We start from the raw sequence: 51,100 nt of genomic DNA, 5'->3' as shown, positions 1-51,100 counted from the left end.
GCGGAAATTCCAGGGCGTGCGTCCACTCGAAGCGTTCGGCGTAGCGGAGCAGGTGCAGCCGGTCGATGGCCAGTTGCGCGTCTTCGGGCAGGCCGATGATGCAGTGGCGCAGGCGGCGACGGTGGGGCAGCTCGCAGGTGAGCGGGGGCAGCGAAAACTGGGTCGCCTCCGAGCGTGGGGACGACCAGGTGTATTGAATTGTCAGCATTTGGGGTTTCCTCCTTGGAAACGAGTGGGGTAGGAAACCCCGAAATGTTGGCCGCCCCCGGAGGTGAAGCACTGGGACAGGGCGGCCTACAATGGACGCAGCCCTGAGACAGGCGGTGACTGTCGAGGGGTCAGGCGTTGGTGGGTGTTGCGAGCACCTGCCAATGCCGTGGATGACTAAACGACCAAAATTTCGGGGGAAAGGTAAGCCGCGCTGACTTGGGGTCATTCACAGCTTGATGGACGATTGTACTGGATGCGATCGCCCTCGTCAATTGCCCTCCTGCTCAATTACGCTAATGACTTGCGCTTGCCATCTTATCTATCTTGCGATCGCCCAGTGCGAATCTTCAATCATCCCGTGGTACAACTCTGCAACGGCCGCCTCTTCCATGAGTGGCAATCGCTACACAGGAATTATGCACTTGCGATCTCCAGCTACAGGCAAGAAAGATTCGACCCATAGCCCTGTTCTGTTATGCGTATAATGACCCTGATACGGGTCGGCGTATCTTCTGGCGAGGCGAGTTTGGCGACATGAGTGACACCCTGGTACAGCAATCCTCGGTGGGTGAGTCTTTGTTTGAAATTGAGCGTCTGCGGGTGGCCTATCCGTTTCAGCGGGGGCAGCAGGTTGCGACGGAGGCAGACGCGCTGGACTGGGCGGTGGATGATGTGTCGCTGGGGCTGAAGGCGGGCGATCGCCTGGGGCTGGTGGGCGAGTCGGGCTGCGGCAAATCGACGCTGGGGCGGGCTGCTGTGCGTCTGCTGCCGACGGACACGCGCATCGAGGGGCGAGTCTTGTTTCAGGGACGCAATGTCTTCGAGCTAAACCCAGCGGAACTGCGGAAATTTCGCGGCGAAGTGGTGTCGATCGTGTTTCAAGACCCGATGACCCGGCTTGACCCGCTGATGACCATCGGCGACCACTGTGTAGAAACGCTGCGATCGCACGTCCCAGACCTCTCGCGGGCGGCGGCCAGAGAGCGGGCGATCGCCACGCTAGAAGCCGTCAACATTCCCCCCAGCCGCTGGAGCCAATATCCCCACGAATTTAGCGGCGGGATGCGGCAGCGCGTGGCGATCGCCCTGGCGCTCTTGCTCAACCCCAAGCTCATTGTGGCTGATGAACCCACGACCAGCCTGGATGTCACCGTGTCTGCCCAAATTTTGCAGGAACTCACGCGCCTCTGTCAGGAGCGCGATATGGCGCTGCTGCTGATTTCCCACGACTTGGCGCTGGTGGGCGAGTATTGCGATCGCATCGCCGTCATGTACGACGGCAAGGTGGTGGAAACGGGCTGCACCGCCACCGTCCTCACCCAGCCCCAGCACCCCTACACCCAGTCCCTCCTCCAGTCTGCCCTCCACATCCAGGCAACCCCATCCTCTAAACCGCTTGCCCCCCAACCCACAGAAGCGCCCCTCCTCAAGCTCGAAAACCTCCAAAAACACTACACCCTGGAATCCAACCTCGTTGCCAAGCTCTTGGCGGGCAAGCAAAACACCGCCATCCGCGCCGTAGACGGCATTTCCCTGGATCTATATCCGGGGGAAATTTTGGGACTGGTGGGCGAGTCGGGCTGCGGCAAAAGCACTCTGTCGCGGACGATCCTGCGGCTGGTGGAGCCGACGGGCGGCCGGATTGAGTTTTTGGGTCATGACCTGACGCACCTCTCGCGGGAAGATCTGCGAAAACAGCGGCGGCAGATGCAGATGGTGTTTCAAGACCCCCACGCCTGCCTGAACCCGCTGATGACGGTGGGCGAGAGCATTGCCGACCCCCTGCTAATTCACGACCTAGCAGACGCGGCGGGCGCAAGGCAGCAGGTGTTGCAAATGCTGGAGCGGGTGGGGCTAACGCCGCCCGAAGACTATGCCCAGCGATATCCGGGCGATTTGTCGGGTGGGCAACAGCAGCGAGTGGCGATCGCCCGCGCCCTGATCACCCGCCCCCGGCTGCTAATCTGCGACGAACCCGTGAGTATGCTCGATGCCAGCGTCCAGTCCCAGGTGCTAGACCTGATGCTGCACCTCAAGCAAGAATTTGACCTGACCTATTTGTTCATCACCCATGACCTCTGGCTGGCACGATTTTTGTGCGATCGCATCGCAGTGATGCACGCAGGCAAAATCGTAGAAATCGGCCCCACCGCCGAGCTATTCGCCAATCCGCAGCACCCCTACACGCGAACCCTCCTGAAAGCTGCACCACTGCTCAGTCGGGCGGGCGCGGCGCAGTGATGGAAGGGGAAAGAGGGAAGAGAGAAGAGGGAAGAACGAAGAACGAAGAACGAAGAAAGAAGAGAGAAAAACGGTGAGTGTCCCGATTTCTTCACCACCCTCAAAATGAAATGTCTTCCTTCTTCATTTTTCGTTCTTCATTTTTCGTTCTTCCTCACCCTCAAAATGAAACGTCTTCCTTCTTCATTTTTCGTTCTTCGTTTTTCGTTCTTCCTCCTTCCCATCACCCCAAAAACTCATAGGCCGTAGACAAATTCACCTGGAGTGTCGGAACTTTCACATGATTCACCAGGTTATGCTCCAGGGCTTGCTCTGGCGTGAGATACCAATCGGCGTGGCCCCGCTGATGCACCTGCTCGACAAAGTAGCCCGACGGTTTCTGGCAGTTTTCATCCAGAATTTGATACAGCAGGGCATTCAGCCGCTTTACTTCGTCGGCATCGGCAATGATCTCGCCTGCCTTGCCAAAGGAGACGGTCAGGCAGTCGTGAATCATCATGCGGCTGTTGGGCGCGGCATAGCGGTAGCCGTGCCAGCCGCAAGAGAGGAGAATCGCCCCCGCGCTCATGGCTTTGCCCATGACAACCGTGGCGATCGGCTTGGGCGACGAGCGACAGATATCGACCATTGCCATCAGCGTGTCGATCTCGCCACCGTAGGAATCGATCAGCACCGGAACCACAGGCTGGAGGGATTCTACGGCTCGATTAAATTGCTCCAAAAAAGGTTTAACTGCGTCAGCCTTGAAGTCATTCACCCAAACGACGGCCGGAGGAGGGGCAAGTTTTTCTAGCGCTTCGCGCTCTGCACGAGCATTGGTGGTGTATTGGATACGCATTGACGAGAGACTAAAATGTGTCCCTATCCTAATCTACGGGCAGATTTGTTTGTCGAGTCTAACTTTTGACGCTGCCAGTGGGAATCATTTTTGTGTAGTATTCTCTTTGAGATTTCTTAACCTTCAGTTTGTTTTTTGGCACGACGGTGCATCCTAGCCTGACACTGAGTGTTAAGTCCCCTGATTTCTATTTGACGTGTCTGTGAACAGGGCGATTCGCGAAGCGATCCTTACGGGAATCGCTCCCTGCCGCAGGCGCAATCTTCCTATCTCTCTCTTGCCCTACCAGGCACTCCCTTTCGCAACCTAGAGCATATTGAATGTTTGGTCTAATTGGTCATCTGACAAGTCTGGAACACGCTCAAGCTGTCGCCCGCGATCTGGGCTATCCCGAATACGCCGATCAGGGGCTTGATTTTTGGTGCAGCGCGCCGCCGCAAATTGTCGATCACATCAAAGTCACCAGCGCCACGGGGCAGGTGATCGAGGGCAAGTATGTGGAATCCTGCTTTTTGCCAGAAATGCTGGCGACGCGCCGCATCAAAGCCGCTACCCGCAAAGTGATTAACGCCATGGCCCACGCCCAAAAGCATGGCATCAATATCACGGCGCTGGGCGGCTTTTCCTCGATTATTTTTGAGAATTTCAACCTGTCGCAAATCCAGCAGGTGCGCGATGTGACGCTGGATTTTGCCCGCTTTACCACCGGCAACACCCACACGGCCTACATTATCTGCCGCCAGGTTGAACAGGCTTCTCAGCAGGTGGGAATCAACCTATCGGAGGCGACGGTGGCGGTCTGCGGCGCGACGGGCGACATTGGCAGTGCGGTGTGCCGCTGGCTGAATGCCCGGGCGGATGTGAAAGAACTGCTGCTGATTGCGCGAGATCAGGAGCGGCTGCAAAACTTGCAAGCAGAACTGGGGCGCGGCAAAATCATGGCGCTAGAAGAGGCGCTGCCCGAAGCTGACATCATCGTGTGGGTGGCTAGTATGCCCAAGGGCGTGGAGATCGACCCGGCTATGCTAAAGCAGCCCTGCCTGCTGATCGACGGCGGCTATCCCAAAAATCTGGGTACGAAGGTGCAGCATCCTGGCGTGCATGTGCTGAACGGCGGCATCGTGGAGCATTCGCTGGACATCGACTGGAAAATCATGAACATCGTCAACATGGACGTGCCGGCCCGCCAGTTGTTTGCCTGCTTTGCCGAGTCCATGCTGCTGGAGTTTGAGAAGCTCTACACCAACTTTTCCTGGGGGCGCAACCAGATCACCCTGGAGAAGATGGATCTCATTGGGCAGGTGTCGCTGAAGCATGGCTTCCGACCGCTGCTGATGGAGGGCTGAGGCGAGAGGCTGAGGCGGTGGGGCGAATTGCTCATTGGTTGGAACTTTTGGGCGATCGCCTCAATCACTGTAAGCTTAAAGATGCAAATTTTGCGGCGAGGATGGGCTGGGGCGATTTCCTACAGGAATCGACCATCGCAGCGGCTCATTCTCTCGTATTACCCTACGCCTTATCCATTTCCCTGAGGAGACCATGAAGCGGCGCACGTTGATTCAATATGCAGGCAGCGGACTGGCAGCAGCGGCCGCCACCGTTGGCCTGTCCCAGAGCCAGCAAGCCCAGGCCCAGACCAACAATGCAGTGACGATTCAGGCCTTGGGACATACCTGCTTTTTGTTTACGGGCGGCGGTCTGCGAATTTTGGTCAACCCGTTTCGCCCCATCGGCTGTACCAAGGGCTATCGTCCCCCCCGCGTGCCTGCGGACCTGGTGATGATCAGCAGCCGTCTGTTTGACGAGGGTTCCCTGGAGGGACTCCCCGGTAGCCCGCGCCTGCTGGCAGAACCGGGTATCTATGAGTATCGCGGCGTGCAGATCCAAGGCGTGCGATCGCCCCACGATCGCCAGGGCGGGCGGCGCTTTGGGTTTAACGTCACCTGGCGCTGGAACCAGAGCGGGCTAATCCTGGCGCACATGGGCGGCGCGGCGGCTCCAATTGAGGTAGAACAGCAAATTCTGATCGGTCGCCCGGACGTGCTGTTTGTGCCTGTGGGCGGCGGCCCCAAGGCCTACAACGCAACAGAAGCCCGTCAGGCCGTGCTGGCGCTAAACCCACGTATCATTGTGCCGACGCATTTCCGAACCGCCGCTGCCGATGCCAATGCCTGCGACATCGCACCTGTGGATGAGTTCCTGTCGCTGATGGAGGGCGTGCCTGTGCGGCGACCCGGCGACACGATCACGCTGCGTCGCTCGGAACTGCCGTCCGAAGGTTCCCGAATAGAACTGCTGAGCTACAGATTTTAGGGCGATCGCTCGTTAGCATGGAATCTATTAGCGGCAGCGTCGTCCCGATCGCCGCGTCGGGCGGCTCAGCCAGTTATCCCTCCGTTCCACCCTTCCCATGCAGACAGAATTTGCCCAGCGTCGCCAGCAGTTGATGGACAAAATTGGCAAGGGCACGGCGATTTTCCGCAGTGCGCCCCAAGCCGTGATGCACAACGATGTCGAGTACAACTTCCGGCAGGATAGCGATTTTTTCTACCTGACCGGGTTTGACGAGCCAGAAGCCGTGGCTGTGCTGGCTCCGCACCACGAAGAACATCGCTTTGTGCTGTTTGTGCGCCCCAAAGACCCAGAAAAGGAAACCTGGTCGGGCTATCGCGTGGGCGTAGAGGCTGCCAAGGAGCGCTTTGGGGCCGACGCAGTGTACCCGATTGAGGAGCTAGACGAAAAGCTGACGCAATATGTCGAAAAGGCCGACCGGATTTATTACCGACTGGGGCGCGATCGCCGCTTTAACGACAAAATCCTTGGACTGTGGCAGCGGCTGATGCGCGGCTATCCCCGGCGCGGCACGGGCCCCATCGCCATTGAAGATCCGGCCCCGACGCTGCACTCCCTCCGCCAGATCAAGTCGCCCGCAGAGCTAGAGCGGATACGGAAAGCCGCCGAGATTGCCGTCGCCGCCCACAACCGAGCCATGACCTACGCCAAACCCGGCGTTTACGAATATCAGGTGCAGGCCGAAATCGAGCATACCTTTCGGATCAGCGGCGCACTCGGCCCCGCCTATCCCTCCATCGTCGCCTCTGGAGCCAACGCCTGCATCCTGCACTACACCGAAAACACGCGCCAGATGCAGGAACACGACCTGCTGCTAATCGACGCGGGCTGCGCCTATGAGTATTACAACTCCGACATTACGCGCACCTTCCCCGTCAGCGGCAAGTTCACCGACGAGCAGCGCATCCTCTACGACATCGTGCTGCGGGCCCAGCTTGCGGCGATCGCCCAGGTGGCCCCCGGCAATCCCTACAGCCAGATGCACGAGACTGCCGTGCGCGTCATTGTGGAGGGGCTGATGGACTTGGGGCTACTCCAGGGCGATATCGAGGAAGTTATCAAAGAAGAAAAATACAAGCCCTTCTACATGCACAAAACCGGTCACTGGCTGGGGCTGGATGTGCATGACGTGGGAGTGTATGCCCACGGCGACACGGCCCATAACCTGGAGCCGGGCCATGTCACCACGGTTGAACCGGGCATCTACATTGGCCCCAACATCACGCCCGCCGAGGGCCAGCCCGACGTACCCGAACGCTGGCGCGGCATTGGCATCCGCATTGAGGACGATGTGCTGGTCACGCCGACGGGCCATGAAGTGCTGACAGCGGATGTGCCGAAATTGATCGAAGATCTGGAATCTTGACGGGCATGAAAGGTTGCGGGGGAGTCTTGAATCGATAAGCGATCGCCCGCCATGACTCTAGCAAAATCTAATCGCTGCCCCACGCATCGCGGATCGGGCCCATGCTAAAGTTTTGTTTAGTCAAGTCTTATCAGGGTTGGCCTTGCGTCTGGCCCATAGTCCTTACCCCCGATTCCTCCCATGTCTATCCTCGGCAACCCGCTCACGCTCATTACCTCCGGCAAGCCCTTCATCCGCGCCCTAGAAGAAGCTGGCACGCTGGGCGTGTACGTGCCGCTGGAGGGCGGACTAGAGGGGCGCTATCAGCGGCGGCTGCGGGGCGCAGGATACAAAATTTTGAACATTACGGCGCGGGGGCTGGGCGACTTGTCCTCCTACCTGCTGGATGTTCACGGCGTGCGCCCGCCCCACCTGGGCAAAAAGAACCTGGGACGCGAAGGGGCCGTGGGCTATCGCTACTTTGTGCCGCCCGTGGCTACCTATGAGGCTGAGGTGCTGCCCAAGGGCGCGAAGGGGCTGGTGATTTGGATGCTGGAAGGGCATATCCTGTCGCGCTCTGAACTAGAATTTTTGGTGACGCTGCCTCAGACCGATCCGCGCATCAAGGTGGTGCTGGAGATGGGGGGCGATCGCCAGTTTACCTGGAAGCCGCTGAAAGACATTCTGGCGGCCGCTTAGAAAAGTTTTTGATAGCTTAGTCTGGCTGCCATCGAGCCGCAAGATGTGGCTGATTTTGGAATCCCCCAGGGCGATCGCCCCCAGATTTGGGGATCGCTGTGAGCAATCCACCCAGAAAGTTTGCTGCAAAGGGTTTTGACGCACTTTGCAAACGGCGTTTTTGGTGTACACTGAGGGCCAAGGTGGGTGATCCCCATCCGGGTGCATGGTTTAACAGCAAGCTCTGGGTTCATCGCCAGAGGGTGCTATCGTCGTTCTTTGCTTCCCTGCGGTCTGAGTCAGGGCAACCAATTTGTACACTCCCTTGCAGTCCTTAAGGGAGGGTCGCTGGTTCAAGTTAATTTGTGGAGCCAGCTTTCAGCACCTCCCTGCAATTCGGAATTTAACTCTGGCCTACGCGCTGGCGGGTGCCGACTGTGTCGATGTAGCGGCGGACCCGGCAGTCATCCATGCGGCAAAGGAAGGGCTGACTGCGGCGGCAAGGCTGGGGTGCGATCGCCCCCCGTGGCTGATGGTCAGCCTCAACGACGGCGAAGACCCCCACTTCCGCAAAGCGGTCTTCGACCCAGCCCGCTGCCCCACGGACTGTTCCCGCCCCTGCGAAACCATTTGCCCTGCCCAGGCGATTACCTTCGATCGCCCCACTAAGGGATATTCTGGCGGCTACTCTGGCGTGATCGAGAGCCGCTGCTATGGCTGTGGGCGCTGTCTGCCGCTGTGCCCGATTCAGCAAATTACCACCCAGGCGACGACGCTCACGCCGGAGATGATTCCGGCGCTATTGGCGCAAGTAGATGCGCTGGAAATCCATACGCAGGTCGGGCGGCTAGCAGAATTTCGGCAATTGTGGCGGGCGATCGCCCCCGTAGCCCACAGGCTCAAGCTCGTGGCGATTAGCTGTCCCGACGGCGACGGGCTGATCGACTATCTGCGATCGCTCTACCAGCACATTTCACCAGCGGATCATCCGCTACCCTGTCCGGTGATCTGGCAAACCGACGGGCGACCCATGAGCGGCGATATTGGAGCCGGAACCACTCGCGCCACCGTCAAGCTGGGACAAAAGGTGCTGGCGGCGGGGCTACCGGGCTATGTGCAGTTGGCCGGCGGCACCAACCATCACACCGTTCCGAAATTGCGGGCGCTGGGCTTGTTGTCTGAGGAATCGACCCTGGGCGATTTCCAAAGGGATCGCTCGGCGAATCGCGCTGAGGCTCTGCGACAGCCTGCTACTGCCACCTTCATTGCAGGCGTGGCCTACGGCAGCTATGCCAGGGTGCTGCTTTCGCCCATTCTGGATCAACTGGATGCGATCGCAGCTTCTCGCTTCAACGATGTTCCACCAGCTTGTCAGGAAGGCGACAATGCTCAAGCTTTTCCAGGCTTTGCCCCTAAGGCCCCGCCCCAGGCGGCTGACGACGGATCTCTCGCGCATTTAGAACAGCATCCCGATTTACTCGCGCAGGCAGTTGCACGGGCGATCGCCCTGGTGTCGCAGCTCAAGCCCTCGCAGGTTGGCTCAGCGCTGACCCCAGCCGCCGACGGTCGATTGCTGGAAGCCGAATCAGCCGCCCCCTGGCCACACGCCTCGCACAATTTGCCCGCTGTCGAGCCAGTCTTGCTAAAGCCTGGATGAATACCCGTTGCGTCCTGACCTTTCCCCCAAGCGCCTCACCTTCACCGCTGCTCCCCTCACCCCCGATACCCGGCCATGAACGTCAAACAGTTTCGACCCAACCCTTCTAAATTCATGAGCGCTTGTTTTAATGCAGCGTCAGGCTTGCGGCCGGCGCTTTTTCCACCGACGTTGTTCGTTATTTATTAGCAACCACCTATGACATTCAACGGGAACGATTCTGCCGAATATCGCCCCTCCGTTACCCCCGCTACGGCCAGTGCGGCTGCCAAGCCCGCCCAACCGCTGCAAATCACCGACGATTTGGATCAACTGCTGGCGATTTTGCCCGATCTGATCCGCGATCGCCTAGAGCAGCATCCCCAGCGCAATGTGCTGGTCGAGGTTGTGTTAGATCTGGGTCGCCGCCCCGAAGCCCGCTTTCCCAACAAGTCTGAGTATCTTTCCGAAGATGCCATCACCAAAGCAGACTTGCAGCACTGTATCGACCGCGTGGGCATCTTCAGCGGCGACAACCGGGCGGGCATTGAGAAAACGCTGCACCGCATCAGCGCCATCCGTAACCGCGCTGGCGAAATTATCGGCCTCACCTGTCGCGTCGGGCGGGCGGTCTACGGCACGATTGGCATGATTCGTGACCTGGTGGAATCGGGGCGATCGATCCTGATGCTGGGTCGTCCAGGCGTGGGCAAGACCACAGCCCTGCGGGAAATTGCCCGCGTGCTAGCAGATGAGCTAGAAAAGCGGGTCGTGATTATCGACACCTCTAACGAAGTGGCCGGCGACGGCGACATTCCCCATCCCGCCATCGGTCGGGCCCGGCGGATGCAGGTGGCCCATCCCGAAAACCAGCATCAGGTGATGATCGAGGCGGTGGAAAACCACATGCCAGAAGTGATCATCATCGACGAAATCGGCACGGAGCTAGAAGCGCAGGCCGCCCGCACAATTGCCGAACGCGGTGTGCAACTAATTGGCACGGCCCACGGCAACCAGATTGAGAACCTGATGAAAAACCCCACCCTTTCCGACCTGGTGGGCGGCATTCAGTCTGTGACGCTGGGCGACGAAGAGGCCCGCCGCCGGGGCAGCCAAAAGAGCGTGCTGGAGCGCAAAGCGCCGCCGACCTTTGACATTGCGGTGGAGATGCTGGAGCGGCAAAAGTGGGTGGTGCATGAGTCGGTGGCAGACACGGTGGATGCGCTGCTGCGCGGGCGCGTGCCCAATCCCCAGGTGCGCCAGGTCAACGACGCAGGCGAAGTCACCATTACCCACGAACAGAGCGGCAAAGGGCTGGACCCCAAACCCGTGCGATCGCTCCCCTTTGGCGACAGCAGCACGGCCTTGCGCGATACGGGCGCAGCGCGGGTGGCGGGCTGGCGATCGTCGGGACAGATGATGCCGCTGCCGTCGCCCCGCTATGACCGGTTGGCCAGGTTCCCGCGTGACTCAGAGGCACTCAGCAACTTGATATCGCCGGAGCGCCAGTCCTTTGACCAGATGCTGAATGACTCGCTAGAGCGATCGCTCATGAGCGAGGAAGCGGACCCCTTCGGTGAGGTGCCCACGGCGGGCCCCAACGGCGAAGATTTGCCGCTGCACATCTACCCCTACGCCGTCAGTCGGCATCTAGTGGAGCAGGTGATTCACACGATGAACCTGCCCATCGTACTGACGAAGGATCTGGACGGGGCAGATGCGGTGCTGGCGCTGCGATCGCACATCAAGAACCACTCCAAGCTGCGGCAAATCGCCAAGAGCCGCCAGCTTTCCATCTTCACGGTCAAGTCCAACAGTATGCCGCAGATTATCCGCGCCCTCCAGCGGATGCTGAAGATGGAAGATGCCTTTTTGGACGAGCCGATTAACCTCAACCTGTTTTCGCGCAGCGGCGACGAAGACGAGATCGAGGCTCTGGAGGAGGCTCGCCTCGCGGTGGAGCAAATCGTCATTCCCAAAGGGCAACCCGTGGAGCTACTGCCCCGCTCCGCCAAGGTGCGAAAAATGCAGCATGAACTGGTGGAACACTATCACCTGAAGTCGTCTAGCTTTGGCGAAGAGCCGAATCGACGGCTGCGGATTTATCCGGCGTAGGCGCTATGAAATCATCGACGCAGAAATCAACGGGGGGAACCGTGCTGGCGATCGCCACCCCGATTGCCATCCTGGCAACGCTGGCGGTAAACACGCTATCGAACACCAACCCCCCTGGCGGCGTGAACGTGGGCGAACTTGCCAACACGCTGCTGAAGGACGTGCGGGTCTTGCCTGCAAACTACGCCTTCATCATCTGGGGCGTGATTTACGTCGGGCTGATCGCCTACGGCATTTACCAGATTCGCCCCGCCCAGACTGGCGAGACCGCCATTGTGCAGGCAGACGCGCTGCTAATCGTCGCTTGTCTTGCCCAAATCGCGTGGATTTACCTGTTCACATTCCGGCAGTTTTGGGCCTCGGTCTTGGCCATGCTGATCATCCTGGGATCGCTCATTTTTGCCTATCTGCGGCTGGGCATTGGGCAAGACCGAGTGGGGCGCGATCGCCGCTGGAATGCCCACATTCCCTTCAGCATCTACCTGGCGTGGATCTCGGTGGCGACCATCGTCAACATTGCCTCGGCCCTGTTTGCCAACAACTGGAGCGGCGGCCTTGACCCCAACCTGTGGGCGCTACTGCTGCTGATCATTGGCACGGCGATCGCCCTTGTTGTCTTTTTCCAGCGGCGAGACGTGGCGTTTCTGCTGGTGTTTATCTGGGCGTATGGGGCGATCGCCCTCCGCCAAGCCGCCTTTCCCCTAGTGCAACTTGGGGCGATCGGCGGCGCGGTCCTTCTGGCAGGACTCGTCCTCTGGAGCCTGTGGCAGCCAAGGCAGCGGTTTGAGTGATGGAGGGAAGAGGGAAAAGGGAAGAAGGAAGAACGAAGAACGAAGAACGAAGAAGGAAGAAGGAAGAAGGAAGAAGGAAGAACGAAGAACGAAGAGGGAAGAACGAAGACGTTCTAGCTTTCATTTTTCGTTCTTCTTTTTTCGCTTTTCGTTCTTCGTTTTTCGCTCTTCCTTTTTCCGTCCCCCTTAATGCCCCTCCAGCCGCCTGCGCCATTCCGCATCGATTTTGTCTGCCTGGGCGAGTTCCTGCGCGGTCAGGTCTTCCTGAGTGTTGTAGGCCAGGTTCGCTTCATCCACGACAGATTCCAGCGCAAACTGCTGGGCGAAGGCGAGTTTTTCCTGAATTTTCGGCCCAAGGCGATTCAGCGCTTCGGCGCGACGCTGGCGCATTTCGTTGCGGGTGGCGATCGCCTTGTTTCGTCCCTGAATCCACAGATAGCGCACCAGCGGCACAGTCACAAAGCCAATCGCGTAGGCCAACAGCAGCCCATAGATACCGCCAACAAAGCCGACAATTCCCCCCAACGCTGCCGCTCCGCCCCGCAGCAGCCCACCTAGCATCAGCGCTCCCACGATATTGACCACGCCCAACCCAGCCGCCATCATCAGTTGCCCAGAGGTGGCTTGGCTAAAGCGCCAGGGCAGTTCCTTCAGATAGGCCGCCACCGAGAGGCGCTGTTGCTGCTGGGCAGTGACTTGCAGTTCGGGGAAGTGGTAGACCAGTTCGCCCGTGGGGGTAACCTCTGGGCGACCGTTGAAGCGGGTCAGCACGGGCAGCATGTAGTCTTCCAGGTCAGTAGTTGCAGTGTTGACCTGATCAAGGTAGGGCGTGACCTGCTCCGCAACCACCACACCGCGCTGGTTGCGGATGACATTGGCGATCGCCCGCCAGCGCCGCTCCTCTAGATTGGCATTCGGATTGCCATCACCAAACAGGAACGAAAACACCGCCTCCAAAAAGCTCATTTGATTCTTGGGGTCGCTGGCGTTTTCTGCCTGTTCGCGGCGATAGCGACGGTCGGTGTCGGGCAGAAAAATCCAGAACCAGTCGGGGCCAATCCACATGCGGGGCAGCATCACCATGCCGCCGCCGTCAAAGTCGCGGTCGTTGTCGCCCTGGGCGGCGCTGAGGGCCAGCATGGCGGCAATAATGGCGATCGCAATTAGGATAATCGAGGCTACCAGCGCAATCCCAAAACTGATGCGAATCAGGTAGAACATCACCCGCCAGACCTTGCTCCACCAGGACTGTAGCCGCAGCCGGAAGTATTTATTTTGCAATACCTGGCGAAAATTGCGCGGAAAGACGTAGGCAATATCGCCCGCATCCGACACCTGCATGTGCCCGCCCGCCTCAGATGCCAGCGCCAGCAGACCTTGCTCGGCCCGCTTTACGTCCAGCCCTGCCAGCGAAGCCAGATCGCCTGCGGTGACTCGATAATTGAGCCGCTCGACGGCTTTCATCAATTCGGCATCCAGTGCCATAGCGTTTCCCTTAAGCCAGAAACTACCTTCACTCTAGAAATTTTTGAAGCAAAGTGACAATGTTTTACGGGCAAAGGTTGGGGATTGCAATTTGGCTTGAGCAGCAGGTGGTGGGGCTGGCGATCGCCCCTGCAAGGCGTGACTCACTTCCCCCTTCTAGTCGTGATGCTCATCATCGACAAATCCGTAGATTTTCGGAACCCCTGCCAAGCCCTGGCCAAAGGTTGCAAATCAGCGATAAAGTAGCAAATAGGATTTTCCAGGCTTTTCCCAAACGCAGCTATGCCCAGATCTCAACGCAACGACAACTTCATTGATAAGACCTTTACCGTCATGGCAGACCTGATCCTCAAGGTACTGCCGACGAACAAGGCTGCCAAAGAAGCCTTTGCCTACTATCGAGATGGCATGTCGGCTCAGGCGGATGGGGAATATGCCGAAGCCCTGGCAAACTACGAGGAAGCGCTGAAGCTGGAGCAAGACCCCTACGATCGCAGCTTTGTGCTGTATAACATGGGGCTAATCTACGCCAGCAACGGCGAACACGATCGCGCCCTGGAAAGCTACCACCAAGCGCTAGAACTTAACCCTCGAATGCCGCAGGCGCTCAACAATATCGCAGTGATCTACCACTACCTGGGCGAACAGGCCGAACTGGCGAACAACACCAGCGAAGCCGACAAAAACTATGACCAGGCGGCAGAATATTGGGAGCGAGCCATCCGCCTTGCGCCCAACAACTACATCGAAGCCCAAAACTGGCTGAAAACCACCGGCCGCATGAAGATCGACGTATTTTTCTAAGAAGCTTTTCTCTCTTCGTCTCTTTGTTTTTCCTTTTTCCTAAAAATGCTCGATCGCGAACAGGTTCACAAAGTTGCCCACCTTGCTCGCTTGGCGCTGACACCCGCCGAGGAAGAACAGTTCACCACGCAGCTTGGCAGCATTTTGGAATATTTTGAGCAACTGAATGAGCTGGATACCCGCGACGTGCCGCCGACCACTCGCGCCATCGACGTGAGCAATGTCGTGCGTCCTGATGCGCTCCAGCCCTATCCCGACCGCGAGGCGATTCTCGATAGCGCCCCCGATCGCGACGGCGAGTTCTTTAAAGTGCCGCAGATTATGGGCGGGGGCGATTAGTCCCGATCTGATCAGTTTCGCTCTAAACGGTTCTGAACAGTTATGTCCTGGTCAGTTAAACCCCGAATAGTCACAACACGAGTCGCTACAGCACCAGTCGTCAGGACAAACCATGAAAATTCAAGCTATTTACACCGACGGGGCCTGTTCGGGAAATCCTGGCCCGGGCGGCTGGGGGACGCTCGTCGTGTTTGAAGACGGCAGCATTCATGAAATGGGCGGGGGCGATCGCCAAACCACTAACAACCGCATGGAAATGCAGGCGGCGATCGCAGCGCTGGAATACCTGAAAGCCACCGGACAAACGCAGCCCATCCCGCTGTATACCGATAGCCAATATCTGATCAACGGCATCACGCAATGGATCAATGGCTGGAAGCGCAAAGGCTGGAAAACCTCTAGCGGCGGCGCAGTATTAAACCAGGAACTCTGGCAGCGGCTCGACGCGCTGAATTCTCGTCAGATTCAGTGGACTTACGTGCGCGGCCACGCGGGCAACGCCGGGAACGAACGCTGTGATGCGATCGCCCGTGCTTTTGCCCAAGGACAAGTGCCCCAGTTGCAGCAAATTGGCTCCATGTCCTGAGATGCCTGTGCTGGCAGAGGGGGGTGGCTGGGGCGATCGCCGCCTGTTAAGCCATGATACATTTTGCAACCAGAGCAACCCGGCAAACCGAGCATTCGACAGCGGGTGGTCTATACTGCCTTATCCTCTCTGCCATTTAATATATGTTTTCTGATGCCAGATCTTTGAACCAAGCCGCTTTGGGAACCGAACTCCGCGCTGCTGCGGGTGTGCAGCCCTCCGGGTTGCGAGCAGCGACCACGTTCGACAGCCTCCGCCCCACTCGGACGGTACGCGCCTCCAGCGAACGCAACTTTGGTACGCTAAACGCGGGCAGTAGCCGATCGGCTGCGGGGAATGTGGGTAAAAAAAGCCCGGACTTCTTCAAATTCAAAATTACTCGCCAGCGCACCGTGTCTCTGAATGTCACGATTCAGGAACTCATCAGCCGACGCTATATTCGGGGCGCTATCTTAGACAGCAAAAAACGTGCCCTCAAGGTATCCGACACGCTGCGGGCCCCGCTGGAATCTGATCGCTTTTCAATTAAGCTGAAGGCTGGCACGTACTACACCAAAATTGTGACCGACGGCAATCGCATTAACTACAGCTTCCGACTCCAGGTGCGATAAGCCAATTAATCAGTCTATCAACGGGCGATCGCCCTCCTGTATTATGCTCAAGCTGTATTATGCTCAAGTGCGATCGCTCTAATCCCGACACCCCAGCGAGTATCGCGTTTCCACGCCCGTTGTCGGGTTCACCCCGTCGGCAATTTTGCACAGTTCTTTCACCTGAGCGCCATCCAAAATGGCATCGGTAAAATCAGCACCCGTGATATTGACATCCTGAAAGGTGGAACGCAAAAGAATCGTTTCAGTCAACACGGCATCGCTCAGATCCGCGCCTTTGAATTTCACCTGATCGAGCATGGCATTGCTCAAATCTGCGCCGTGCAAAATTGCATCCGTGAGAACCGACGCGCTGAACACGCCGCCCCGCACCTTTGCACCCGTAAAATTTGCCTGATCGAGATTGGCGTTGGAAAACTCGGCGGAACGGAGTTCCTGTCCTGAAAAATCATGTTTCCGCAGTTCTGCATTGCTGTAGGACGGTGGTGGCGCATACTTTGCAGCCTGGGCATAGGCAGGCATACTCAAGCCCAAAATGGTGCCGATCAAGAGGGCGATCGCCATTCCCAGTCCTGCTGCGATCCGAGTGTTCCAGCGCATAGCTGCCTCCTGCAATTTCAGAACGGAGTCAGTTGCTCTTTGTGGGCAACTCTTTTCTGAAGCATTTCCAAGAGCAACTCTTTCTATCTTGACAGTTTAGGGGACAGGACACAGCAGACCTACAGCGGATCAATCTAATTTGCACTAATTCGCACGGCAGACCCAAGGAATATGTCTGGGGAGTGTCCGTGAAAGTTTCTATCGTACGGGTCTGTCAGCGCTGCGGTGCGGCTTGCTAGGATTGCTTTGGAGAGTGTCTTCCATCCCTAGACTGCTGTTGATTTCCTAGATTTTGTAGGTTTTTCTGACCTTGCCGACCCGCCCTTATCAACCTCTGCTGCTGCGTATTTTGCACGGCGTGACCGGAGTTTCGGCGATCGCCGCCATTCTCACCGCCGCCTGGACGTTCGACACCTACGATGCCCGGTGGATCGACCTGCCCCTGCCGCACTGGCCAGACATTGAAGGCATCCACGGCACCTTTGGGCTATATGCACTGCTGGTGTTTCCGCTGCTGGTGCTGTATGCCTTTCGTCAGGGCGATCGCCGCCTGGCCCAGCCCGATTCGCTAGCCACGCTGACTCACACGTCTCCCGCGCGACCTGTGTGGTGGTATGCGCTGCATCGCTGCACGAATACCGCTATGCTGCTGGCGATGACGTTTGCGCTGTTTTCCGGCAAAATGATGGACTCTGGCTGGCTGCCACGCGGCGAAACACACCACGCCTGGTATTTGACGCATCTGGTGTCTTGGGTGGTGCTGGTGCTTGCTCTGGGGCTGCATTTGCTGATGTCGGCTAAGGTCGGGGGGCAGCCACTGCTGCTATCGATGATGGACTGGCGATTTCGAGAGAAAGATGACCCCCGACACTGGCCGGGGCATATCGCCCAGACCTGGCATCGGCATCAGTTCAACACGCTGCGCGGCTGGCTAGCCTGGGCCCGTAGCGTCAAACTTCTAGAAGCGCTGATCTTAGTAGCGATCGCCCTGGCCTGGATCATTCCAATCTTCAAGTATTAGCCAATCTTCAGGCATTAGTAGGTGTTGCCCAACCCCGGCGGGCTAAATGTCCATGCCAACTGCCTGACCTACAACGGGTCTATCGGGAATTTCGCGATGCCGTCCTGTAGCGGAGAGTAGGGCGATTGCCCCAGACCCTCGCTCTCCAGCCCCACCATGAACACCTCTCTCTCTAAACCCGGCCCCCGAACGGCCGTTGTGATTGGCGGCAGCCTTGCCGGACTGCTCACGGGGCGCGCCCTGGCCAATCACTGCGATCGCGTGCTGATCATCGAGCGGGACTTCTATCCAAATGTGCCCGGGCCCCGCCCCGGATTGCCGAAATCTTTCTTTTTGCACGTTTTGCTGCTGCGTGGACAGCAGATTTTTGAACAGTTTTTTCCCGGCTTACGGAACGAATTGATAAATGCAGGCGCATATGAAAAATCCCGGCGGGGAGGCCGGGATGGTGGGTGAGGAGCATGCATATCCAAAAGTTTAAGAGCAGGCTATGACGACAAAGTGACATCCCAAACACATCTCTGTGAAATTAGAATTTAGGGGCTTTATTGGAAAGGAGATTGCTCGCGGATATCCCATGAGCGTCGCTTTCAAGGTCGCCCCTTAACCCCCACTCCTGAATTGCAAAACGCTTCTTCTCGACCGGCTGGCTGGCTTGTCTGGCTGATTCTTACGATTGGAATTCTTTCGGTGTCCACGGCGGCGCTGTTTATTCGGCTGGCGCTGCAAGCGGCAGGTGCAGGCGGTGCTGGGTTTAGCCTGTTTTTGGCGGCGACGCGGCTGTTGATGGCGGCGCTGATTTTGCTACCAGCGTGGCGTGGGTTTCCAGCGGAGGCGCTCCAGCGAGATAGCGCTGAGAAATCTGGTAACCCTGATAATGCGGGCAAAACCGTGCGGCGATCGCTCTTGTATTCCGCCGGAGCAGGTGTGTTTCTGGCGCTGCATTTTGCCGCCTGGATTACGTCGCTGTCCTACACGTCGATTGCGGCCTCGACGACGCTCGTAACCACGAATCCGGTGTGGGTAGCGCTGCTGTCGTGGATCTGGTTCAAGGAAAAGCCGTCGGGATTGACCAGCCTGGGCATTGCGATCGCCCTTGCAGGCAGTCTCCTAATTGGGCTGGGGAGCAGCACAGGCAGCGCAGCGGGTAGCGATCCGCTGCTGGGCAATGGGTTGGCGCTGGTGGGGTCTTGGGCCGTGAGTTTCTATTTTTTGTTGGGACGCGAGGCGCAGCGCAAAGGGTTGAGCATTGGGCATCACGCTGCCCTAGCCTACAGCGTGGCTGCGCTGACACTGCTGCCCTTGCCGCTGCTGGCAGGTCAGGGATATACAGGCTACCCGCCTGTGGTGTATGGCTACACACTGCTAATGGCGCTGTTTCCCCAGGCAATCGGACATACCAGCCTCAACTGGGCAGTCCGCTGGGTATCGCCAACCCTGGTGACACTGACGATTCTGGCAGAACCCGTTGGCTCCAGCATTCTGGGATTTCTAGTCTTTCAGGAAAACCCAGGGCGCTCCGTGCTGCTGGGGGCAGCGGTGATTTTGCTAGGGGTGGCGATCGCCGCCGTAGGAAATGCTCCCAAACCGTCTACACCCTAGCGAAAAAAGCAGCTATCCCATCCCGAAGGTGGTTCGATATTCTCAGACCGCTGTTCTGGCTGACGAGCAGGCGGCTGTGGCGGGTGCTGCTGGACTGCCGGACGGTTGCCCCGGAAGCGATTGGTCGGCTGGGGGGCAGGCGGGTTGGCAGGACGAATGGCCGGGCGGACGGACTGCCGGGGTGGCATTTGCGGTGGCGGAGACGAAGGCGCAGCAGGTGGCACAGAGACTCCAGCGGGATCGGGAAATGGAGAGAGCGATCGCTCTGGTCTGACATGCAGGCGATGGGCCGCGTAGCTGCTGGCCCCAACCGAAGGCGGAGCGCTGTCCGGGATAGGCGCTGGAGCATGGGCCGAAACACTAGCCGTCATAGTTTCCCTGGATGCAGCGCGATACGCACCGGGCGCAAACCGGCCCTGCGGCGCAGTCAACGCTTCCTCCACGGCTATCGGCAGGGTCTCCCAACTCAGCCGCTCGTTTTTCAGGACGCGCCGCAGTTGGCAGAGTACGTCTTGCAGCATGGGCGGCTGCTTGGCCCGGAGCGGCTGATAGGAGCGCAACGGATCACGACGAATCGCGGCGATCGCCCGCTGCACCGCTTGGGCGACCTGTGCGCCGTGGGTAGCCCTGCCTCGACGAATCTGATGCTGCAATCCCTGCTCAGACGTAGCGTAGAGGGCAGGCAGTTGGTTCAGCGCATAGGCGATCAGCTCCAGCCGATTGATATAAGAGGCAACCTTGGGCGGCAATGCCTTGAGCTGGCGATCGACCTCCTGCTCGACCAGAGACTCCATCGCGTTTTGGTAAATGTTCATGACGTTTTCAGTAATTTAAACTGCGATGATTAACTGCGGTGCTTTTGGGTTGTTTGGGGGCAGTTCTGAATTTGCGCTGCGGTGGCAAGCTCTCAGTAGCCAAGCCTAGCCAGCTAAGTTAGGAAGCAGCGCTGTATAGAAAAGCAAGTTAATTCAAGAGTGGAGTTGAAATAGACCAGAGCTACAGCGTTTTTGAAGCTAGTGAGGCACACGGATGGTCAATAAGCCCTTGCCTCGTGAGGGCAGCATGTGCCTCACTCCGCAAGAAAATGCTGTAGCGCTTTGAGGAAGCTCCTGACGAGACAACTTGGGTTTGCGTATGTCCAAGGGGGCACACTTTGCCGCAGCCTACAACGCTGCCATGACCGCTCGGAATGCTGAGGCTAAACGGTTAACGCCGAGAAGCGGCTAACCCGTTCAGCGCCCTCTGGCTAGGAGTCTGATGCCCTCCATGCAAACCACAGAGAGCAGAATGAGCAAGGCTAGTAAACGAAATACCAGCGCGAGTGAGAAAAGTTCTTATCGGCCTTCTTTGGCCACAAGCTGCAAGCCGTCGTAAACCGACACGTTTAACCCGCAACCAGTAGTAGATCTGCTTAGCGCTCCCAGACTCGCTGGTCTGAAAGCAGGCACCCTTACAAAACAAACGCAGACTAATCTGAGTTTTCTCAGTATAACCCGCGATCGCCCTATCTAGCCCAAAAGCCCCTGAGGAAATCCCTGACATGGTTACCCTTAATCCGACAGTGTTATCCGAAATACGGCAGATTCCGACGCTAGTAGGCCTGCTGATAAACCTTTTGGCAGTTCTGCTAGCAATTCCAGGGCATCAGCCCTGATTCACAGTTGCGACTAGCAATACTGAGCAGCAGACTACAGCAGTACTTACACGTAATAAAAATCAGTGTGATTGCATTATAAGATGCACGAAAGACAGAGGCTCTACGCATAAATACGTAAAGCCCTGCGAACTTTCTGTAAATCTACGGGACTGCTTTACACTCCCAAGGTGAGAAAATAGGCTATTTCCAAGTTGTTCCTGATTTCTGGCTAACTAAGAGTTGCGTCGCAGTGGGGAGCAAGAACTCTTGTTCCTTTTCCTCTGGGAGAGGGCTAGGGTAAGGTCTGCAAGACGCTCAAGCACGAGAGTCATACGTCTGCCTGACAACACCAAAATCTGCGATTTTGACTCAAAAGCTGAGAAATTAAACTACTTTTCGTCCTGCGGCTGGATTTTTTCGCGCTGCGGCTGGATCAGCAGGGACAGCCCGACCGTCCAGGCGATCGCCATTAGCCAGCCGCCCAGAATATCGCTGGGATAATGCACGCCCAGATAGAGCCGCGTCCAGCCGATTGCTAAGACAAATAGCACCCCAAACAGCGTGGCCCACGGTCGCCAGCGCGACGACCCCAGCAAGATCAGCAGCACAACTACGATGGCAACGCTCGTCATGGCGTGGCCGCTAGGAAACGAGAAATCATGCGGACGGGGTGCGCCAGACTCCCACAAAAAGGGGCGATCGCGCTTCCATAAGTCCTTGAGGCCAATGTTGATCAGGGTGCTGCCAGATAGGGACAGCACCACGTAGAGGAGCGATCGCCAGCGTTGCAGCGGAACTAGGGCGATGGCCATCAGCCCCGCCAGCGGCGGCAAGATCCAGGGCGACCCCAACCGCGTCATCCCCTGGGCGATCCGGTCGAGCGCAGGCGTGCTAGCTGCATGAACGGCCTGCAAAATCGGCTCATCCCAGGGAAAATTGCCCAATTTCCAAACGCCAAAGCCCAGCAGCCCAAAGCCCGCCAGCGGCAGCCCCACGCCCAAAATCCACAGGCTGCTTACGGGAGACGGGACTACGGTGATTTCTTCCTGGATTAACGCCTCTTTGACTTCCTCGACCATGCTTTGCTCCTTATCCCTTCTGCCCGATACCCATTCTCTACCCCAACGCTACTGGTAAAACTGCAAGAAGATCCCAAAAAAAATCTGGATTGAAACCCCAAAATCGCCCACCCAAAATCGCCCACCCAAAATTGCTCTGAGTGTGGCACAAATTAACCCGCACGACCGCTTCTTGTGTCACAAACGGGTTTTCTGAGCAGCACTGGGCAGCGCTGGGGAAAGGGCAGAAAGAATAATTTTTTTAACGAGTTTTTTGTCCTGGCGGGTGTCTTCCTGGAGTTGGCCTATACTGCCATCAGATCTGGGGTCAGTTCACGAGTTGGAGAGGATGAACCATGCTCACGCCTCGCAAACGGACTGCGCTAGGGCTGGCGATCGCCATTGGCCTATCTGGCTTGTTTCTGTCTCTGCTGTTGGGCATCCGAGTGACAGGGGCGATCGCTGACGATGCTCTACCTGCCAGCAGCGCTGATCCCTACCTGCAACCCGCGCCGACTCAACCCGTTGGCTATTACGACTATTTTGGCAAGCTGCTCAGCCCTACCGAAGCGCGATCGCTCGTGGCCAGCATCGGGCTAGACCCAGACGACCCCACCGCCTATCCCCGCATTGGCGCAGTCGAGATTACAGAAACGCTGCTCAAGCAGGGGCGCGAAATTTTCTTTGACCGCGATGTGGGCGATATGTTTGGCTTGCAGCGTGTCTTTGGCTTTCAAAATGGCGTGACCCGCTTGCTGCCGGAATATATCCTGGCGGTGCTGCGGCAGGGCATGGTGCCCACCAGCAACCTCAAGATTTACCCCTTGCGACGAATCCAAGTGGGCGATCGCACGTTGTTCCCAGCGGTGCCCGTCAGCACGGGGTTTGAGCTAAAGCGCCACGGCTTCCGGTTTCGCACGCTGGGCGATATTTTCCAAAGCTTTTTGCCGATCGGCCTCAAGCTCTCTGGCGACATCACCTGTGCCGTTTGCCACGCCATGCTTGATCCCAAAGGCAATGTGCTAGACGGCGTACCCAACGGCGACCTGAATATTCCACTGTTCATTGCGCTGGCTCCCAACAGCGCTGCTGGGTTTGCCCGGTTGAATTTCGACCCGCTCGATCCCCAGTTTCAGGGCAATGGGAAGCAGATTATTGACAGTAATGGCCAGCTTGTGACGCTGCCCGACCCCAAAAAGCTGGAATTTGCCTTTGACAGTGCTGTCATGGATGTGCCCCAAGGCAACTTTGAAAGCTCTCCTGATCGAATCAACAACACCACGCAAATTCCCACTGCGTTTAGCTTTCAAAATCGACCGTTTGGTTTTGATGGCAACTTTGCAGTCGGGCCCTTTGGTGGACTCAGCGCGATTAACAACGCAGTGCATTCCTCCGAGGTGAATCTGCTGGCGGCAGCGCAACGCAGCGCCGAAGCGCTAGGTATTGACCCCGAAGTGTATTTGGGGGTGGTGCTGCAAAATGCGGTCGATCGCAAGATTCGCCTACCGGAGGGAGATACCGTTAAGCCGTCGGTGTGGCTGCGGCAGGTCGCGCCCGATCTCACAAAAGCAGAACTGGAAGATCAGATCCCTGCGCCAGGTGCGGGCACCTATCCGCTGCTGGAGCCGAGCCTGTTTACCTACAACGGGCTGATCTTTACGCCAGACAGCGATCGCAAAACTGACATTGCCAGCGGCCCCTTCCTGTTCGCCAACAATGCCATGGCTGCGTGGCAAGATAGCCTAGTGCCGCCGCCCAACCGCAGCGAGGAAAACCGTCTGGCGTTGGAGAGTGGTTCTGTGGCACGGGGAGCCAAGGTGTTTGAACAGGCGAGTTGCGCGACTTGCCATCTTCCACCGTTCTACACGGACAACAAGATTCATGCGATCGCCGAAATTCAGACCAATCCGGCTCGTGGGCGATCGCGCTTGGGGTTGGAGAGATTTTTAGTGCCGCCGAAGCTCTACACCTTCGATACACCCGTGCCGCCCCCTGCTGAGGCTGCTACGCTGGATGTGCCAACCGAAGGCATCGCCGATAGCCCGACCAGCCTGCCAAAGGGCATCTCGCCAGACGGCGGCTACAAAACTCTGTCGCTGCGCGATTTATTTATCACTGCGCCCTATCTACATGATGGTGGGGTTGCGGTGAGCAAAAATGCGCTGATGATTAAAACAGATGGCTCTTTTGAAGTTATCAATCCGCGCCAAGTGGGCCTATCAGCAACACTCTCGCGAGGCATTCTACCCGATGCCGCCAATAGCCTTACGGCTTTGGTCGATCGCCAGCTCCGCGCCCTAGTTGTCGCCGCCAATCAAGCCGATCCCGCCTTGGTTCGTAGCAATTTAGATGGAACTGGGCACCCCTACTATGTAGATGCGGAGGCTGGCTTCACCCCGCGCCAACAACGCGACCTGATCAACTTTTTGATGGCTATTGACGATAACCCGGGTCAGTACTAGCTCAAGGCTGATTTGGCAAAATTATTTGGACAGCACTAGCTCCCACTCCTGGCTGGTGGCATTCCACACCGGAGCCACTGTTTCACCCACCACATAGGGGCCCCAGTAGCGGCGCGAACCATCCTGGGCAAAGGCGGTAATCACGTCACCCGCCTGCACCCGCAAATCCGCTTCGCCTTCGGGCAGCGCCAGCAGCAGACCTTTGGTGCTGCCTTCCTGCGGCGCAAAGTCCCAATGGATGGGTTCAGGATAACGCTCGGAGCCGTCTGCGTTGCGGGTCTTCGTTTGGCGAGAGAGCAGCGCGACCCGCACGGGATGGTCGGTCTGGTTGCTGACTCGTAGGGCCCCTGCCTGGGCGATCGCACTCTGAGGAGCGGGGGCAGCGGGCACAGCGCTGGGCGTGGCTGCGGGGGCAGCACTAGGGGAGGCAGCACTAGGGGAGGCAGCGGGGGCAGGGCTGGGCACGGCGGGCGGACGAGGTTCATCTTCAGCCGGAGACGGGGCGATCGGAGACGGCACGCCTTCATACTGAATGGAAATTTGGAACTGACTTAGGAACCAAACCGTCAACCCCAACAGCACAACGCCAATGGCAGCAGGGTAAACACCTCGCTTCGTCATGATTTTCATCTTCTGCCCCTGCTCTCGATGGATGCCCAATAGATGCCCAGTAGATGCCCAGTAGGATGCACGAACCTGATATGTAACGAGCTATGTGAACTTTCTCCTCTAATCTAATCAGTCAGACTAGGTTTGCGGACGGCAAAATGCTAGATAAATGCTAAAAGTTTGGGGCGATCGCCCCAGGATGACCCAACTCGTCCCAAATCCCCCTAAACACACCGAGCGATCGCCCCCCATGCTAAAACGGATGAGAATCACCGCTATTTCCATAAGTACTAACACTTACGCTTCAATCTATTCTTTCCTTTAAGTTGCTCTACCTATGGCTCAAACTCCTACTCCGCGCGTCTTGCTCGTCGAGCCAGATGAGGTTCTGGCCCACAGCCTGAGCAACGACCTGCGCGAATCGGGCTACGAAACGGCGATCGCCCACGACTACACCACGGGGATTCGCCAGGCCGCCGAATTTCAGCCATCGCTGATTGTGATCGACCGGATGCTGGGCGGCGAGTCGGGTCTATCGCTCTGCCAGCAGCTACGGGCCAGTGGAGCGCGAGTTCCTGTGGTGCTGCTGATGGCGCGGGATCTGGTGGATGACCGGGTGGCCTGTCTGGAGGCCGGAGCCGACGACTATTTTCTCAAGCCCTATCGCAGCGAAGATTTTCTGCGCCTGGTGCAGCTTTACCTGAAGCCAGACACCTCCGGCAGCGAACAACTGCGATTTGCCGATCTGGTTTTGGATCTGTCTACCCGCTGCGCCCTGCGGCAAGATCGGGTGATTGACCTCACCATGAAAGAGTTTGAACTGCTGAAATACCTCATGGAGCATCCGCGAGAAGTGTTAACGCGGGAGCAAATTCTAGAAAACGTCTGGGGCTACGACTTTATGGGGGAGTCGAACGTAATTGAGGTGTATGTGCGCTATCTGCGGCTCAAGATCGAAGACGAAGGCGAAAAACGGTTAATCCAGACGGTGCGCGGCGTTGGTTATGTTTTACGAGAAGCGTGAAAGGTTGGAAATGTTGGAAATGAGTGATATGAATCGCTGGCTGAAGCGGGGATTTCGCGTGATCTGTATGACGAGCGCAGTCGGATTGAGCGCCCTGCTGCTGGGCTGTAGCCCTAGCCCATCGGAGGTGTCGATGCCAGAGGTGCCCGCCGGCGGTGGCCCACAGGAAACGGCAACCCAACCCTTTCGGGGGCAGGTTTTGCCGATTTCGGCAGAAGTGGAAATCGGTAATGAGCAGATTCAGCTAGAGGTGGCCCGCACGCCCCAAGAGCAGGCGATGGGGCTGATGTTTCGCACCGAACTGCCGCCCGATCGGGGAATGCTGTTTCCGTTTGAGTTTGCGCGGCCGGTGCAGTTTTGGATGCAGAACACGCTGATTCCGCTGGATATGGTGTTTTTGCTGGATGGCGAGGTGAAGGAAATTGTCGCCAGTGCGCCGCCCTGTGAAAGCCAGCCCTGCCCCACCTATGGCCCGACGAGGCAACGGGTGAACCAGGTGATTGAACTGGCCGGAGGACGAGCGGCGGAACTGGGCTTGCAGGTGGGCGATCGCCTCGATATCCGCTTTCTGGACGCGCCCCGCCCAGCCAATGCCGCTCCTTAGTGAAGGATTATGTCTGTTTGACAAGCTTTGCCCTTGATTCGATGGTGAATTCGGGAATGTCGTGCAGTTCGGTCGCCTCCAGCGCGTACTGTTCGCAGACCAAACTGAGGCGATCACCCTCGGTTTTCAGACTGTTGATGGAATGCGTCAGGTTGCCCTGAAACCACACCAGCGTATTCACCCGTGGGCGAATCTGCCCCACCTGCTGGCGGTGGTTTCGCAGCACCAACTCCCCGCCCTGCAACGGCTCCGGCACCTGCACATACAGCACGCTGACGCAGACGGGCGGCTCGATGGTTTTGCAATAGGATCGCAGCGATCGGTCAATATGCGGATCGACCCGTGATCCGCCCTTGAGCAGCAGCGGGTTCAGATAAAAGGCGTTGCAGTCGGACTGGAGCGCTTTGTCCAGATAGGGTTTGAAATAGGGAAACTGGGCTTCGACGTGCGATCGCCCTTCGCCGCGAAACACCACCGAGAACCCCTTCGTGCCCACAAAATCCCGGTTCAGATTATTCACTGCAAAATAGCGGCAGGCGCGAATCTGCCCCCGCAACTCGGTGAGATAGTCGTCGGAGAATACGTTTTGCTGCTGGCGGAAGTAGGGCATGGAGGGATGCGGCAGAGGGTAAATAAACTGAGTTCGACAGGGTAGAAACGTTTATGAGGAAAAGCTCAGACTGGATTTGAAGTTAACACTGATCAGCTATGACCTCCGTCGTATCGCGCCTCCAGATCGCCCAAATCTTCTATGACCTTGACGACTTTTGCTGAGCCTTCCTGTAGCCTTCTAAGCGGTCGAACTCACGTTAAACCAACATCATACGGACTTTGCGTAGATCCGCTGGGGTTCTGGCGCATTTTGGGCGATCGCCCTTGTCTTTGTCCCCAAAAGTGGCACACCTTTCCGTAAATCAATCATGGTAGCCGTCGAAAACCTTCCGTTATGCTGAGCCTAGACAGCAAACAAATGTCCATCATCGTGGATATCTGGTCAGCTTCTAAACATATAGAAATCTAAAGTAGAAATCTAAAGAGACCTAGAACTATAGAGCCAGCGTTAATTTCCAGCTTTCGCTTTGGCACTTTAGGTCAGTTTAGGTTAAGTTTGGTAACAGCCCTAGCGATCGCGCCAACCGCAAAATCGCTGGCACAGTTGCCGTAGACTTGTCGGCTTGCCGCCCTCAGGGTGCCCAGGCAGATCCTCGCCAACTTCTTCACCAATCCGCACACGTTATGCAGGCAAGGTCCACCAACCAGTCCATCGACGCTTCTAACCCTCTTTTAGGGATGACATCTGCCTTCGTGGACAGCGCCAGCCTGTCGGCGACCGAAGAAACGCTCGATACGATGGAACCGACTCATTTTCGCGGGCATTATGCAAGCTGCATGGAAATGCTGGCAGACGCGCCGACGGTTGTCGCTTACCTGGATGATCACCGCACCTGGTTTCGCCGCTGTGCCCAGCCGATGGATGCGGCTCCCCTAGGAGACAACGGCTATGCCCTGACGATTGGTCGTTTTGGCGCATTTGGCTATGAGGTGGAACCCAAAATCGGCCTGAACCTGCTGCCTCAGGATCAACGCGGCTTCTATCGAATTGAGACAATCGACATCCCGGACTACGTTGCACCGGGCTACGAGGTGGATTTTCAGGCTGCGCTGCACATGGTTCAGCCCACAGATGCACTCGCAGATACCACTGCGGAACCAATGCTGACTCGTGTAGAGTGGGAGCTTGACCTAGCGGTTTCGATTCAGTTCCCCCGTTTTATCCAGGCGCTCCCCAAGGCGCTGGTGCAAACGACGGGCGATCGCCTGCTGAACCAGATTGTGCGCCAGGTTTCTCGCCGCCTCACCCACAAAGTGCAGGACGATTTTCACAGCAGCCACGGCATTCCCTTTAGCCGCAAGCGGAAGTGGAGCTAGGGCAAAGTCCCGTCCTTCTCACGGCGCTGTTTCTGAGGCAAGCGAATCCTAGCCCTGACCCCTGCCCCCTGACATACTATGGGAACGTCGCCTCGACAGGTTTGGGGGCAATGATGGGGGTCATGCCACTTTTTTCATCTTTCCTGAAATCGTCTTCTATCCCGTCGCTTCGCCTTGGGCTATGTGTTGGGCTGTGGCTCTGTGCGGGTCTGCCTGCCAGCGCTCAGGTGCGCGGAGACACCACGCTACCTACGCCAACCCAGGTACAGCGCCAGGGCAACGAGTTTGAGATTACGGGCGGCACGCAGCGGGGCGGCAACCTGTTCCACAGCTTTGAGCGGTTTTCGCCGGGCGATCGCACTGTCACGTTTCGCAATGTGGACACTGTAGAGCGATTGATCACTCGCGTCACGGGCGGTTCGGTTTCGGAAATCAACGGCATCCTCCGCCTGTTGCAGAGCAACGGGCAAATTAGCTCCGCCGATTTCTTCCTGATCAACCCCAGCGGCATTTTATTTGGAGAGAATGCTCGCCTGGACGTGGGCGGTTCCGTCATTTTCAGCACCGCCGAACGGATTCGCTTTGCCGATGGCACTCAGTTCAGTGCCCGCAATCCGCAAGCGTCGCCGCTGCTGACCGTCAGCATTCCTACCGGGCTACAATTTGGCCCTGCGCCTGCGCCGATTGTGAATGCATCCTTTAGCGAGGCGGCAAATTTTTCGCGGGCGCTACGTAGAGCGGGCTATTTCGGAACATCGAGATACGCTGGGCTAAGCGTGTTGCCGGATCGGGCGATCGCCCTGATCGGCGGCAATCTGGCGTTTCCAGGCGGCGAAATCACCGCACCGGGCGGGCGCATCGAGTTGGGCAGCGTGGCTCAGGCGGGCACGGTCGGACTGGTTCCCACAGCACAGAGCTGGTCGGTGGATTACGCCGACGTGCGGGCGTTTGGGCAAATCAACCTGACGGGCTTTGCGGATATCAGCGCCAATGGCGATCGCGGTGGGATAATTCGCCTGCGGGCCAGCGAGATTCGACTGGATGAGGAATCCTACATCAGCACCGACACGCTGGGCAGTTTGGCGGGCGGGCGCATCACGATTCGGGGCGATCGCCTCACCCTGCTCAACGGCTCCCAGATTTTTGCCAATACCCGAAGCAGCGGCCCGGCTGGACGCATTGACCTGCTGGCGACGAGTCAAATCCAAATCGTAGGGGCAGTGGTGGGCAGCGACGGCCCGGAAAGCAGCGGTGTATTCGTGCGGGTGCAGGACGGCGCGACGGGCAACGGCGGGCGCATCGTGCTGACGACCGGGCAGCTTAACCTGCTGGACGGCGGGCAGATCAGCCTCGACACGATTGGCAACGGCCAGCCGGGAAGTTTGCAAATCCTGGCCGATGAGATCAACATTACTGGCGTAGCGCTCGATGGGCAGGGCAACCCCATTGCGGGTGATCTTGCGGGTGATCTAAGTTTGCCGGTTCCCAGCACGCTGTCGGCTGTGATTTCTGGCTCCCAGTCGTTTCAGCCCACCGACGCAATTCCCAGCCAGATCGAGATTCAGACCCGGCGGCTGCGGGTGCAAGACGGCGCGACGATTCAGACCTCGACCTTTGGCGTTGCGGATGCAGGCAACCTGAGCATTTGGGCGAGTGAGCGGGTCGAGGTGCAGGGACTCTCTCCGGCAACGTCAGACACGATAGCCGTGCCCGCAGGCATCTTTAGCCAGTCGGGCGGCACACCGAGAACCCCCTACGTCTTTGCGCCGGGGGCGACGGGACGGGGGGGCGACCTGTCCATCGCCACGGGGGAACTCGTAGTGCGAGACGGAGCCTACATCGCCACGGGCAGCTTTGATGCCAACCCAAATGCGCTGGGAGCGGGAAATCTGACCCTAGCGACTCGCTCGGCAACGCTGGAAAACCAGGGCAATATCGTCGCCAATACCAACTCTGGCGTGGGCGGCAACCTGAGCCTGACAGCGCAAGACTATCTCCTGCTGCGGCGCAACAGCCAGATCAGCACGTCGGCGGGCATTGCAGGGCAAGCGGGCGATGGCGGCAACATTACGCTGCGGGCAGATTTCATTCTGTCGGTGCTGATGGAAAACAACGACATCACGGCAAACGCCTTCACGGGCAATGGTGGCGCGGTCAATATTTTCACCAGGGGCATTACAGGCATTCTGCCGCAGCCGCAACTCACGCCCCAGAGCGACATTACAGCGACCTCTGAGCGGGGCAACAGCGGTACAATTACCATTACCACGCCGCCTAGCACCGATCCGACGCAGGGCGTAACCGAGTTGCCTGCTGCACCCGTGGATGCGTCCCGGCTGATCGCCCAGCGGTGTGCGGCCAGTTCGGCGATCGCCACTGAGCGCAGTGCCTTTGTGGTCACCGGTCGCGGTGGTTTGCCCCCCAGCCCCAATCAGGCGATTGATCTCCCATCGATTCGGGTTTCCTGGGCGGAGGTCGCGCCTTCCAGCAGCGTGAACGCACCCATTCATGCCCCTACCGCTACACAGGCAGCGCTTCTAGACACGGCTAACCTGGACACGGCCAACCTGGACACGGCTAACCTGGACTCTGCCAATCGAACGGTTTCGTTCGTGCCGGATGACCCAAATTCCCGAACCTCGCCGCTGACCTTGCGAAAGCCATCGGATGTCGCTTTGTCGCCAACGACAAGATCGCTGCAAGAAGCGCGGGGCTGGCAGCAGACCGCCACGGGCGAGGTGGTGTTGCTGGCAAATCCGCCGGAAGCAGAAAGCTTTCAGGGGGTTCAGCCGTTGCCGTCGGGATGCGTTGCACCGGGCTAGGGAAAGTTGCTGAGGTTGATGGGGAAAGTCGGGGAAGACTGGGATGGGGCGATCGCCCTTCATCCTTGCTTCCTGGGATATCCGTAAAACCGAACCGCTTCAACCGCAAAGCCGCGAATTAGACTGGAGGAAAGGTTTCTTGCAGTGTTGTAATCCTTAGCAGGGATGGCGTTGATGCAATTCAGGTCAAACGCAATCCAGGTTTACGTTCGTTCCTTCAACGTCCTAAGTAATTGAGCATTATTGAGAGGTCAAGATGAGCCTTTTTACGTTTCTTGCGCTGGTGATTTACATCGGGGGTGCCTGGAAATTTTGGACCGGCTTTAACCGCACGAATTTCAACCAAAACCGTCTGATGCTGACGCTGCTCTGGCCGGTAATGCTGCTGAATGCGTCCTATCGGCAAAACTTTAGACGGGCGCTAAAGGGCTAGTTCAAAGACGAGCCAGTTAACGAGCTAATTCAGCTTAATTTCAAACCTGGCATCAACGGGCTGCTTTAATCCAGCGGCCCGTTGATTTGTGCGTTCAGGCCATAGACCTGACGGCTGCCCACCAGCGCCACCAGCGTCACCTCCTTTTCGTCGCCCGGTTCAAAGCGCACCGCCGTTCCTGCCGGAATGTCCAGCCGCATTCCTCGCGCCTGGTTGCGGTCAAACGAGAGCGCCGCATTCACCTCAAAAAAGTGGAAATGGGAGCCGACCTGGATGGGGCGATCGCCCGTATTGGCGACCATCAACGTTACCGTCGGACGGCCCGCATTGAGTTCGATGTCGCCAGGTTCAGTGAAGAGTTCGCCAGGAATCATAGGCAGGGGTTGTGGGGTTGGGATCATGGGGCGTAACAGATGAAAGCGATGAAGCTATGCCACCCTTTCATCCATCCTCCATCCTCATCGAGCATTATCGAATCGGATCATGCACGGTCACTAGCTTCGTCCCGTCGGGGAAGGTGGCTTCGACCTGTACTTCGTGGAGCATTTCGGCGATGCCGTCCATTACGTCGCTGCGGCTGAGGAGGGTGGTGCCGTAGGTCATCAGATCGGCGACGGTGCGCCCTTCCCGTGCGCCTTCCAGGATTGCGGCGGAAATGTAGGCGACGGATTCGGGATAGTTGAGTTTCAGACCTTTGGCTTTGCGGCGCTCGGCCAGCAGGGCGGCAGTAAAGATGAGGAGTTTGTCTTTTTCCTGGGGAGTCAGTTGCATGGTGTGGGCGATCGCAGCGTCAGCATCATCAAAAGCATCGGGTCATCGGGCAGCAGCAGCGCGGGTCAGGGGGATGCGGGCATAACCAGGCTCCACCCAGCAGACCAGCGCCCAGCCCAGCCAGATTCTACGGCATTATAGGCAATCTAAACCGCGAGAAATTGTTTATTTCTTTGCGCTTTTGGCAGAATCAATGAGTTCGATCCAGTCTCCAGCGACACGGGCGATCGCCCCACCAGGAAACGGATCGGTCTGGCTGCGGTTGGGTGCGTCGAGCAGTGCCAGCAGTTTTTCCACCGGCTCAAAGCCGGGGGCTTCCGGCAGATGGCGGGCAAGAAACTGGCGCAGGGCGCGGCGCTGGAGAGCGAGGGGCGCAGTTTGCAGCGTGGGTCGATGGAGTTGGGGATGCTCGTCTGGCAGGGCGGCGGGCGGAAGTGCCCGGTGCAGCAGATCGGCAGCGGCAGATTCCAGGTAGTCCACGTCGGCGCGGAGCAGTTCGGCGGTGTGGGCCAGAGCCGCCTCTGCCTGGGGATTCAAGTGCGCTTTTAGGGCGGGCAAGATGTCCTGGCGGATGCGGTTGCGGGGATGGCGCAAATCCTGATTGGTGCTGTCTTCCCACACGCGCAAGCCCCGCGACTGGCAAAACTCGGCGGTTTCGACCCGGCGCACATCCAGCAGCGGCCGCACCAGCACCACCCTGGGGCACAGTTCGCGCCGCCAAGTGAGGGATTGCAGTCCGTCGGCTCCGCTGCCGCGCACTAGGTTATACAGCAGCGTTTCGGCGCGATCGCTCATTGTGTGGCCGGTTGCAACGCGGGAATAGCCGTGGGCACGGGCGATCGCCCCCAGCACGTCATAGCGCCACGCCCGCGCCGCCGCCTCGCTCGCCGGAATATCTGCTGCCGTTTCAATGAACACCGGAACGCCCCAGGATTCCGCCAGCGATCGCACGTAGTCGGCATTTGCCCCAGCATCCGGTCGCCAGCGGTGGTTGCAGTGGGCGATCGCCAGTTCCCATCCCCACTTGGGCTGCAAGTCCAGCAGCAGTTGCGCCAGACACAGCGAGTCTTGGCCGCCCGACACTGCCACCAGGAGGCGATCGCCCCTGCAAAACAACTGCCGCTGCCGGATGCCCCGGTGCAACTGAGCATGAAGCGGTGTCCAGGGGGAAAGAGTCATAGGTTTAGCAGGGAGCAGAGCCGGGGATTTCCCTGAATTCCCCTGAGTTTTCTAATAATCGTCCTCTCGATACACCTCGTACACCTCATCTCGGCGGCTGTAGATTTCGTCGCGGGGGGGACGACCGGCCCGTTCTCGCGGCCCGCTGCTGCGCTCTTGCCGGGGTCGTTCTGCCTGGAGCAGCTTTTGGTTTTCGGGGAAAAACTCTAGGCGAATCCGGATGCGGCCGCGCTGCCAGCCCTGGTTACCAAACCGCAACACCTCGCAGCGAGCGCCATCGCCAAACCAGTCCTCACACTCATCCGACCATTCGCCCTGCTGCTCGCTGACCGCCTGCGCCAGCGCATCCAAAAATTCGCCCACCTTAAAGGTAGGATTGCTCATCAGCACTCGTCCTACGCTGACATAAATCACTTCGTCATCACTCAGCGGCGTTGGCAGTTGATTCATAGTTTTTGAATTTCTTTGGAATTTCTGTAGAACTTTGCTGATAGGGTTTTGCTGACAGGGCTGCACTTAACTTATGGAATTTGGCTGGTGGAGCAGGGCTGGACTGGCAGAATTTTGGCTTACAGGAACCAGCCATAGCTGTGTAGCCCCTTGCCCAGCAGGTTCACGCCGAGGTAGCACACCCACACCACCAAAAAGCCCGATGCCGCCAGGATCGCCGGACGACGACCCTGCCAGCCGCGTGTGATGCGGGCATGGAGATAGGCCGCAAAGACCAGCCAGGTAATCAGCGCCCAGGTTTCTTTGGGGTCCCAACTCCAGTAGGAACCCCAGGCTTCGTTGGCCCAGACGGCTCCGGCGATGATGCCGATGGTAAGCAGCGGGAAGCCCAGCCCAATGATTCGATAGCTGATATTGTCGAGGGTGTCGGCTAGGCTGAGGCGTTGGGGAGACAAGGGCGCGGCGGCAACGGCAGGCGCAGTTTCCAAGACAGCAGTATTGCCAGGGCTGGCGGTGCGTGGCTCCAGGGTGTCCACCGCCTGACCTGCCCGCTTGATGCGATAGCGCGCATCCCGGAAACCACCCGTGCCGACGGAACTGCCCCGCAGTTCCACCTCCTGCCCCCGCGTCACAATCAAAAAGGCGATCGCCATTAGCGCACCCACCATTAGCGCCGCGTAGCTCAGCAGCATGACGCTGACATGCATCATCAGCCAGTTAGATTTCAGCGCAGGCACCAGCGGCTCGGAATGCTGCATGGCATCGGGCAGAGACAGCGCCGCAAAGGCCGCGATGCCCATCGCCACGGGTGCGGTGACGGCTCCTACTAGGCGGCTGCGGCTCATGTTTTCCGCCAGCAGGTGCATCGCAGTAATGCCCCAGGCAACGAAAAACAGCGATTCGTAAAGATTGCTGAGGGGGAAATAGCCGCCCTCGATCCAGCGGGCACCCAATAGCCCCGCGATGCAGAGATTGGCGATCGCCATCCCCGTCGTTCCCGCCGTTTGCAGGTAGGGCACGGTGGGAAACGCCGCGCCTGCCCAATATACCAGCATCGTCACAAACAGCACCGCAAAGGCGGCATTATCCAGCCAGCCCTGGAGTGAAACCAGATTCATTCAGCAAACCTCTCCAACACAGATCCAACAAGCTCCAGCAAGACAGATGCCAGTGGGCAAAAGGACGACCCAGGCGACCCACAGATGGAAGCAAAGACAGCGTAGAATTCGCCAATTTGCTCCCTAAGTGGTGGAAACAGCGGTTCAGACTATTGCTTTGAACGGCATCGCTCTGAACAGCATTGCTCTGAATGGCATTGCTTTGAACGGCATCGCTCTGAACAGCATTGCTCTGAACAGCATCGCGCTTAGGGTTTTGCGCTGCATCGCTTCCGTTCTCTATCCTACCGAACTAGCAGGGCAATCGCCCGAAAAGCCTGCAAAGCCGATCGTTGCGTCTACAGATTCCAGAGATTCCAGAATTCCAGGCTTTCAGGAATCGCGCAGAGATCATCGCGCAGAGATCGTAGATGGGGAAACGGAAATGGGCGATCGCATCCCATAACCCCAGTCCACCGCCGTCTACTTAAGAATTACGACAGAATTTCAGCACATTGTTGCGAAACAAGACATCTCTTCTATAATCATCCGGTATTGTTCCGCAAGCTTCATCAGACAAGCGGCTAGCTGCATAGAGGGCATTCGATTGCAAAGGTGTCATTGATTCAATGCCACATCAATGCAGCATCAATGCAGCCCGTATCGAGCTTGCCGGATTGCCTCAAGGGGATAGGCTAGTTCGTCGAGTTGGCCAAGCATCGACCGTCCCATTAAAACATGACCCACGAAACGTGACCCATGAAACGTAACCAAGACGTTACCCAAACGTGACTTGTAGACGTTCCTTGGAATTCCTTGAAACTCTAGGTGTGAGACTCATGAAAAAACATCTGATCGGTACTAGTTTTTCGACTGTTTTTTCGATGTTGACCCTGGCGGCGATCGCCGCTGTGCCTGCTCAGGCGGAAACCGTCACCACCGTCCGCTACGACTGCGCCAGAGGGCAGAGCTTTCGGGCAGAATATTACAGCGATCGCGCTCGAATTGCCTTCGTCGATCCGGTCACAGACGGCATCTACGGCGACATCATCGAGCTACCTCAAACCAGCGACGACACCTACAGCGATGGCACCTATACCCTATCGACCGGGGACGATTTGGAATCTGCGTCTATAGATGTCGAAGGCGGAACTGACTCCACACGCTGCGTGGCTCGCCTCATTGGGGTTGCCGAAGTGATCGAAGTGAGTGAAGTCGAAGTGACCACCCGCCCTGCCAACGTGCCCCGCTTTAACCGACCGACGCTGGTGCAGCAAACCCAGGTACAGCCCGTCCCACGTCCTGCGCCCGCTCCTGCGCCCGCCCCTGCCCCTGCCCCTGCGCCCATTCCTGGTTTGTGGTAGAGCCGCGTTGCGATTCTCGGAGGCTGTGTTTCGCGCCAGCGTAAGGCATCCAAGCCCCATAGGGTGGTGTGTTACGACTACGCCTTACTGCACCCTGCAACACGGTCTACCCACGCTCTACCAACGATCACCCGATCTCTCACAGACCCCGATTGACACGAGCAGGCAATCGGGGTTTAGCTTTTGTAGCAGAATTCAAGCATTGGACTGGTAATCCAAGCGCAATCCAAGCGCAATCTAAAATCCAAAATCGGTACACCGAACTCAGTCCGAGTTATGCTGCAAGGTAAGGCGTGCTGGCACTCCTCCAACTCCCAGCCCCTCACCTCTTAACGCTATGTCCATCCGTCTCCCCGATGCCCAAAACCTGTTGAGCGACCTGATCGCCCGCTACAGCCCCCGCGTGGACTATCTTTCGATTCGGCTAGAAGAATCGGAAGCCACCGACATTTTGCTGCGGGGGGGCAAGGTGGAAACCCTCAGCGAAGGGATTGCCGTGGGCGGGCAGGTGCGGGCTTGCTATCGGGGTGGCTGGGGCTTTGCCAGCTTCAATCGGCTGGAAACGCTGGTGGAGCGAATTGAAGAGGCGATCGCCGCGGCCCGGCTTGTCGGCGACGATGAAACCCTGCTGGCCCCGGTCGATCCGGTTCGCGATAGCCGCCCCCTCGTGCTGGCAGGCACAGACCCGCGCCATGTCCCCCTCGCCCGCAAAAAGGAACTCTGTAGCCACTATGCCAACATTCTTCGCAGCGTAGACGATCGCATTACCACCACCTCCGTCCGCTATGGCGACAGCATTCAGCACATGCTGCTGGCCACCTCCGACGGAACGCTGATCGAGCAGTCTTGGGCGGATATGGAAATGCGCTTTGCCGCCACCGCTCGCAATGGAGAAACTGTGCAAACGGGGCGCGAAACGACGGGTTCCCGCAAAGGCTATGAGGATTTGGAAAACCTGGACGAGCAGGTGCGCGGCGCGGCGCAGCGGGCGGTCAATGCGCTCTCACTGCCGCCTGTCAAGGGCAATACCTATACCGTCGTCATTGATCCCATCCTGACGGGGCTGTTTGTGCATGAAGCGTTTGGGCATCTGTCGGAAGCCGACATGACCTACGAAAACCCTGATCTAATGGAAGTGATGACGCTGGGGCGACGGTTTGGCTCGCCAGAGCTGCAAATTTTTGACGGCGCGGCCCCAGAGGGACATCGCGGCAGCTATGCCTATGACGATGAGGGCGTGCCCGCGACCACGACGCAGTTAATTCAGGACGGCGTGCTGGTGGGGCGGCTGCATTCCCGCGAAACGGCGGGCAAGCTGGGTGAAGCGGCTACTGGAAACGCCCGCTGTCTGGACTATCACTATCCGCCGCTCGTCCGCATGACCAACACCTGGATCGCCCCTGGCACTACGCCTGTCGCCGACCTCTGTGCCGATATCCAGGAAGGGGTCTACGCCCGCAACTGGATCGGCGGCATGACCAACGGCGAAATGTTTACCTTTACCGCAGGCGAGGCCTGGATGATTCGCAATGGGGAACTGGCGGAACCCGTGCGCGATGTGACGCTATCGGGCAATGTGTTCACTACGCTGGCGGATATTGAGGCGATCGCCGATGATTTTCTGTGGGACGAGTCGGGCGGCTGCGGCAAGGGCGGCCAGAGCGGGCTACCCGTGGGCTGCGGCGGTCCCAGTCTCCGCATTCGCAATATCGTCGTCGGCGGCGAAGTGCCCGAAGAATAGGCCTGCACACTAACCCAATCCGCCAACTCAGCAAGCCAACCCAATCAGCCAACCTAGCCAGTCAGCCCAGTAGCTCAATCCCAAACGACGGATACCTGGTTCACCGTCTCTCGTAACCTCCCTTCGCTGTGTCTCAATCTTCCAACTCTCAATCTTCCGAAATTCAAGCCATCTTTAACCGCATTGCGCCCGTTTATGACTTGCTGAACGATGGGCTGAGCCTGATGTTTCATCGGGTCTGGAAGCGTATGACCGTCGGCTGGAGCGGCGCAAAACCGGGCGATCGCTGTTTGGATGTGTGCTGTGGCAGTGGCGATCTGGCGCGGCTGCTGGCGTGGCGGGCGGGCGCAACGGGCGAGGTTGTGGGGCTGGATTTTTCGGCAAACCAGTTGGCGATCGCCCAGGAACGCACCGCCCAATCGACCATTCCCCTCAACGTTACCTGGGTCGAAGGCGACGCACTGGACTTGCCCTTTAGCGACAACGAGTTTGACGCGGCGACGATGGGCTACGGCCTGCGGAACGTGGTGGACATTCCCAGGGCGCTGGCGGAACTGCATCGCGTCCTCAAACCGGGTGCGTCGGTCGCCATTCTCGACTTTCACCGCCCCGACCAGCCCCAACTGCAAGCCTTCCAGCATTGGTATCTGGATACGCTCGTCGTGCCTACAGCAGCCCGATTGGGCATGAAAGAGGAGTATGCCTACATCTTCCCCAGCCTGGAGCGGTTTCCCCAGGGGACGGAGCAAGTCCGACTGGCGAAACAAGCCGGGTTCCCCTACGCCGAACACCACGCGATCGCCGGAGGAATGATGGGCGTGCTGGTCGCCACCAAAGCCCGCGACTGGTGATCTGGGCGATCGCAGCCCTGAGGGTAGGATAGAAGAAACGAGATTGCCATCATCTAAACCAGGCAGGTTAGACCCGCAATCCAAAATCCCAAACTCAAAATCTAAAGCCCCAAATCGCTGTCACCCTCAACCCACCATGACCGCCCAACCCCCAAAACCCGCCTCCCCCATGCCACCGTCTGAACCGGGAAATGCCGCCCGCATTCGGAATTTTCTGATTGCAATGGTGGCGATCGCCCTCAGCACCTCGATCTTCTTTGGGCTGCAATCGCCCAACGGCTCCAGCAATCTGGCGGCGCTGGCCGAGTCTGCGGTGCCCCTAGAGGAGGCGCTAGTGAATGGTAAACCCACAATGATGGAGTTCTACGCCAACTGGTGCACGAGCTGTCAGGCAATGGCGCAAGACTTGATCGATCTGGAAAACGAGTATGGCGATCGCGTTAATTTTGTCATGCTGAATGTGGACAATGACCGCTGGCTGCCAGAGATGCTGGCCTATCGAGTCGATGGCATTCCGCATTTTGTGTATCTCAATCGGCAGGGAGAGGCGATCGCCAGCATCATCGGCGAACAGCCCCGCACCGTGATGGCTGCAAACCTAGAAGCGCTGTCGAACAATACCCCCTTGCCCTATGCGCCTGCCAGCGGCCAGGTTTCTAAAGTCAACACCGCCGCTGCCAAAGCCACGCCCGACGACCCGCGCAGCCACGGCAGCCAGGTAAATCGGGGTTAAGAGCAGGGTTAAGGGCGGGGTTAAGAATTTAGAAGGCACTGCCCTAGCGGTATAGGGCTAGAGGCGTTGCTGCTCAAGCAAAGCCCGTAATTTGCAAAACTCAGCCCCAAAGCTCAGCCCCAAAACTCAGCCCACAGGTAGAGTTAGCCCCAAAACTCAGCCCACAGGTAGAGTTAGCCCCAAAACTCAGCCCACAGGTAGAGTTTCGGTTTTCCGTCTTGCCAGCGGCGTGTCGAATGTCGCTACAATGGGGCTTAGTTCTACTGCGGCGTTGGTGACTGCCAATAACGTTTTATGATCTATGCTTCGACTAAACGGGAGTCGTGATGTCTCGATGGCAGTAGACTGAGCCTGTCTTGGCAACAAGCTTGTACTCAGAAACTTTAAATCGAGGCCGAGAGTCCCACCTGGATTTATCCAGGTCAAAAACTGAGGTAAGACGGCGTTGTGGGGAACTTTTAAGTCATTCTCTTTGAAGTAATTCTCAATCAAAATTCCTCTGTCTGTTGGGCGGGGGAATTTTCGTATGCAGGGCTGGGGAGCGTTTTGGGATGGATGATGTGCTGCAATGGTCAGCGGTGACGCTGGTGGGGCTGGTGCTGTGGGTATTGGTGCTAGTCTCGCGGCGCAAGATTGCCCGCTGGAGTGCCCGTGTTCCATCGGCTCCTTTGGGGCAAGCGGTGAACAGTTTTGACCCAAAGGCCAGGGCATCCGCCCAAAAGTCGGCTGAACCCCCCACAAAAGCCCCCGATGCCGCCATTCGGCTGACCTATCGCGGCGTGTCCTATCTGCGCTGGCGTTAGGGAAAACGCAATGAAAACACTCTAGCGGGTAAGCGCCCCAGCCTAGCCCAAATCCAGCCGGACGCTATCGCCAACTGCTAATCCCAACTGCTGTTGAGCATTGCCCTGGTTGCAGGCGATTTCGACATAGCCGTGGCTGCCAATCAGTGCCAGCAGAGCGCCAGGGTTCGAGTCCACATAGGTTTTGCCGCTCGGAATCAGGCCATATTGCTCCGCAGGGCTAGCGCCAACGCCCACGCGCAGATTCCAGGTGCATCCCGACACCGCAGAGCCGGGAATCGTGGTGATAGCGTTGCCAAAATGGTCGATTGCCTGGATATGTCCTGTCAGAACTTGGCCCTCTCGATTCCAGGGCGGTAGGTCGAGTTGAATTAGCGAATCGGGGGCGATCGCCCGTCCCAGTTCTGCCAAGGCCACGCCACTTGCCAGGTGAGCGCCCACGGGGGCAAACACATCGCGGCCGTGAAACGTGGCGCTGGGGCTAGGCGTGCGCCAGTAGGCTGAGTTGGTGAGTTCTACCGCTGCCAGCACAGGACGATGCTCCAGCACGCCGCCAAACAGGCCATTGTCTGGCCCGACGAGATAGCCGTCTGACAACTGAAGCGCGATCGCCCGCCGCTGCCCACCCACACCCGGATCGACCACCGCCACATGCACCGTGCCCGCCGGAAAATAGGGATAGGCCGTCATCAGGTGAAAGCGGGCGGCGGCGATGTCCTGTGGTGGGATCTGATGGGTCAGGTCGATGACCGTCAGCGTGGGGTTAATTTGGGCGATCGCCCCTTTCATCACCCCAACGTAGGTATCCGTCAGCCCAAAGTCGGTGAGTAGCGTGAGAATTCCCATCAGAATGAGAAATTACATAATGTTTTGAATGGAGACTGGAATACATTTAAGAATTTTTAGTGTTTTTGCGAGAGCGACTGAGGGGGCTTTCAAAGGAGGGGGGCTTTCAAACTAAAGCTTGGAATCTGCTGAGATTGCTCAAAGCTTTAAGAGGTTAACAGAAAATATGAAAACGCTTGTGAAAACTCTTGGATGATAACTCTCAAAGGCTGCCTTTTAAGGCTGATGAAAGGTTGATATGAAGGCGCTTGATCAAAGGGGGATGAATTTCAGACGCGAATTATAACTTGGGCAAAAATTGGTTGCAGATGGGTTGCAGCCCAATCCCGAATTCAGGCTTCTTGGAGTTGGGCGTTTTCGCCAAAACACAGTTCGTAGCCGTCCGGATCGGTAATGCGAATCTCGTTCATGCCATAAAACGTGACCACCGTTTTGCCGACCACCATGCCGCTGTCGATCAGGTGGGCGCGGACTCGCTCCACGCTCTCTGGGTAGAAATAAAGCACCACATCCCGAAACTCGCCCTCTGCGCGGTCGTCATTCGCATCGCGAGTCGTCACCATTAGCTCCACATCTTCATCTGCTTTGAAGCGGGCCCAAAAGGGCTTGCCGCCATTTTCTAACAGCCCCATCAACTGAAATCCAAGCGTTTGTGTATAGAAATGGATGCTGCGGCCGACATCGGCGACCGCCAGCATGGGCACCATAGACTGAAATTTCATACCTGCGTACATAAGCTCAACCTTTTCATCGTACAGAGGCACTAATTTAACTGTGGATAAAACTTCGTAAAGTAGTGTAAACGAATGCGAAGGTCTTTGTTACGACGAAATTTGTTCGTTGTGTTAATGCCTTAGTCGCTCCAACAGTGTGGGCTAAACGCGATTTTTCAGCGGGCCGCCTGCTGTGATTTATTGCTTCGATACATCCCCCAATTTCCGCAACAGATTGGGGGAGTGATGAGAGCGTTTTACGTCAAGCTGCTATGCAGAAATATATGCAGAAACAGCAGTTTATTCTCTCTGCTGCACGATCAATTCTCCTGCGTGGCGCGACGAATGAAATTGCCAGAAGCCTTGAAACCAGTTGACTGGCAATCCAAAATCCAAAATCCAAAATCCAAAATCTCTCCAAGCCGAGCGATCGCCCCTTTCCCTGCCTCCATCATCCCCAGATAGAATGAAGCTTTAGGGCGTTTGTCCTGTCCTCCTCGCTGCCTGCCTATGCTGCCCAGAGACGAATTGCTGAAGGGAATCGAAAACCGTGAAGTGGCGGTGCGCGTACTGGATCAGGCGGAGCAGGCGATCAAGACCTGGGAGGTGGTGTGTACAGATTTTCTGTCTCCCCCAGAATTGGCCGAGGCGCGGCAAATACTGGGGCGCTTGGCGGAGGTGCATCTGCTGGCGTGGGGCGGCTATCCGCAGGCCGAACGGCAGCGCGTGGCGATCGCCCGTCCCGAAATTCCTCTTGACGAGAGCCAAGTGGCGCTGGCGGCACTGGATATTAACGGCAACTTTTTGTTTGACCCGGCAACCCACCGCGATTTTTTGGGGGCGCTGCTGGGCACAGGCATTGTGCGCGAGAAGGTGGGCGATATTCTGGTGCTGGGCGAACGTGGGGCGCAGGCGGTGGTCGTGCCTGACCTGGTGGAGTTTTTGGAAATGGGGCTGACGCAGGTGCGCTCGGTGCCTGTGAAAACACGCCGACTGGACTTTGCTGAGCTAAAAGTCCGCGAACCCAAGAAAAAAGAAATCACGACGGTGGAAGCGTCGCTGCGGCTGGATGCGATCGCCTCGGCAGGCTTTGGCATGTCTCGCAGCAAGATGGTGGATCTGATCAATGCGGGCGACGTGCGGGTGAACTGGAAAGACATCACCCAGCCCAGCCACCCACTCAAGTCGGGCGATCTGGTAGCAATTCGCGGCAAGGGGCGACTGGAGGTGGGAGAAATCGCCGTTACGAAGAAGGATCGCTATCGGGTACAGATGACCCGGTTTATGTAGCGCTCTGGCAGGCATGGTGCGGCGTGTGAGCGGGGATCGCGCCGGATTGATTGAGTGCTTCCAGGATCGGTCTGAGGCGGGTCTGGAGCAGTTCTGGGTCGGGCGATCGCCCTGCAAGATTATCCTCCCTGCCTCATTTCCCGCTACATTAAGAAAATGCCCCCAAGTCACAGATTCCTGAACTGTTCTTGAAGAGGATATTGGTTGAGATATTTGCAGAGATATTTGCGGATATGGGGTTCCTGTGAATTGTCCAATGCTGTTTTGGCTCCAATGCTGTTTTGGCGCAGTTTCCAGTCCCGTGTTTCCGAATTCAGGCAGAGCGGAGGCTCTCGCGATGGGTTCTATCAGTTCTATACATCTGCTTTACGTTAGTTGGTATTAGTTAGTTGGTAAGTTACCGATCGGCAACACCGTTTAGTAAACGAGGCGATTGAGCGTTGGACGAGACTTTTCAGATTCACATTAACCGGATTGCCCGGATGACGCTGCCCGAAGCTCGAAAGACCCAAGTGCAGCATATTCAATCCTCTCCCAAGTTTTCGCTAAAGGACGGACAGGTGCAGCCGTCGCCGTTTCCTGGCTATAGCATCATCACGCCGCCCTGGGTCGATGAGACAGAAAATGGCGTGTTTTATGAACAGTTGCAGGCGCTTCAGCAGCAGGTGTTGCAGCAGCTTGAGCCGGGACTGCTGGTGCCTGTGCCGCCCGATAGCTTTCACATGACGCTGGCGGATCTGATCTGGGATAGCGCCTTTCACCATGCGGTTGAGGAAGATGCTGAGTTTGAGCCAAAATTGCGCGATCGCCTCCGCGTCCTGTTTGAGCAGTTCCAGACCTCCATCGACGGCAGTCATCCTGTTTACTGGCAGGTGTTGGGGCTGATCGTGATGCCCCGCGCGGTGGGCGTGTGCCTGCTGCCCAAGGATGAAGCCTCCTATCAGCAGGTCGTGGCGCTGCGCCGCCTGATTTATCAAGACCACGACCTGATTGCGCTGGGCATCGAGCAGCAGTATCACCTGACGGCACACGTCACGCTGGGCTATTTTGGCCAGTTGCCCGACGCGCTCGACCGCGAGGCCCTGAGCGATCGCCTCAGCAAGATTAATCATGAATGGCTCGACGCGACCGATCCGCAGCCGCTCTGGGTGCATCGGGCAGAACTGCGGAAGTTTGACGATATGACGCGCTATTATCGAGAGCCGGACTGGGCGGCGGTGAGTTTTTGAGCCGTGAGGTTTTGCTCTGGTTCTGTAGGGATGCGTTTTTGATTTGAGATTTGAAAGGATGAAGAATGAGCCGTGAGCCTTCTCCGTCCCCGCTGAATCATCCAATTGTGGAGCAGAGTTTTGCGGTCATTGACCAGGAAATTGGGCCCCACGGTTTTGATCCGGCGGAATATGCGATCGCTCGTCGAGTGATCCACAGCACGGCAGATTTTGAATTCAAAGATCTGCTGCGGTTTAGTGAGGGGGCCATATCGGGGGCGATCGCCGCTTTGCAGCGCCAGACCCCGATAGTGGTAGACGTGAGCATGGTGCGTCAGGGCATCGCCACGATGGTCGCCAAGACGTTTTGTAACCCAATCGTGACGGCTGTAGAGGCGGCTGATGCCGCTATGCCCGGAAAGACCCTCACAGAAACGGGGATGCTGTGCTGTTGGGAACAATACCCGGATGCGATATACGTGATTGGTAATGCCCCCACCGCGCTGCTGGCACTTTGCCACTTAGCGCAAACGGAGACCATGCAGCCCGCTCTGGTCATTGGCGCACCTGTCGGCTTTATCTCGGTGCTAGAAGCCAAGGCGACTCTCGCCCAAACCCCGCTCCCCCAGATCCGGGTAGAGGGGCGCAAGGGGGGGTCCTCCGTGGCCGCTGCCATTGTCAATGCGCTGCTGGTGCTGGCGTGGGAGGAGCATAGTAGCTAGACCTGGCAGCGATCGCCCTCGTTGCACGCCAGCCGTTCTTGCCGCTGGCGCACCAGTTCCGCTAAATCTGGGCGACCCGTCAGCCGCAAGCGCCATGCCGCCCAGATGCCATACAGCCAGTTGGCGATCGCCCCGACTACGGGCACTTTGGTGATGGCATAGATCCAGCCCATGCCCAACACTTCATAGACCCGGCGAAACACTTCTACGTTTTTAATTACCTTGCCGTTTGCCAGGACTGCGTGAATTCGCCCCATCGCCGTTTCAAAGTCCACGCCGCCATGCTGAGCTGGGTCGTAGTCCGCTGCGGCAATGTCCACAAATTCCACCAGACCGCGCCCTGCATCTTTTGCCCGCAAAAAGTTGACTTCTTTCACGCAAAGCGGGCACTCGCCATCGTAAAGCAGCTTGACCTGCCAGGTGGGGATAGCGGAGGCTCCTGGCGCGGGCACGGATGAAGACTCGGAAATTGTTGGAGATGAAGCCATACAAATTAAAAAATTAATAAAAATTAAAACGCAGCGTAAACGAGAGCAGAATGCTTCAGAGATCTGCTCTTATTTTAAGAAAAATGAAGCAGCTGGGGAAATAGCTAAACCGAGGCACCAATCTACTTCACGCAGCAATTTCAGCCCTTACCCTAAATCCCTCTCCCAGAGCGGGAGAGGGACTTCAAACCTTTGTCTGGCTCCCCTTCTCCCCGCTTGGGAGAAGGGGTTGGGGGATGAGGGCAGTAAGTTTGTCGTCTCACGTATGTCAGTGCCTAAACCGATGCGGGCTGCGACAGTGGAGACTCGACCTTTGTTTGGGCGACCTTTTCTCTCTCCAGTTTTTCCTTCTCCAGCTTTTCTTTCTCCAACTTTTCAAACATCAGCTTCGAGCGCTTCACCTGCTCTGGTACGGGCACCGGATAGTTGCCTGTAAAGCAGGCCGAGCAAAAGCTTTCGGTATCGGTCTGCGTGGCCTGGAGCATTCCTTCCCAACTCAGATAGGCGAGGGAATCAACGCCAATCTGGTGGGCGATTTCTTCAACGGTTTTGGTCGCGGCGATCAGTTGATCCTGCGAATCGGTGTCGATGCCATAAAAGCAGGGGTGCGTCACCGGGGGCGAGGAGATCCGCATGTGGACTTCTGTTGCGCCCGCATCCCGGAGTGCTTTCACGATCTTGCGGCTGGTGTTGCCCCGCACCAGCGAATCGTCCACGATCAAAATCCGCTTGCCCACCAGCACATCGCGCAGCGGGTTCAGCTTCATGCGAATGCCAGCCTCGCGCATACTCTGGGTCGGCTGAATAAAGGTGCGCCCCACGTAGCGGTTTTTAATCAGCCCCTCGGCGTAGGGCACTTTGGATTCGCGGGAATAGCCGATGGCGGCGGGAACCCCCGAATCGGGCACGCCCATCACGAGATCCACATTGGCAGGATTTTCTATCGCCAGTTGCTTGCCCAGCCGCAGCCGATAGCTATAGAGGCTTTCCTCATGCATGAGGCTGTCGGGGCGGGCGAAGTAAATCATCTCAAAGATGCACAGCTTTCGAGTTTCGGGTTCGGCCCAGCGGACAGAGTGCAAGCCCTGCTCGTTGATCCAGACCAGTTCACCTGGCTCTACGTCGCGCAGGTAATCGGCATTGATAATGTCCAGTCCGCAGGTTTCCGAGGCAACGACGTAGCGAGAGGTGCGATCGCGCTCGTCGTCGGGCAGCGTGCCAATGACCAGCGGACGAATGCCGTTGGGGTCACGGGTGACGAGTAGTCCAGCGGGCGTACCGATCACCAGGCTAAAGGCTCCCTGGCAGCGCTTGAAGGCGGCGATCGCCCCGTCCAGCCAGTCCATGCCGCTGTTCACCGCTTCGGCCATTGCAAAGGCGATCGATTCGGAATCGGTCGTGGTTTGAAGTTGGGCGTTTTGTTGCAGCAGTTCCTCCCGCAGAATTCCAGCATTGACCAGGTTGCCGTTGTGGGCCAGCGCTAGCGGGCCAAGGCGGGTTTGCACCACTGCGGGCTGAGCATTGACCACGCGGCTCGATCCCGTCGTGGAATAGCGCGTGTGCCCCACGGCCAGTCCGCCTTTGAGCGTACCGAGGATTTGCTCGCTGAAGACCTGCGTCACCAGCCCCATCTCTTTATATAAATGCACTTGCAAGTCCAGCGGCGCAACGTTGCGGTAGCGACTCACTTCTGAAACGGAGGTGCCCTCGTAGGTGGCAATGCCTGCCGACTCTTGCCCGCGATGCTGGAGCGCAAACAGCCCAAAATAGGTTAGCTTGGCGACATCTTCACCCGGTGCGTATACCCCAAATACGCCGCAAGCTTCTTCGGGCTTGTCAGGGCGATCGCCCTCCTCTGGCTCATGCGGCTCAAACCTAGCAGGCGGCAGACAATCTTCATCGTCGGGCATCATGGCGTGTCTCCAAAGGATTCGGGGTTTGGAATGGGGAGATTAGGCGGAGTCCAAAGGGAAAGGGCTTAACTTGTTTGTAACAATCCCTTAATCCTCTCACAGGCTTGCAGCGAAGCAAGGGGGAATCTTACGGACATTCGGCACAGTTGGCGGGCGTAGGTCTACAGGCAAAATCAGTCGGCGGCGAGGCGACGCTCAATTGCATTCAACCAGCGATCGCCCATCTCGGCCATGCTAGCGTTTATCAGACAGTGACCGTCGGCGGTAGAAATTTGCAGGGGTGCGGTTGCGTCTGCGACCCGTCCTAACGTTTGCCAGCGATCGCCCAATTGCTCTCTTAAGTAGGCGTCCCAATCTGCCATACAATCCGGCGCAACCGAGACTAAAATCCGTGCCCCTGCTTCGCCAAACAGCAGCGTGTCCAGACGGGGGGAAACCGAGATCGCCCCTGCATCGTGAGCTGGCAATGCTACCGTTGCGCCCAGGTTGCTGCCAATGCAGCATTCCGCCAGCGCCACCGCCAGTCCGCCCTCGGCGCAGTCGTGGGCCGACTCCACCCAGCCGCGCCGAATTCCCTCCCGACAGGCTGCCTGCACACGCCGCTCTAGGTCAAAATTCACCTCCGGCGGCCGCCCTGCCACGGTTTGGTGAACCACTGCCAGGTATTCCGAAGCGCCCAAGGTCGGCACGGCATCTGCTCCTAATAAGTAGATAACCGCACCGGGCGTTTTCCAGCCCAGCCCACACACCCGGCGCAAATCTTCGACCAAGCCCACCATGCCCACAACAGGCGTGGGATAAATTGGCTGCGGCTTGCCCTCGGCATCCAGCGTCTCGTTATACAGCGATACGTTGCCGCCAGTCACAGGCGTTTGCAGTTCCCGACAGGCTTCCGCCAGTCCCCGACAGGACTCGGCCAGTTGCCAGTAGCCAATCGGCTTTTCGGGACTGCCAAAGTTAAGATTATCCGTCACCGCCAGCGGCTCCGCCCCGACACAACTCAGGTTCCGTGCCGCCTCTGCCACAGCCATCTTTGCGCCTTCGTAGGGATGCAGGTAGACGTAGCGGGCGTTGCAATCGACGGTGGCGGCGACGGCTTTGATAAAGGCAGAGGTGGGTGGGGGACTCCCTGCGGCTGTCTCCTTGCTGTCAGGTTCCTGCGGCCGCAGGCGCACCACGGCGGCATCGGCTCCACCGGGCAACAGAACCGTGTTGTTTTGCACCTGATGGTCGTATTGGCGATAGACCCAGCGTTTGGAGGCGATGGTGGGGCTATCGAGCAGACACAGCAACAGGTCGTTCCAGGTATAGAGCGTGCCGTTAATTGTGATGCCGTCAGGGGTGCTGGGGGGAAGCTGGTCTTCCGTCCAGGCCCAAGCGGTGCGAGCATAGTCGGGTGGTTCGGGCAGCAGATCGCGACGATAGATCGGCGTGTTGTCGGCAAGGGCGGTGGCGGGCACTTCAGCGGCGATCGCCCCCTGATAGAAAATTCGCACCACGGGTTCTTCAATCACGCGCCCGGCGACTACCGCGTGCAGCCCCCAGCGATGGAAAATGTCGATTAGCTCTTGTTCGCGACCAGCATGGGCCACAAACAGCATCCGCTCCTGCGATTCCGACAGCAGAAATTCGTAAGGCACCATGCCCGCTTCACGAACCGGGATTTTGTCTAGGTCTAGCTCGATGCCCACACCGCCTTTGGCTGCCATTTCCGAAGTCGAGCAGGTAATCCCCGCTGCGCCCATGTCCTGCGCGGCGGCGACGGCTCCGGTTTTGAAGGCTTCCAGACAGGCTTCGATCAGAGACTTTTCCAGAAACGGGTCACCCACCTGAACCGCAGGGCGATCGTCCATCGATTCGTCGCTCAGTTCAGCGCTGGCAAAGCTGGCTCCGCCCATGCCGTCGCGTCCGGTCGTCGAGCCGACATACAGCATCGGATTGCCAATCCCAAACGCGCCAGACTTCACAATTTCGGGCGTTTCCATCAGCCCGATTGCCATCGCATTTACCAGCGGATTGCCTGCATAAACCGTGTCAAAGTAAACCTCGCCGCCCACCGTTGGCACGCCGACACAGTTGCCATAGTGGGCAATGCCCGCCACCACGCCGTTCACCAGTCGCCGGGTGCGCGGGTCTTCCAAGTTGCCAAAGCGGAGCGAATTCAGCACGGCAATCGGCCGAGCGCCCATTGTAAAAATGTCGCGCAGGATGCCGCCCACGCCCGTCGCTGCACCCTGAAACGGCTCCACCGCTGAGGGGTGATTGTGCGACTCGATTTTAAACGCCAGTTGCAGCCCGTCGCCCATATCCACCACGCCCGCATTTTCGCCAGGGCCAACCAGAATGCGCTCTCCCGTCGTCGGAAACTGCTTCAGCAGCGGACGCGAGTTTTTGTAGCAGCAGTGTTCTGACCACATCACGCCAAACATGCCCAACTCCGCTTTGTTGGGATGGCGACCCAGTCGCCGGACGATTTCTTCGTATTCTTCGGGCTTTAGCCCTTCAGCGGCAATTTCTTCGGGCGAAAACGGAGGAGATGCGGCGGCAGTCATGCTCAAGTTTTGGAGAGTTGCGCTGGCAAGCGCTTTGGACAAGCTTCATTGTATAGCTGCGGGTTGAATTGCTGAGGCGATCGCCCCTTACCCGCCGGCCCAGATATTTCAGACGATGGCAGAGTGACTGTATCGCATGGGTGGCTTTTAAGGGCGATCGCAATATTTTGTTACATTTCGCCCGATGGCCCGTTGATGCTCTTACTCTGTCACCTCTGTCACCCACTTCTACGTTGTCGAACACTAACAGTACCGAGATATGCACGTTACTAAGCGTTACGCGATAGGAAACGCTCATTGCTATGGGGCTGTCTTGTGCATCTCCGGCTTTTCAGAGGTTTAGAGCAAGAGATTCATGTACGAATTCTTAGAAAAATCAAAAGAGCATCGCGAAGTGCTTTACAAATCGAAACAGTATCGCTAAATTAGTTAACACAGGGAAGCAAGAGCGCTGACCTGTATCGAATACATACCTTTCAAGCACTTATCTATCATGACGACTACCCTACAACGCACCGAACGTGCAAGCGTATGGGAACAGTTTTGCA

47 protein-coding genes, 1 other RNA gene and 2 pseudogenes are annotated in these 51,100 nt (G+C 57.7%); 31 read left to right on the top strand and 19 right to left on the bottom strand.

The window, feature by feature from the left end:
* Positions 1 to 208: hypothetical protein (locus IGS16_RS09640; protein WP_297085167.1), on the bottom strand; the 208-nt coding region annotated here is incomplete at its 3' end.
* A 566-nt stretch (positions 209 to 774) separates the two neighbouring features.
* Between IGS16_RS09640 and IGS16_RS09635 the strand changes: the two genes are divergently transcribed.
* Complete coding sequence (locus IGS16_RS09635) at positions 775 to 2,451, top strand: dipeptide ABC transporter ATP-binding protein (RefSeq protein WP_367185765.1); 1,677 nt, start codon at positions 775 to 777, stop codon at positions 2,449 to 2,451.
* Between the two features lie 223 nt (positions 2,452 to 2,674).
* Here the strand turns inward: IGS16_RS09635 and IGS16_RS09630 are convergent, their stop codons facing one another.
* Positions 2,675 to 3,289, bottom strand: coding sequence for a ClpP family protease (locus IGS16_RS09630; RefSeq protein WP_297085165.1), 615 nt, complete (start codon positions 3,287 to 3,289; stop codon positions 2,675 to 2,677).
* 320 nt (positions 3,290 to 3,609) lie between these two features.
* Here IGS16_RS09630 and IGS16_RS09625 point away from each other — a divergent pair, with 320 nt between their 5' ends.
* The 7 genes from IGS16_RS09625 to IGS16_RS09595 all read left to right on the top strand — a co-directional run bounded on the left by IGS16_RS09625 (position 3,610) and on the right by IGS16_RS09595 (position 12,206).
* Positions 3,610 to 4,635, top strand: a complete 1,026-nt coding sequence (locus tag IGS16_RS09625; protein WP_297085164.1) for a long-chain acyl-[acyl-carrier-protein] reductase — start codon at positions 3,610 to 3,612, stop codon at positions 4,633 to 4,635.
* 193 nt (positions 4,636 to 4,828) lie between these two features.
* Complete coding sequence (locus tag IGS16_RS09620) at positions 4,829 to 5,602, top strand: MBL fold metallo-hydrolase (protein ID WP_297085163.1); 774 nt, start codon at positions 4,829 to 4,831, stop codon at positions 5,600 to 5,602.
* Positions 5,603 to 5,699: 97 nt separating this feature from the next.
* Positions 5,700 to 7,007 carry a Xaa-Pro aminopeptidase gene (pepP, locus tag IGS16_RS09615; protein ID WP_297085162.1) on the top strand — a complete coding sequence of 436 codons (1,308 nt, stop codon included), beginning with the start codon at positions 5,700 to 5,702 and terminating at the stop codon, positions 7,005 to 7,007.
* Positions 7,008 to 7,187: 180 nt separating this feature from the next.
* Positions 7,188 to 7,685, top strand: a complete 498-nt coding sequence (ndhN, locus tag IGS16_RS09610) for an NAD(P)H-quinone oxidoreductase subunit N (RefSeq protein ID WP_297085161.1) — start codon at positions 7,188 to 7,190, stop codon at positions 7,683 to 7,685.
* Positions 7,686 to 7,989: 304 nt separating this feature from the next.
* Positions 7,990 to 9,321: a circadian clock protein LdpA gene (gene ldpA, locus IGS16_RS09605; protein ID WP_297085160.1), complete on the top strand. Its 1,332-nt coding sequence runs from the start codon at positions 7,990 to 7,992 to the stop codon at positions 9,319 to 9,321.
* Positions 9,322 to 9,519: 198 nt separating this feature from the next.
* Positions 9,520 to 11,415: a R3H domain-containing nucleic acid-binding protein gene (locus IGS16_RS09600; RefSeq protein WP_297085159.1), complete on the top strand. Its 1,896-nt coding sequence runs from the start codon at positions 9,520 to 9,522 to the stop codon at positions 11,413 to 11,415.
* A gap of 5 nt (positions 11,416 to 11,420) precedes the next feature.
* Positions 11,421 to 12,206, top strand: coding sequence for a tryptophan-rich sensory protein (locus IGS16_RS09595; RefSeq protein WP_297085158.1), 786 nt, complete (start codon positions 11,421 to 11,423; stop codon positions 12,204 to 12,206).
* Positions 12,207 to 12,392: 186 nt separating this feature from the next.
* Here IGS16_RS09595 and IGS16_RS09590 read toward each other — a convergent pair whose 3' ends face one another.
* Positions 12,393 to 13,691 (bottom strand): hypothetical protein, encoded by a 1,299-nt coding sequence (locus tag IGS16_RS09590; protein WP_297085157.1) that lies wholly within the window; start codon positions 13,689 to 13,691, stop codon positions 12,393 to 12,395.
* Between the two features lie 282 nt (positions 13,692 to 13,973).
* Here IGS16_RS09590 and IGS16_RS09585 point away from each other — a divergent pair, with 282 nt between their 5' ends.
* The 4 genes and pseudogenes from IGS16_RS09585 to IGS16_RS09570 all read left to right on the top strand — a co-directional run bounded on the left by IGS16_RS09585 (position 13,974) and on the right by IGS16_RS09570 (position 16,031).
* Positions 13,974 to 14,495, top strand: coding sequence for a photosystem I assembly protein Ycf3 (locus IGS16_RS09585; RefSeq protein WP_068511273.1), 522 nt, complete (start codon positions 13,974 to 13,976; stop codon positions 14,493 to 14,495).
* Between the two features lie 45 nt (positions 14,496 to 14,540).
* Positions 14,541 to 14,834, top strand: coding sequence for an Asp-tRNA(Asn)/Glu-tRNA(Gln) amidotransferase subunit GatC (gatC, locus tag IGS16_RS09580; RefSeq protein ID WP_068511274.1), 294 nt, complete (start codon positions 14,541 to 14,543; stop codon positions 14,832 to 14,834).
* A 112-nt stretch (positions 14,835 to 14,946) separates the two neighbouring features.
* Positions 14,947 to 15,411, top strand: a pseudogene (gene rnhA / locus IGS16_RS09575) (ribonuclease HI); the annotation flags it as partial.
* Positions 15,412 to 15,584: 173 nt separating this feature from the next.
* Entirely contained in the window at positions 15,585 to 16,031 is a 447-nt protein-coding gene (locus tag IGS16_RS09570; RefSeq protein ID WP_297085155.1) for a hypothetical protein, read from the top strand.
* Positions 16,032 to 16,109: 78 nt separating this feature from the next.
* On the opposite strand, the gene IGS16_RS09565 is transcribed toward IGS16_RS09570, so the two are convergent.
* Positions 16,110 to 16,595 carry a pentapeptide repeat-containing protein gene (locus tag IGS16_RS09565; RefSeq protein WP_367185764.1) on the bottom strand — a complete coding sequence of 162 codons (486 nt, stop codon included), beginning with the start codon at positions 16,593 to 16,595 and terminating at the stop codon, positions 16,110 to 16,112.
* A 346-nt stretch (positions 16,596 to 16,941) separates the two neighbouring features.
* On the opposite strand from IGS16_RS09565, the gene IGS16_RS09560 reads away from it, so the two are divergent.
* From IGS16_RS09560 to IGS16_RS09550, 3 genes are all read left to right on the top strand, one after another.
* Positions 16,942 to 17,652: a cytochrome b/b6 domain-containing protein gene (locus IGS16_RS09560; protein ID WP_297085153.1), complete on the top strand. Its 711-nt coding sequence runs from the start codon at positions 16,942 to 16,944 to the stop codon at positions 17,650 to 17,652.
* A gap of 156 nt (positions 17,653 to 17,808) precedes the next feature.
* Positions 17,809 to 18,108, top strand: a complete 300-nt coding sequence (locus IGS16_RS09555; protein ID WP_297085152.1) for a hypothetical protein — start codon at positions 17,809 to 17,811, stop codon at positions 18,106 to 18,108.
* Between the two features lie 165 nt (positions 18,109 to 18,273).
* On the top strand, positions 18,274 to 19,254 hold the full coding sequence (locus tag IGS16_RS09550) for a DMT family transporter (RefSeq protein WP_297085151.1): 981 nt from the start codon (positions 18,274 to 18,276) through the stop codon (positions 19,252 to 19,254).
* On the opposite strand, the gene IGS16_RS09545 is transcribed toward IGS16_RS09550, so the two are convergent.
* Together IGS16_RS09545 and IGS16_RS09540 are read right to left on the bottom strand one after the other, a co-directional pair.
* A complete protein-coding gene (locus IGS16_RS09545; RefSeq protein ID WP_297085150.1) occupies positions 19,251 to 20,069 on the bottom strand; it encodes a late competence development ComFB family protein in 819 nt (272 codons plus the stop codon). The two genes, IGS16_RS09550 and IGS16_RS09545, sit on opposite strands and share 4 nt — an antisense overlap.
* Positions 20,070 to 21,279: 1,210 nt before the next feature.
* Entirely contained in the window at positions 21,280 to 21,969 is a 690-nt protein-coding gene (locus IGS16_RS09540; RefSeq protein ID WP_297085149.1) for a phosphatase PAP2 family protein, read from the bottom strand.
* A gap of 335 nt (positions 21,970 to 22,304) precedes the next feature.
* Between IGS16_RS09540 and IGS16_RS09535 the strand changes: the two genes are divergently transcribed.
* Positions 22,305 to 24,410, top strand: a complete 2,106-nt coding sequence (locus IGS16_RS09535) for a hypothetical protein (protein ID WP_297085148.1) — start codon at positions 22,305 to 22,307, stop codon at positions 24,408 to 24,410.
* Between the two features lie 21 nt (positions 24,411 to 24,431).
* On the opposite strand, the gene IGS16_RS09530 is transcribed toward IGS16_RS09535, so the two are convergent.
* Both IGS16_RS09530 and IGS16_RS09525 read right to left on the bottom strand, forming a co-directional pair.
* On the bottom strand, positions 24,432 to 25,031 hold the full coding sequence (locus tag IGS16_RS09530; RefSeq protein WP_297085147.1) for a hypothetical protein: 600 nt from the start codon (positions 25,029 to 25,031) through the stop codon (positions 24,432 to 24,434).
* Between the two features lie 126 nt (positions 25,032 to 25,157).
* Entirely contained in the window at positions 25,158 to 25,292 is a 135-nt protein-coding gene (locus tag IGS16_RS09525) for a hypothetical protein (RefSeq protein WP_297085146.1), read from the bottom strand.
* A gap of 64 nt (positions 25,293 to 25,356) precedes the next feature.
* On the opposite strand from IGS16_RS09525, the gene nblR reads away from it, so the two are divergent.
* Together nblR and IGS16_RS09515 are read left to right on the top strand one after the other, a co-directional pair.
* Entirely contained in the window at positions 25,357 to 26,043 is a 687-nt protein-coding gene (gene nblR, locus IGS16_RS09520) for a response regulator transcription factor NblR (protein WP_297085145.1), read from the top strand.
* A 19-nt stretch (positions 26,044 to 26,062) separates the two neighbouring features.
* Entirely contained in the window at positions 26,063 to 26,647 is a 585-nt protein-coding gene (locus tag IGS16_RS09515; protein WP_297085144.1) for a DUF192 domain-containing protein, read from the top strand.
* A gap of 7 nt (positions 26,648 to 26,654) precedes the next feature.
* Here IGS16_RS09515 and IGS16_RS09510 read toward each other — a convergent pair whose 3' ends face one another.
* Positions 26,655 to 27,257 (bottom strand): 2OG-Fe(II) oxygenase, encoded by a 603-nt coding sequence (locus IGS16_RS09510; RefSeq protein ID WP_297085143.1) that lies wholly within the window; start codon positions 27,255 to 27,257, stop codon positions 26,655 to 26,657.
* 680 nt (positions 27,258 to 27,937) lie between these two features.
* On the opposite strand from IGS16_RS09510, the gene IGS16_RS09505 reads away from it, so the two are divergent.
* The 3 genes from IGS16_RS09505 (at position 27,938) to IGS16_RS09495 (ending at position 31,831) form a co-directional block, all read left to right on the top strand.
* Positions 27,938 to 28,576, top strand: coding sequence for a DUF1997 domain-containing protein (locus tag IGS16_RS09505; RefSeq protein ID WP_297085142.1), 639 nt, complete (start codon positions 27,938 to 27,940; stop codon positions 28,574 to 28,576).
* 122 nt (positions 28,577 to 28,698) lie between these two features.
* Entirely contained in the window at positions 28,699 to 31,398 is a 2,700-nt protein-coding gene (locus IGS16_RS09500) for an S-layer family protein (protein WP_297085141.1), read from the top strand.
* A gap of 256 nt (positions 31,399 to 31,654) precedes the next feature.
* Entirely contained in the window at positions 31,655 to 31,831 is a 177-nt protein-coding gene (locus tag IGS16_RS09495) for a hypothetical protein (RefSeq protein ID WP_297085140.1), read from the top strand.
* A gap of 65 nt (positions 31,832 to 31,896) precedes the next feature.
* On the opposite strand, the gene IGS16_RS09490 is transcribed toward IGS16_RS09495, so the two are convergent.
* The 5 genes from IGS16_RS09490 to ccsB all read right to left on the bottom strand — a co-directional run bounded on the left by IGS16_RS09490 (position 31,897) and on the right by ccsB (position 35,349).
* Positions 31,897 to 32,205 carry an urease subunit beta gene (locus IGS16_RS09490; RefSeq protein ID WP_297085139.1) on the bottom strand — a complete coding sequence of 103 codons (309 nt, stop codon included), beginning with the start codon at positions 32,203 to 32,205 and terminating at the stop codon, positions 31,897 to 31,899.
* Positions 32,206 to 32,299: 94 nt separating this feature from the next.
* Positions 32,300 to 32,602 carry an urease subunit gamma gene (ureA, locus tag IGS16_RS09485; RefSeq protein WP_068516556.1) on the bottom strand — a complete coding sequence of 101 codons (303 nt, stop codon included), beginning with the start codon at positions 32,600 to 32,602 and terminating at the stop codon, positions 32,300 to 32,302.
* 165 nt (positions 32,603 to 32,767) lie between these two features.
* On the bottom strand, positions 32,768 to 33,781 hold the full coding sequence (gene tilS, locus IGS16_RS09480) for a tRNA lysidine(34) synthetase TilS (RefSeq protein ID WP_297085138.1): 1,014 nt from the start codon (positions 33,779 to 33,781) through the stop codon (positions 32,768 to 32,770).
* Positions 33,782 to 33,832: 51 nt separating this feature from the next.
* Positions 33,833 to 34,231: a KGK domain-containing protein gene (locus IGS16_RS09475; protein WP_297085137.1), complete on the bottom strand. Its 399-nt coding sequence runs from the start codon at positions 34,229 to 34,231 to the stop codon at positions 33,833 to 33,835.
* Between the two features lie 119 nt (positions 34,232 to 34,350).
* Complete coding sequence (gene ccsB, locus IGS16_RS09470) at positions 34,351 to 35,349, bottom strand: c-type cytochrome biogenesis protein CcsB (RefSeq protein ID WP_297085136.1); 999 nt, start codon at positions 35,347 to 35,349, stop codon at positions 34,351 to 34,353.
* A 130-nt stretch (positions 35,350 to 35,479) separates the two neighbouring features.
* Here ccsB and IGS16_RS09465 point away from each other — a divergent pair, with 130 nt between their 5' ends.
* From IGS16_RS09465 to IGS16_RS09435, 7 genes are all read left to right on the top strand, one after another.
* Positions 35,480 to 35,794, top strand: coding sequence for a hypothetical protein (locus IGS16_RS09465; RefSeq protein ID WP_297085135.1), 315 nt, complete (start codon positions 35,480 to 35,482; stop codon positions 35,792 to 35,794).
* Positions 35,795 to 36,167: 373 nt separating this feature from the next.
* Positions 36,168 to 36,692, top strand: a complete 525-nt coding sequence (locus IGS16_RS09460) for a hypothetical protein (protein ID WP_297085134.1) — start codon at positions 36,168 to 36,170, stop codon at positions 36,690 to 36,692.
* A 337-nt stretch (positions 36,693 to 37,029) separates the two neighbouring features.
* Positions 37,030 to 38,433, top strand: coding sequence for a TldD/PmbA family protein (locus IGS16_RS09455; RefSeq protein ID WP_297085133.1), 1,404 nt, complete (start codon positions 37,030 to 37,032; stop codon positions 38,431 to 38,433).
* Positions 38,434 to 38,561: 128 nt separating this feature from the next.
* The gene (gene ubiE / locus IGS16_RS09450) at positions 38,562 to 39,284 is read left to right on the top strand and encodes a bifunctional demethylmenaquinone methyltransferase/2-methoxy-6-polyprenyl-1,4-benzoquinol methylase UbiE (protein WP_297085132.1); all 723 of its coding nucleotides are present in this window, start codon (positions 38,562 to 38,564) and stop codon (positions 39,282 to 39,284) included.
* Between the two features lie 169 nt (positions 39,285 to 39,453).
* Positions 39,454 to 40,017 (top strand): thioredoxin family protein, encoded by a 564-nt coding sequence (locus tag IGS16_RS09445; protein WP_367185763.1) that lies wholly within the window; start codon positions 39,454 to 39,456, stop codon positions 40,015 to 40,017.
* Between the two features lie 257 nt (positions 40,018 to 40,274).
* Positions 40,275 to 40,475, top strand: a non-coding RNA gene (ssrS, locus tag IGS16_RS09440) — 6S RNA.
* A 93-nt stretch (positions 40,476 to 40,568) separates the two neighbouring features.
* Complete coding sequence (locus IGS16_RS09435) at positions 40,569 to 40,820, top strand: hypothetical protein (RefSeq protein WP_297085130.1); 252 nt, start codon at positions 40,569 to 40,571, stop codon at positions 40,818 to 40,820.
* 42 nt (positions 40,821 to 40,862) lie between these two features.
* On the opposite strand, the gene IGS16_RS09430 is transcribed toward IGS16_RS09435, so the two are convergent.
* Positions 40,863 to 41,666: an SAM-dependent chlorinase/fluorinase gene (locus IGS16_RS09430; RefSeq protein WP_297085129.1), complete on the bottom strand. Its 804-nt coding sequence runs from the start codon at positions 41,664 to 41,666 to the stop codon at positions 40,863 to 40,865.
* Between the two features lie 332 nt (positions 41,667 to 41,998).
* Entirely contained in the window at positions 41,999 to 42,388 is a 390-nt protein-coding gene (locus IGS16_RS09425; RefSeq protein ID WP_068511313.1) for a glyoxalase/bleomycin resistance/extradiol dioxygenase family protein, read from the bottom strand.
* A 501-nt stretch (positions 42,389 to 42,889) separates the two neighbouring features.
* On the opposite strand from IGS16_RS09425, the gene IGS16_RS09420 reads away from it, so the two are divergent.
* From IGS16_RS09420 to IGS16_RS09410, 3 genes are all read left to right on the top strand, one after another.
* A complete protein-coding gene (locus tag IGS16_RS09420) occupies positions 42,890 to 43,669 on the top strand; it encodes a photosystem II S4 domain protein (RefSeq protein WP_297085128.1) in 780 nt (259 codons plus the stop codon).
* Between the two features lie 440 nt (positions 43,670 to 44,109).
* Entirely contained in the window at positions 44,110 to 44,898 is a 789-nt protein-coding gene (locus tag IGS16_RS09415) for a DUF1868 domain-containing protein (protein ID WP_297085127.1), read from the top strand.
* A 65-nt stretch (positions 44,899 to 44,963) separates the two neighbouring features.
* Positions 44,964 to 45,599, top strand: a complete 636-nt coding sequence (locus tag IGS16_RS09410) for a cobalt-precorrin-8X methylmutase (protein ID WP_297085126.1) — start codon at positions 44,964 to 44,966, stop codon at positions 45,597 to 45,599.
* Here IGS16_RS09410 and IGS16_RS09405 read toward each other — a convergent pair.
* The 3 genes and pseudogenes from IGS16_RS09405 to purL all read right to left on the bottom strand — a co-directional run bounded on the left by IGS16_RS09405 (position 45,596) and on the right by purL (position 50,552).
* Positions 45,596 to 46,087: a thiol-disulfide oxidoreductase DCC family protein gene (locus tag IGS16_RS09405; protein WP_297085125.1), complete on the bottom strand. Its 492-nt coding sequence runs from the start codon at positions 46,085 to 46,087 to the stop codon at positions 45,596 to 45,598. The two genes, IGS16_RS09410 and IGS16_RS09405, sit on opposite strands and share 4 nt — an antisense overlap.
* A gap of 368 nt (positions 46,088 to 46,455) precedes the next feature.
* Positions 46,456 to 48,000 (bottom strand): annotated as a pseudogene (gene purF, locus IGS16_RS09400) (amidophosphoribosyltransferase); the annotation flags it as partial.
* A 173-nt stretch (positions 48,001 to 48,173) separates the two neighbouring features.
* Entirely contained in the window at positions 48,174 to 50,552 is a 2,379-nt protein-coding gene (gene purL / locus IGS16_RS09395) for a phosphoribosylformylglycinamidine synthase subunit PurL (protein WP_297085123.1), read from the bottom strand.
* Between the last annotated feature and the right edge of the window lie 548 nt (positions 50,553 to 51,100).

The organism is Thermoleptolyngbya sp. C42_A2020_037, from assembly GCF_015272455.1.
In the GTDB taxonomy this organism is placed as follows: Bacteria; Cyanobacteriota; Cyanobacteriia; order Elainellales; family Elainellaceae; genus Thermoleptolyngbya.
This window is presented reverse-complemented; position numbering and strand designations above follow the sequence as displayed.

Coding starts and splice junctions, on each gene's coding strand:
- IGS16_RS09495 (WP_297085140.1), top strand. CDS start 31,655: ATGAGCCTTTTTACGTTTCTTGCGCTGGTGATTTACATCGGGGGTGCC.
- IGS16_RS09585 (WP_068511273.1), top strand. CDS start 13,974: ATGCCCAGATCTCAACGCAACGACAACTTCATTGATAAGACCTTTACC.
- nblR (WP_297085145.1), top strand. CDS start 25,357: ATGGCTCAAACTCCTACTCCGCGCGTCTTGCTCGTCGAGCCAGATGAG.
- pepP (WP_297085162.1), top strand. CDS start 5,700: ATGCAGACAGAATTTGCCCAGCGTCGCCAGCAGTTGATGGACAAAATT.
- ccsB (WP_297085136.1), bottom strand. CDS start 35,349: ATGAATCTGGTTTCACTCCAGGGCTGGCTGGATAATGCCGCCTTTGCG.
- IGS16_RS09405 (WP_297085125.1), bottom strand. CDS start 46,087: ATGGCTTCATCTCCAACAATTTCCGAGTCTTCATCCGTGCCCGCGCCA.
- tilS (WP_297085138.1), bottom strand. CDS start 33,781: ATGACTCTTTCCCCCTGGACACCGCTTCATGCTCAGTTGCACCGGGGC.
- IGS16_RS09600 (WP_297085159.1), top strand. CDS start 9,520: ATGACATTCAACGGGAACGATTCTGCCGAATATCGCCCCTCCGTTACC.
- IGS16_RS09460 (WP_297085134.1), top strand. CDS start 36,168: ATGAAAAAACATCTGATCGGTACTAGTTTTTCGACTGTTTTTTCGATG.
- IGS16_RS09625 (WP_297085164.1), top strand. CDS start 3,610: ATGTTTGGTCTAATTGGTCATCTGACAAGTCTGGAACACGCTCAAGCT.
- IGS16_RS09410 (WP_297085126.1), top strand. CDS start 44,964: ATGAGCCGTGAGCCTTCTCCGTCCCCGCTGAATCATCCAATTGTGGAG.
- IGS16_RS09445 (WP_367185763.1), top strand. CDS start 39,454: ATGCCACCGTCTGAACCGGGAAATGCCGCCCGCATTCGGAATTTTCTG.
- IGS16_RS09565 (WP_367185764.1), bottom strand. CDS start 16,595: ATGGCGATCGCCCTCTTGATCGGCACCATTTTGGGCTTGAGTATGCCT.
- IGS16_RS09430 (WP_297085129.1), bottom strand. CDS start 41,666: ATGGGAATTCTCACGCTACTCACCGACTTTGGGCTGACGGATACCTAC.
- IGS16_RS09490 (WP_297085139.1), bottom strand. CDS start 32,205: ATGATTCCTGGCGAACTCTTCACTGAACCTGGCGACATCGAACTCAAT.
- IGS16_RS09595 (WP_297085158.1), top strand. CDS start 11,421: ATGAAATCATCGACGCAGAAATCAACGGGGGGAACCGTGCTGGCGATC.
- IGS16_RS09555 (WP_297085152.1), top strand. CDS start 17,809: ATGAACACCTCTCTCTCTAAACCCGGCCCCCGAACGGCCGTTGTGATT.
- purL (WP_297085123.1), bottom strand. CDS start 50,552: ATGACTGCCGCCGCATCTCCTCCGTTTTCGCCCGAAGAAATTGCCGCT.
- IGS16_RS09590 (WP_297085157.1), bottom strand. CDS start 13,691: ATGGCACTGGATGCCGAATTGATGAAAGCCGTCGAGCGGCTCAATTAT.
- ureA (WP_068516556.1), bottom strand. CDS start 32,602: ATGCAACTGACTCCCCAGGAAAAAGACAAACTCCTCATCTTTACTGCC.
- IGS16_RS09535 (WP_297085148.1), top strand. CDS start 22,305: ATGCTCACGCCTCGCAAACGGACTGCGCTAGGGCTGGCGATCGCCATT.
- IGS16_RS09435 (WP_297085130.1), top strand. CDS start 40,569: ATGGATGATGTGCTGCAATGGTCAGCGGTGACGCTGGTGGGGCTGGTG.
- IGS16_RS09420 (WP_297085128.1), top strand. CDS start 42,890: ATGCTGCCCAGAGACGAATTGCTGAAGGGAATCGAAAACCGTGAAGTG.
- IGS16_RS09630 (WP_297085165.1), bottom strand. CDS start 3,289: ATGCGTATCCAATACACCACCAATGCTCGTGCAGAGCGCGAAGCGCTA.
- IGS16_RS09540 (WP_297085149.1), bottom strand. CDS start 21,969: ATGGTCGAGGAAGTCAAAGAGGCGTTAATCCAGGAAGAAATCACCGTA.
- IGS16_RS09475 (WP_297085137.1), bottom strand. CDS start 34,231: ATGAATCAACTGCCAACGCCGCTGAGTGATGACGAAGTGATTTATGTC.
- IGS16_RS09545 (WP_297085150.1), bottom strand. CDS start 20,069: ATGAACATTTACCAAAACGCGATGGAGTCTCTGGTCGAGCAGGAGGTC.
- IGS16_RS09455 (WP_297085133.1), top strand. CDS start 37,030: ATGTCCATCCGTCTCCCCGATGCCCAAAACCTGTTGAGCGACCTGATC.
- IGS16_RS09620 (WP_297085163.1), top strand. CDS start 4,829: ATGAAGCGGCGCACGTTGATTCAATATGCAGGCAGCGGACTGGCAGCA.
- IGS16_RS09510 (WP_297085143.1), bottom strand. CDS start 27,257: ATGCCCTACTTCCGCCAGCAGCAAAACGTATTCTCCGACGACTATCTC.
- gatC (WP_068511274.1), top strand. CDS start 14,541: ATGCTCGATCGCGAACAGGTTCACAAAGTTGCCCACCTTGCTCGCTTG.
- ndhN (WP_297085161.1), top strand. CDS start 7,188: ATGTCTATCCTCGGCAACCCGCTCACGCTCATTACCTCCGGCAAGCCC.
- IGS16_RS09425 (WP_068511313.1), bottom strand. CDS start 42,388: ATGAAATTTCAGTCTATGGTGCCCATGCTGGCGGTCGCCGATGTCGGC.
- IGS16_RS09505 (WP_297085142.1), top strand. CDS start 27,938: ATGACATCTGCCTTCGTGGACAGCGCCAGCCTGTCGGCGACCGAAGAA.
- IGS16_RS09515 (WP_297085144.1), top strand. CDS start 26,063: ATGAGTGATATGAATCGCTGGCTGAAGCGGGGATTTCGCGTGATCTGT.
- IGS16_RS09500 (WP_297085141.1), top strand. CDS start 28,699: ATGCCACTTTTTTCATCTTTCCTGAAATCGTCTTCTATCCCGTCGCTT.
- IGS16_RS09530 (WP_297085147.1), bottom strand. CDS start 25,031: ATGACGAAGCGAGGTGTTTACCCTGCTGCCATTGGCGTTGTGCTGTTG.